This window comes from Pseudoduganella violacea (genome assembly GCF_014191875.1).
Classification (GTDB): Bacteria; Pseudomonadota; Gammaproteobacteria; order Burkholderiales; family Burkholderiaceae_D; genus Rugamonas; species Rugamonas violacea_A.
The window spans coordinates 1-56,294 of record NZ_JACHXD010000022.1 but is presented as its reverse complement, the minus strand read 5'-3'; the positions used below and the strand labels follow the sequence as shown (position 1 = coordinate 56,294).

Annotated in this window: 54 protein-coding genes and 1 riboswitch (1 of these 55 running past the window's edge); of the genes, 40 read left to right on the top strand and 14 right to left on the bottom strand. The window is 66.3% G+C overall.

The window, feature by feature from the left end; all coding sequences use genetic code 11:
• Window positions 1–188, bottom strand: partial view of a DUF885 domain-containing protein gene (locus FHS03_RS25195; protein WP_183443654.1) — the beginning only. Its footprint begins 1,633 nt before the window's first position; 188 of the gene's 1,821 nt are visible here — the first part of the coding sequence; the start codon lies at window positions 186–188; its stop codon lies beyond the left edge, outside the window.
• Between the two features lie 233 nt (window positions 189–421).
• On the opposite strand from FHS03_RS25195, the gene FHS03_RS25190 reads away from it, so the two are divergent.
• Window positions 422–1,048 (top strand): TIGR02281 family clan AA aspartic protease, encoded by a 627-nt coding sequence (locus FHS03_RS25190; RefSeq protein ID WP_229426417.1) that lies wholly within the window; start codon window positions 422–424, stop codon window positions 1,046–1,048.
• Window positions 1,049–1,053: 5 nt separating this feature from the next.
• On the opposite strand, the gene FHS03_RS25185 is transcribed toward FHS03_RS25190, so the two are convergent.
• The gene (locus FHS03_RS25185; RefSeq protein WP_183443653.1) at window positions 1,054–2,217 is read right to left on the bottom strand and encodes an HPP family protein; all 1,164 of its coding nucleotides are present in this window, start codon (window positions 2,215–2,217) and stop codon (window positions 1,054–1,056) included.
• 27 nt (window positions 2,218–2,244) lie between these two features.
• A complete protein-coding gene (locus FHS03_RS25180; RefSeq protein ID WP_183443652.1) occupies window positions 2,245–2,730 on the bottom strand; it encodes an Lrp/AsnC family transcriptional regulator in 486 nt (161 codons plus the stop codon).
• Between the two features lie 120 nt (window positions 2,731–2,850).
• Between FHS03_RS25180 and FHS03_RS25175 the strand changes: the two genes are divergently transcribed.
• Window positions 2,851–4,833, top strand: a complete 1,983-nt coding sequence (locus tag FHS03_RS25175; protein ID WP_183443651.1) for an aminotransferase class V-fold PLP-dependent enzyme — start codon at window positions 2,851–2,853, stop codon at window positions 4,831–4,833.
• A 224-nt stretch (window positions 4,834–5,057) separates the two neighbouring features.
• Window positions 5,058–13,733: a glycoside hydrolase family 94 protein gene (locus FHS03_RS25170; RefSeq protein ID WP_229426415.1), complete on the top strand. Its 8,676-nt coding sequence runs from the start codon at window positions 5,058–5,060 to the stop codon at window positions 13,731–13,733.
• Window positions 13,734–13,864: 131 nt separating this feature from the next.
• Here FHS03_RS25170 and FHS03_RS25165 read toward each other — a convergent pair whose 3' ends face one another.
• Both FHS03_RS25165 and FHS03_RS25160 read right to left on the bottom strand, forming a co-directional pair.
• Complete coding sequence (locus FHS03_RS25165; protein WP_183443650.1) at window positions 13,865–14,197, bottom strand: hypothetical protein; 333 nt, start codon at window positions 14,195–14,197, stop codon at window positions 13,865–13,867.
• Window positions 14,198–14,297: 100 nt separating this feature from the next.
• Window positions 14,298–14,873 (bottom strand): TMEM165/GDT1 family protein, encoded by a 576-nt coding sequence (locus FHS03_RS25160; protein WP_183443649.1) that lies wholly within the window; start codon window positions 14,871–14,873, stop codon window positions 14,298–14,300.
• Between the two features lie 19 nt (window positions 14,874–14,892).
• Window positions 14,893–15,065: riboswitch (yybP-ykoY riboswitch) on the bottom strand.
• Between the two features lie 90 nt (window positions 15,066–15,155).
• Between FHS03_RS25160 and FHS03_RS25155 the strand changes: the two genes are divergently transcribed.
• Window positions 15,156–17,012 (top strand): M1 family metallopeptidase, encoded by a 1,857-nt coding sequence (locus tag FHS03_RS25155; RefSeq protein ID WP_183443648.1) that lies wholly within the window; start codon window positions 15,156–15,158, stop codon window positions 17,010–17,012.
• 32 nt (window positions 17,013–17,044) lie between these two features.
• Complete coding sequence (locus tag FHS03_RS25150; protein WP_183443647.1) at window positions 17,045–18,655, top strand: serine hydrolase; 1,611 nt, start codon at window positions 17,045–17,047, stop codon at window positions 18,653–18,655.
• 256 nt (window positions 18,656–18,911) lie between these two features.
• Here FHS03_RS25150 and pepA (FHS03_RS25145) read toward each other — a convergent pair whose 3' ends face one another.
• From pepA (FHS03_RS25145) to FHS03_RS25125, 5 genes are all read right to left on the bottom strand, one after another.
• Entirely contained in the window at window positions 18,912–19,748 is an 837-nt protein-coding gene (pepA, locus tag FHS03_RS25145) for a flocculation-associated PEP-CTERM protein PepA (protein WP_183443646.1), read from the bottom strand.
• Window positions 19,749–20,052: 304 nt separating this feature from the next.
• Window positions 20,053–20,877, bottom strand: a complete 825-nt coding sequence (gene pepA / locus FHS03_RS25140; RefSeq protein WP_183443645.1) for a flocculation-associated PEP-CTERM protein PepA — start codon at window positions 20,875–20,877, stop codon at window positions 20,053–20,055.
• 389 nt (window positions 20,878–21,266) lie between these two features.
• Window positions 21,267–22,343, bottom strand: coding sequence for a nitroreductase family protein (locus tag FHS03_RS25135; RefSeq protein ID WP_183443644.1), 1,077 nt, complete (start codon window positions 22,341–22,343; stop codon window positions 21,267–21,269).
• Window positions 22,340–23,236 carry a ThiF family adenylyltransferase gene (locus FHS03_RS25130; RefSeq protein ID WP_183443643.1) on the bottom strand — a complete coding sequence of 299 codons (897 nt, stop codon included), beginning with the start codon at window positions 23,234–23,236 and terminating at the stop codon, window positions 22,340–22,342. Before FHS03_RS25130 ends, FHS03_RS25135 begins: the two co-directional genes overlap by 4 nt.
• 2 nt (window positions 23,237–23,238) lie before the next feature.
• Window positions 23,239–24,030, bottom strand: coding sequence for an N-acyl amino acid synthase FeeM domain-containing protein (locus FHS03_RS25125; RefSeq protein WP_229426413.1), 792 nt, complete (start codon window positions 24,028–24,030; stop codon window positions 23,239–23,241).
• 431 nt (window positions 24,031–24,461) lie between these two features.
• On the opposite strand from FHS03_RS25125, the gene FHS03_RS25120 reads away from it, so the two are divergent.
• Both FHS03_RS25120 and FHS03_RS25115 read left to right on the top strand, forming a co-directional pair.
• Window positions 24,462–24,845, top strand: a complete 384-nt coding sequence (locus FHS03_RS25120; RefSeq protein ID WP_183443642.1) for an ankyrin repeat domain-containing protein — start codon at window positions 24,462–24,464, stop codon at window positions 24,843–24,845.
• Between the two features lie 359 nt (window positions 24,846–25,204).
• Window positions 25,205–27,469: a hypothetical protein gene (locus FHS03_RS25115; protein ID WP_183443641.1), complete on the top strand. Its 2,265-nt coding sequence runs from the start codon at window positions 25,205–25,207 to the stop codon at window positions 27,467–27,469.
• Window positions 27,470–27,552: 83 nt separating this feature from the next.
• Here the strand turns inward: FHS03_RS25115 and FHS03_RS25110 are convergent, their stop codons facing one another.
• Window positions 27,553–28,536, bottom strand: a complete 984-nt coding sequence (locus FHS03_RS25110) for a phytanoyl-CoA dioxygenase family protein (RefSeq protein WP_221208258.1) — start codon at window positions 28,534–28,536, stop codon at window positions 27,553–27,555.
• Window positions 28,537–28,786: 250 nt separating this feature from the next.
• On the opposite strand from FHS03_RS25110, the gene FHS03_RS28475 reads away from it, so the two are divergent.
• Entirely contained in the window at window positions 28,787–28,912 is a 126-nt protein-coding gene (locus FHS03_RS28475; protein ID WP_260110724.1) for a hypothetical protein, read from the top strand.
• A gap of 110 nt (window positions 28,913–29,022) precedes the next feature.
• On the opposite strand, the gene FHS03_RS25105 is transcribed toward FHS03_RS28475, so the two are convergent.
• A complete protein-coding gene (locus FHS03_RS25105) occupies window positions 29,023–29,382 on the bottom strand; it encodes a hypothetical protein (RefSeq protein ID WP_183443640.1) in 360 nt (119 codons plus the stop codon).
• A 248-nt stretch (window positions 29,383–29,630) separates the two neighbouring features.
• Here FHS03_RS25105 and FHS03_RS25100 point away from each other — a divergent pair, with 248 nt between their 5' ends.
• The 7 genes from FHS03_RS25100 (at window position 29,631) to FHS03_RS25070 (ending at window position 35,823) form a co-directional block, all read left to right on the top strand.
• A complete protein-coding gene (locus tag FHS03_RS25100) occupies window positions 29,631–29,783 on the top strand; it encodes a hypothetical protein (RefSeq protein WP_183443639.1) in 153 nt (50 codons plus the stop codon).
• 103 nt (window positions 29,784–29,886) lie between these two features.
• Entirely contained in the window at window positions 29,887–30,099 is a 213-nt protein-coding gene (locus FHS03_RS25095; protein WP_050412552.1) for a hypothetical protein, read from the top strand.
• A gap of 8 nt (window positions 30,100–30,107) precedes the next feature.
• Window positions 30,108–30,263 (top strand): hypothetical protein, encoded by a 156-nt coding sequence (locus tag FHS03_RS25090; protein WP_183443638.1) that lies wholly within the window; start codon window positions 30,108–30,110, stop codon window positions 30,261–30,263.
• Window positions 30,264–30,296: 33 nt separating this feature from the next.
• Window positions 30,297–31,952 (top strand): hypothetical protein, encoded by a 1,656-nt coding sequence (locus FHS03_RS25085; RefSeq protein ID WP_183443637.1) that lies wholly within the window; start codon window positions 30,297–30,299, stop codon window positions 31,950–31,952.
• Between the two features lie 221 nt (window positions 31,953–32,173).
• A complete protein-coding gene (locus FHS03_RS25080; protein ID WP_183443636.1) occupies window positions 32,174–33,754 on the top strand; it encodes a class I SAM-dependent methyltransferase in 1,581 nt (526 codons plus the stop codon).
• Window positions 33,751–35,280, top strand: a complete 1,530-nt coding sequence (locus FHS03_RS25075) for a class I SAM-dependent methyltransferase (RefSeq protein WP_229426411.1) — start codon at window positions 33,751–33,753, stop codon at window positions 35,278–35,280. Before FHS03_RS25080 ends, FHS03_RS25075 begins: the two co-directional genes overlap by 4 nt.
• A gap of 114 nt (window positions 35,281–35,394) precedes the next feature.
• Entirely contained in the window at window positions 35,395–35,823 is a 429-nt protein-coding gene (locus FHS03_RS25070) for a hypothetical protein (protein WP_183443635.1), read from the top strand.
• 40 nt (window positions 35,824–35,863) lie between these two features.
• On the opposite strand, the gene FHS03_RS25065 is transcribed toward FHS03_RS25070, so the two are convergent.
• Window positions 35,864–36,478, bottom strand: coding sequence for an RNA polymerase sigma factor (locus tag FHS03_RS25065; RefSeq protein WP_229426410.1), 615 nt, complete (start codon window positions 36,476–36,478; stop codon window positions 35,864–35,866).
• 203 nt (window positions 36,479–36,681) lie between these two features.
• On the opposite strand from FHS03_RS25065, the gene FHS03_RS25060 reads away from it, so the two are divergent.
• The 25 genes from FHS03_RS25060 to sctC all read left to right on the top strand — a co-directional run bounded on the left by FHS03_RS25060 (window position 36,682) and on the right by sctC (window position 55,608).
• Complete coding sequence (locus tag FHS03_RS25060; RefSeq protein WP_183443634.1) at window positions 36,682–37,485, top strand: hypothetical protein; 804 nt, start codon at window positions 36,682–36,684, stop codon at window positions 37,483–37,485.
• An 11-nt stretch (window positions 37,486–37,496) separates the two neighbouring features.
• On the top strand, window positions 37,497–38,015 hold the full coding sequence (locus FHS03_RS25055; protein ID WP_183443633.1) for a hypothetical protein: 519 nt from the start codon (window positions 37,497–37,499) through the stop codon (window positions 38,013–38,015).
• Window positions 38,012–38,344 (top strand): hypothetical protein, encoded by a 333-nt coding sequence (locus FHS03_RS25050; RefSeq protein ID WP_183443632.1) that lies wholly within the window; start codon window positions 38,012–38,014, stop codon window positions 38,342–38,344. Before FHS03_RS25055 ends, FHS03_RS25050 begins: the two co-directional genes overlap by 4 nt.
• On the top strand, window positions 38,341–38,865 hold the full coding sequence (locus FHS03_RS25045) for a hypothetical protein (RefSeq protein WP_183443631.1): 525 nt from the start codon (window positions 38,341–38,343) through the stop codon (window positions 38,863–38,865). Before FHS03_RS25050 ends, FHS03_RS25045 begins: the two co-directional genes overlap by 4 nt.
• Entirely contained in the window at window positions 38,798–39,079 is a 282-nt protein-coding gene (locus FHS03_RS25040) for a hypothetical protein (RefSeq protein WP_183443630.1), read from the top strand. The genes FHS03_RS25045 and FHS03_RS25040 overlap by 68 nt, the downstream gene beginning before the upstream one ends.
• A gap of 9 nt (window positions 39,080–39,088) precedes the next feature.
• Window positions 39,089–41,176, top strand: coding sequence for a type III secretion system export apparatus subunit SctV (sctV, locus tag FHS03_RS25035; protein WP_183443629.1), 2,088 nt, complete (start codon window positions 39,089–39,091; stop codon window positions 41,174–41,176).
• 39 nt (window positions 41,177–41,215) lie between these two features.
• On the top strand, window positions 41,216–41,725 hold the full coding sequence (locus FHS03_RS25030) for a hypothetical protein (protein ID WP_183443628.1): 510 nt from the start codon (window positions 41,216–41,218) through the stop codon (window positions 41,723–41,725).
• Window positions 41,722–42,105: a hypothetical protein gene (locus FHS03_RS25025; RefSeq protein ID WP_183443627.1), complete on the top strand. Its 384-nt coding sequence runs from the start codon at window positions 41,722–41,724 to the stop codon at window positions 42,103–42,105. The genes FHS03_RS25030 and FHS03_RS25025 overlap by 4 nt, the downstream gene beginning before the upstream one ends.
• Before the next feature lie 80 nt (window positions 42,106–42,185).
• Entirely contained in the window at window positions 42,186–43,229 is a 1,044-nt protein-coding gene (locus tag FHS03_RS25020; protein WP_183443626.1) for an FHA domain-containing protein, read from the top strand.
• 47 nt (window positions 43,230–43,276) lie between these two features.
• Window positions 43,277–44,620 carry a FliI/YscN family ATPase gene (locus tag FHS03_RS25015; protein WP_183443671.1) on the top strand — a complete coding sequence of 448 codons (1,344 nt, stop codon included), beginning with the start codon at window positions 43,277–43,279 and terminating at the stop codon, window positions 44,618–44,620.
• Window positions 44,617–45,105: a hypothetical protein gene (locus tag FHS03_RS25010; RefSeq protein WP_183443625.1), complete on the top strand. Its 489-nt coding sequence runs from the start codon at window positions 44,617–44,619 to the stop codon at window positions 45,103–45,105. Before FHS03_RS25015 ends, FHS03_RS25010 begins: the two co-directional genes overlap by 4 nt.
• Entirely contained in the window at window positions 45,102–45,704 is a 603-nt protein-coding gene (locus tag FHS03_RS25005; protein WP_183443624.1) for a hypothetical protein, read from the top strand. The genes FHS03_RS25010 and FHS03_RS25005 overlap by 4 nt, the downstream gene beginning before the upstream one ends.
• 43 nt (window positions 45,705–45,747) lie before the next feature.
• Window positions 45,748–46,824, top strand: coding sequence for a type III secretion system cytoplasmic ring protein SctQ (sctQ, locus tag FHS03_RS25000; RefSeq protein WP_183443623.1), 1,077 nt, complete (start codon window positions 45,748–45,750; stop codon window positions 46,822–46,824).
• Complete coding sequence (sctR, locus tag FHS03_RS24995; protein WP_183443622.1) at window positions 46,818–47,477, top strand: type III secretion system export apparatus subunit SctR; 660 nt, start codon at window positions 46,818–46,820, stop codon at window positions 47,475–47,477. The genes sctQ and sctR overlap by 7 nt, the downstream gene beginning before the upstream one ends.
• Window positions 47,478–47,496: 19 nt before the next feature.
• Window positions 47,497–47,760, top strand: coding sequence for a type III secretion system export apparatus subunit SctS (gene sctS, locus FHS03_RS24990; protein ID WP_050409818.1), 264 nt, complete (start codon window positions 47,497–47,499; stop codon window positions 47,758–47,760).
• Between the two features lie 3 nt (window positions 47,761–47,763).
• Window positions 47,764–48,579 (top strand): type III secretion system export apparatus subunit SctT, encoded by an 816-nt coding sequence (gene sctT / locus FHS03_RS24985; RefSeq protein ID WP_229426409.1) that lies wholly within the window; start codon window positions 47,764–47,766, stop codon window positions 48,577–48,579.
• A 19-nt stretch (window positions 48,580–48,598) separates the two neighbouring features.
• On the top strand, window positions 48,599–49,750 hold the full coding sequence (gene sctU / locus FHS03_RS24980) for a type III secretion system export apparatus subunit SctU (RefSeq protein WP_183443621.1): 1,152 nt from the start codon (window positions 48,599–48,601) through the stop codon (window positions 49,748–49,750).
• The gene (locus FHS03_RS24975) at window positions 49,740–50,213 is read left to right on the top strand and encodes a hypothetical protein (RefSeq protein WP_183443620.1); all 474 of its coding nucleotides are present in this window, start codon (window positions 49,740–49,742) and stop codon (window positions 50,211–50,213) included. Before sctU ends, FHS03_RS24975 begins: the two co-directional genes overlap by 11 nt.
• Before the next feature lie 111 nt (window positions 50,214–50,324).
• Window positions 50,325–50,741, top strand: coding sequence for an EscF/YscF/HrpA family type III secretion system needle major subunit (locus FHS03_RS24970; protein WP_371871773.1), 417 nt, complete (start codon window positions 50,325–50,327; stop codon window positions 50,739–50,741).
• A gap of 5 nt (window positions 50,742–50,746) precedes the next feature.
• Entirely contained in the window at window positions 50,747–51,532 is a 786-nt protein-coding gene (gene sctJ / locus FHS03_RS24965; protein ID WP_183443619.1) for a type III secretion system inner membrane ring lipoprotein SctJ, read from the top strand.
• A gap of 2 nt (window positions 51,533–51,534) precedes the next feature.
• The gene (locus FHS03_RS24960) at window positions 51,535–52,158 is read left to right on the top strand and encodes a hypothetical protein (protein ID WP_183443618.1); all 624 of its coding nucleotides are present in this window, start codon (window positions 51,535–51,537) and stop codon (window positions 52,156–52,158) included.
• Window positions 52,159–52,815: a FliH/SctL family protein gene (locus FHS03_RS24955; protein WP_183443617.1), complete on the top strand. Its 657-nt coding sequence runs from the start codon at window positions 52,159–52,161 to the stop codon at window positions 52,813–52,815.
• Between the two features lie 115 nt (window positions 52,816–52,930).
• Window positions 52,931–53,164, top strand: a complete 234-nt coding sequence (locus FHS03_RS24950) for a hypothetical protein (RefSeq protein WP_183443616.1) — start codon at window positions 52,931–52,933, stop codon at window positions 53,162–53,164.
• A gap of 3 nt (window positions 53,165–53,167) precedes the next feature.
• A complete protein-coding gene (locus FHS03_RS24945; protein ID WP_183443615.1) occupies window positions 53,168–53,578 on the top strand; it encodes a hypothetical protein in 411 nt (136 codons plus the stop codon).
• Window positions 53,575–55,608, top strand: coding sequence for a type III secretion system outer membrane ring subunit SctC (sctC, locus tag FHS03_RS24940; protein WP_229426407.1), 2,034 nt, complete (start codon window positions 53,575–53,577; stop codon window positions 55,606–55,608). The genes FHS03_RS24945 and sctC overlap by 4 nt, the downstream gene beginning before the upstream one ends.
• A 67-nt stretch (window positions 55,609–55,675) precedes the next feature.
• Here the strand turns inward: sctC and FHS03_RS24935 are convergent.
• Window positions 55,676–56,294: calcium-binding protein (locus FHS03_RS24935; protein ID WP_183443614.1), on the bottom strand; the 619-nt coding region annotated here is incomplete at its 5' end.

Below are 56,294 nucleotides of genomic sequence, written 5' to 3'. Positions count from 1 at the left end.
GGTTCGAAACGGGCCAGCGCATCGTAATAGGCATCGGCCAGCGTCATCAGTTGTTTTTTTGCCGCAGTCTGGCTTTTGGCCGGGGCGGCGAGGGTGGTGGTGGCGCTGGCGGGCGTGGCCGCCTGGAGTGGCGTCCAGGCCAGGCAAACGGCGGCAGCCAGCGTGCTCAGGGCGATGCGGTGGTTCATGGGTTTTCCTGTGAGTGGAGGGAACAGAAAGAAGCTGCCTAGCATACGCGAAACGGTGTTCTGGCCGGAAGGAAAAAATGGTTATCCTGCCACTATTGCTCTTGCCGGCGCCTGGCGCTGTTGCGTGGATGCATGGACGCGGGTGGCCGTTTGGCGCTGCGCCGGTCGGCTGCAAATTTCTGCTTGGAAATGTGGCAGAATCTTCGCAGAACCCGGGTCTGGAGGTGGCCACCATGCGTCTGCGAGTTTTCCTGTCATGTTTGCTGGGCGCGACGGCGGCCCAGGCCGGCGACGTCAGCCTGCTGGGCGTGTTCGCCAACAAGGCCATGCTGGCCGTCGATGGCGCCCCGCCCAAGGTGTATGCGGTGGGCGCCCTGTTGCCCGACGGCGCCAAGCTGGTGGCGGTGGCCGGCAACCAGGCCGTGATCGAGGAAAACGGCCAGCGCTATACCATCGTGCTGGGCGCCAATGCCGCGCGCGGCGGCGCCGGCGCGCCGGCCAGGATCACGCTGGCGCCCGACGCCATGGGCCACTACCTGGTCAACGGGGAAATCAACGGCCAGGCGGCGCGCATGCTGATCGATACCGGCGCCAGCCTGGTGGCCCTGCCGGCGGCCGAGGCGCGCCGCATGGGCATCGATTACCGCAAGGGCAAGCCGATGCTGAGCAGCACGGCGGGCGGCGTGGTGCTGGTCTACCGCGTGCGTCTGGACAAATTGCGCATCGGCGAGATCGAACTCCTGGGCCTGGAGGCGGTGGTGCACGAAAGCGGTCTGCCCCTCATCCTGCTCGGCAATTCCTTCCTCAACCGCTTCGAGATGCGCCGCGATGGCGAGCAGATGACGCTGGTACGCCGCTAGCCCGTTCAGGCGGCCTGCTGCATCTCGGCCAGGCGGCTTTCATACAGCGCGGCCATGAGGTCGGATTGGGACAGGATGCCGGCGCAGCGGCCGGCCTCGTCCACCACGGGGATGTGGTGCAGGCCGCTGTCGGCCATCAGCGGCACCAGGTCGACGATGGGGGTGTCCAGCGCCGCCGTCTGTGGCCGCGCCGTCATGATCTGGCCCACCACCTCCGGCTTGTCGCCATGGCTGCGGCCGCTGGGCCGCAGGAGGTGGCGCAGGCGCGCCGGCAGGCTGGTGAAATCGTCCAGGCCGCTATGGCGCAGGAAATCGCCCTGGCTCACGATGCCGATCACGCGCCGGCCCGGGTTGAGCACGGGCAGGGCGGCCACGCGGTGGTGCTGCATCAGCTGCCAGGCCTGGGCCAGCGGCGTGCCGAATTCCACCGTCACCACATCCCGCGACATGATGCTGGCGCAGCGGATCTGGCCGAAGCGGCGCTGGTAGGCGCGCATCTCGGTCTGCTGGATGATCGCTTCCAGGTCGTCGCGGCTGACGTCGAGCACCTGGCCGTACTGGCGCAGCACCGCGTCCAGGTCGGCCGGCTGGAAGCCGAGGCGGCCGGTGGGCAGCGGGTCGCGCGTGGCGTGCGGATTGGGCGGCGTGTGCTGGGCATGCGGATAGCGCCGGCCGCTGAGGTTGTTGTACAGGACGGCGCCGAGCACCATCACGGCCGAGTTCAGCAGCACCGGCCCGAGCGCGAAGCCGAAGCCGGCCGCGTGCACGGCCGGGCCGCCGATCACCGTGGTCAGGGCCACCGCGCCGCCGGGCGGATGCAGGCAGCGCAGCGCGAACATGGCGGCGATGGCGCCGCAACTGGCCAGCGCGGCGCTGGCCATGCCGGGGCCGAGCCAGCGCACGCAGGCCGCGCCCACCAGGCCCGACACCACATTGCCGCCGATCACGGACCAGGGTTGGGCCAGCGGACTGGCGGGCAGGCAGAACAGCAGAACGGCGGAGGCGCCCATCGGCGCCACCAGGTAAATGGCGGCATCGCCCAGCAGCCAATGGCTGCACGCGGCGGTCAGCAGCAGGCCGAGCATGGCGCCGGTGCAGGCGCGCAGGCGTTCGCTCAGACTGGCGGTATGGGGCAGGGGGAGCCAGCGCTCCAGCAGGGGTTTCAACATCGTACCCCCGATTATCCCATGTTCCGGCTAACTCGGCAGGCCGTGCGACAAGAGTTCCAGCGGCAGCGCGCTGCTGGACTTGATTTGCTCCATCGAAAACGCCGAGGACACGCCCGTCAGATGGGCCACTTTGATGAGTTTTTTGTAAAAGCGGTCATAACCCGCGATATCGGTGGTCACCACCTTCAACAGGTAGTCCACGTCGCCGCTCATGCGGTGGAATTCCAGCACCTCGGGCAGGGCGGTGACGGCGGCGGCGAAGCGCGCCAGCCATTTCTCGTCGTGCTGGCTGGTGCGCACGCTGACGAAGACCGTCACCGGCAGCCCGACCTTGCGCCGGTCGACGATGGCGACCCGGCTCTCGATATAGCCATCCTCCTCGAGCCGCTTGAGGCGCTTCCAGCACGGCGTGCTGGACAGGCCGACGCGCTCGGCCAGCTCGGCAATCGACAGGGTGCCGTCGGCCTGCAAGGCGGCGAGAATCGCATAATCGAAGCGGTCGAGATGATTCATTCTATAAATTTCCAATGACTAGCATGTATATGCTAAATACTAGGCGATGAGGAGGGATTTTGGAATAAATCTTTCGCATAAATTGCGTAAGCTATCCATATCTCCTTGTCCACCCGCATCATGAGCACTGAAATCTATCTTGACGGAAACGCCACGACCGCGGTTCTGCCCGCCGCCATCGACGCCGCCCTGCACGCCATGGGCGCAGACTTTGGCAATCCCAGCAGCAGCCACGGTGCCGGCCTGAAAGCCAAGGTGCTGCTGGACGGGGCGCGCGCCTGCGCGCGCCGCCTGCTGGGCGTGGGCGAAGGCCGTCTGATCTTCAATAGCGGCGCCACCGAAGGCATCCAGACCGCCGTGTTGTCGGCCCTGTGCGCGATTCGCGAGCGGCGCGCCGCCGGCCAGCGCGTCGGCAGCCTGCTCGTGTATGGCGCCACCGAACACAAGGCCGTGCCGGAAGCGCTGGCGCACTGGAACCGCCTGCTCGGCCTCGACCTGCTGCTGTACGCGCTGCCGGTCGACGCCGGCGGCCGCCACGACCTCGACGCGCTGCGCGCGCTGGCGCCGGAAGCGGCCCTGGTCTGCACCATGGCCGCCAATAATGAAACCGGCGTGATTTCCGACCTGGACGGCATCGGCGCCGCCCTGGCCCACAGCAACACGCTGTGGATGGTCGATTGCGTGCAAGGCCTGGGCAAGCTGGCCTTGAATTTGCAAGCGACGCGCATCGATTACGCGCCGTTCTCCGGCCACAAGCTGTTCGCGCCCAAGGGCATCGGCATGCTGTATGTGCGCGCCGGCGCGCCGTTCACGCCGCTGATCATGGGCGGCGGCCAGGAAACCGGCCTGCGCTCGGGCACCGAGAACATGGCCGGCATTGCCGCGCTGGGCGCCGTGCTGCAGGCGCTGGAAGAGGGCAACACTTTCCGCAGCCATGCCGAACTGGAGGGTTTCCGCGCACGCCTGGCGGCCAGCCTGCGCCGCGCGCTGCCCGGCATCGTCTTCAACGCCGCCTTCGAGCACACGCTGCCGACCACCCTGAACTTCTCCGTGCCGGGCCTGGCGTCGCGCGAACTGCTCGACGTCTTCGACGCCGCCGCCGTGCGCGTCAGCTCGGGCAGCGCCTGCTCCGCGGCCAAGGCCGCGCCCAGCTATGTGCTGCAAGCCATGGGCCTGCCCGACTGGCGCAGCAGCAGCGCCATCCGCATGTCCTTCGGCGCCACCATCGACAGCGCCACCATCGACGACGCCTGCGCCCGCATCGAGCGCTGCGGCGCCGCGCTGCGCAGCGCCGGCCTGCTGCCCGACGCCAAAGTCCCGCCCGCAGCCGACGGCGTGGTGCAGCTGAGCGATGCCGGCCGCCACAGCTGGCTGGTGCTCGACGCCGCCAGCCGCGCCGCCGCCGTGATCGACGCCCAGCCGGCACTGCAGGCGCGCATCGACGCCCTGCTGCACAGCGGCGGCTACACCCTGCGCGCCAGCCTGCGCACCGATGCCGCCGATACCATTGCACCGGTACGCCTGGGCGCGCGCCTGCTGCTGCCCTGCCGCGTGGCCGACGCCACCATCTACCTGCTGGGCCGCGCCGACGCGGCCCAGACCACGCTGGCGCCGGCCGCCGTGCGCCACGCCTTCACCGGCCAGGCCGCGCTGGCGCCGCTGGCCGACCTGCTGGGCGCCGACAGCCTGATCTGTCCCGCCAGCGAAACACAGAGTGCCTTCTGTACCAGCCTGCGCGCCGAAGCGCGGGCTGGCCAGACTGCCGCCGACGATGTCAACCTCGACGCCGCCGGCCTGGCCGCTTTCCTGCAAAGCAATCCCAATGTGCTGCTGGTCGACGTGCGCGAAGCGTATGAACACGCCGCCAGCGCCGGCGGTCCCGGCGGCCGCGCCGCGCTGAACATCCCGCTCAGCCGCCTGGCGCAGCAGATCGAAGCCTGGCAGCAAAGCCCCAGCCAGCCCCTGGTCTTCTTCTGCCGCAGCGGCAACCGCAGCGCCAAGGCCGTGCACTGCCTGCGCCGCCTCGGCCACAGCCAATGCTGGCACCTGGTGGGCGGCATGGCCCTGACCAGCGCCGCCCCCATCCTGGCGCTCGCGGCCTGAGCGCCTACCTGTTCTGTCCTTTACGGCGGCTTTGGCCGCCGTTTTTTTTGCTTCCTCGCATGTGTACGCTAGCGCACTGTCGTCTGCCGTGCGCCTGCTTAAGATGGGCTGACCCATACTGCTAATCCCCGCAAGGGGAAACAGCATCGGCTCAAGGAAGCGAGGCCGTTTTGATTGATTTCACCAAATTTGTTCCCGGTATGCAGGCGGGGTTCCGGGAAGCCATGTCCGGCCAGTTGCACAGCGCGGAGCGGGATGACGATTCACCGCTGCGCGCGGAACTCTACAGCGCGCAGCAGATGGCCCACCATGGCCGCGCCCTGGCGCGCAGCCATGCGCTGAGCCGGCAGGCGGGACGCGACCGGCTGCTCTCGCGCCTGGCCGAAAACAGCGCCGTCATCGCCCTCACCTGCGAGGAGCTGACGGCGGCGGTGAAGAGCGGGCGCCAGATCACGCCCGCCTCCGAATGGCTGCTGGATAATTTCTACCTCATCGAAGAACAGATCCGCACCGCGCGCCGCCACCTGCCCAAGCATTACAGCAGGGAGTTGCCGCGCCTGGCCAAAGGCGCGCCCGAGGGCACGCCGCGCGCCTACCAGCTCGCGCTCGAAATCATCGCCCACGGCGACGGCCGCGTCGACCCGGAAAGCCTGTGCCGCTTTGTCGATGCCTACCAGGAGGAAGCGCCGCTCAAGCTGGGCGAGCTGTGGGCCATTCCGATCATGCTGCGCCTGGCCCTGATCGAGAACCTGCGCCGCGTGGCGGCGCGCGTGGCCGAGAACCGCGTGCAGCGCGACCTGGCCAATACCTGGGCCGACCAGATGGTGGAGGTGGCCGACAAGAATTCCAGCGGCCTGATTCTGCTGGTGGCCGATATGGCGCGCTCGAATCCGCCCATCACCAGCGCCTTCGTGGCCGAGCTGGCGCGCCGCCTGCAGGGCCAGAGCCCGACCCTGACGCTGGCGCTGAACTGGATCACCTACAAGCTGGCCGAGAGCGAGCAGACCATCGAGCAGCAGATCCAGATCGAGATCCAGCAGCAGGCCGCCGACCAGGTGTCGATCGCCAACAGCATCGGCAGCCTGCGTTTCCTCGGCACCATGGACTGGCAGGAGTTCGTCGAAACCATGAGCGCGGTGGAGCAGGTGCTGCGCCAGGACCCGGCCAATGTCTATGGCGCCATGGATTTCGCCACGCGCGACCAGTACCGCCACGTGGTCGAGAAAGTGGCGCGCCGCTCGCCGCTGACGGAGGTGGAGGTGGCGCAGCAGGCGCTGGAACTGGCGCGCCTGCATGAGGGCAATGGCAGCGAAGCGCGCCTGGCGCATATCGGTTTTTACCTGATCGGCGGCGGCCTGCCGCTGCTGGAAAAGCGGGCCGAGATGCGCCGGCCGTTCTGGGCCGCGCTGCAGCATGCCACGCGCGCCGCGCCGCTGGCGAGCTATCTGGGCGCGATCGCCGCCATTTCGCTGGTGGTCACGGCCCTGATGCTGGGCCGCGCGCTGCGCGACGGCGCCGAACCCTGGCAGCTGGCGCTGGTGGCCGCGCTGGGCCTGATGGGCAGCAGCCAATTGGCGCTGGCGCTGGTGAACTGGGCCGCGACCCTGCTGACCTGTCCCCATCCCTTGCCGCGCCTGGACTTCAAGGAAGGCGTGCCGTCCGATGCGCGCACCATGGTGGTGGTGCCGACCCTGCTCTTCAGCAAAGACAATGTGGCCGAGCTGTGCGAGCAGCTGGAAGTGCGCTTCCTCGCCAACCGCGATCCGAACCTGCGCTATTGCCTGCTGACCGACTTCGCCGATGCGCGCGAAGAGGTGATGCCGGACGATGCGGCCCTGCTGGAACAGGCGCAATCGCGCATCCGCCGCCTGAACGACAAATACGCGCCGCCGCCGGCCGCGGCGGAACCGCCGAACGGCGTGCCGGAACCGCTGGCGCTGGCCGCCAATGGCCAGGCCATGCGGCCCTTCCTGCTGCTGCACCGGCCGCGCCTGTGGAACCGCGCCGAGGGTGTGTGGATGGGCCAGGAGCGCAAGCGCGGCAAGCTGTCCGACCTGAATCGCTTCCTGCGCGGCGGCGCGCGCGACAAGTTCGCGCTGGTGGAAGGCGAGACGGCGGACCTGGACAGCTTCAAATACGTCATCACGCTCGATACCGACACCCAGTTGCCGCGCGACGCGGCGCGCCAGTTCATCGCCACCATGCGCCATCCGCTGAACCAGCCGCGCATCGACGCGCACACGCGGCGCGTGGTGGAAGGCTACGGCATCCTGCAGCCGCGCGTGGCGGTCAGCCTGCCCAGCGAACACGCTTCGCTCTACGAACGGCTGTGCGGCGGCGAGCCGGGCATCGACCCCTACACGCGCACCGTGTCCGACGTTTACCAGGACGTGTTCTTCGAAGGCTCCTTTATCGGCAAGGGCATCTACGATGTCGACGTGTTCGAGCACGTGCTGGCCGAGCGCCTGCCCGACAATCGCATCCTCAGCCACGACCTGCTGGAAGGCTGCTATCTGCGCGCCGGCTTGCTCAGCGACGCCCAGCTTTACGAGCAGTATCCGGCGCGCTACCACGACGATGTGAGCCGGCGCCAGCGCTGGATCCGCGGCGACTGGCAGTTGCTGTCCTGGCTGGCCGGGCCAGTGCCGCTGCGCGGCGGCCGGCGCGAGCGCAATCCGCTGTCGGCCCTGTCGCGCTGGAAGCTGTTCGACAATCTGCGCCGCAGCCTGGTGGCGCCGGTGCTCACGGCCGCGCTGCTGCTGGCCTTCGCCGCGCTGTCCCATCCCTGGTTCTGGACCGCCGCCGTGCTGGCCATCATCTTCTTGCCGCCGCTGGTGAGCGCCCTCTACGATCTGGGCAACAAGCCGCCGGACACGCTGTGGGAGCAGCATCTGCGCGCCTCGCTGCGGCGCAGCGGCCTGCAGTTCGCGCACGGCTTGCTGACCCTGGTCTTCCTGCCGTATGAAGCCTATATCAGCCTGGACGCCATCGCGCGCACCGGCTGGCGCCTGCTGTTCTCGCGCAAGCACTTGCTGGAGTGGCGCGCCTCGGCCCTGCTGCGCTCCGGCACGGACCTGGGCAGCAGCTGGCGGCGCATGTGGATGTCGCCGCTGCTGGCCGTGGCCGCCGGCGCGGCGCTGGCGTTCTGGCATCCGCGCGCGCTGGGCGCCTCGCTGATCTTCCTGGGTGCCTGGTTTGCCGCGCCCGTGGTGGCGTGGTGGATCAGCCGCCCCATCGTGCGCGAACAGACCCAGCTCAAGGAAGAGCAGACGCGCTTTCTGCATCTGCTGGCGCGCAAGACCTGGGCCTGGTTCGACACCTTCGTCGGCCCCGAGGACAATTGGCTGCCGCCCGATAATATGCAGGAGCGCCCCACGCAAACCGTGGCCCACCGCACCTCGCCGACGAATATGGGCTTGTCGCTGCTGGCGAACCTGAGCGCCCACGATTTCGGCTACATCACCGGCGGCCAGCTGCTGGCGCGCACGGAGCACACCTTGCGCAGCATGGAGAAGCTGGAACGCCACCAGGGCCACTTCTACAACTGGTACGACACAGTGTCGATGAAGCCGCTGCTGCCCATCTATATTTCGACGGTGGACAGCGGCAATCTGGCCGGCCACCTGCTGGTGCTGCAACCGGGCCTGGAGGCCTTGCAGGACCAGCCCATCTGCGGTCCGCGCCTGGCCGACGGCGTCGCCACCACCTGGCAGGTGCTGGAGGAAGCGCTGGCGGCGGCGGGCCATGCCAGGCCCCAGGGCTGGGACGCGCTGCGCGCCCTGGCCTCGCCCGAGCAGCCCTGGTATCCGGCCACGCTGCAGGAATGGCGCGACTGGCTGTCGGCGCTGCTGCGCACCGCCGAAGCGATGCAAGGCGACGCCGCGCTCAGCGACGCCACTGCCGCCATGTGGGCGGCGGCCCTGCTGCAGCAGCTGCGCGCCGTGAGCGCGGAGCTGGCGGCGTTGGCGCCGTGGATCAGCGCCGCCAACGGCCCGCCGGCGCAAGGCGAGGCGGTGGCGGACACGTTCACGCGCGTGCCCACTTTGCGCGAGCTGGCCGCCATGGATGGCGGCGCGCTGCTGCCGGCCGAAGGCAGCCTGGCCGGCGCGGCGGCGGATGATCCGGTGCGCCGGGGCGCGCAGGCGGCGCGCGAGCGCCTGCTGCAGATCGCCGCGCTGCGCCAATTGGCGCAGCAGTTCGAGCGTCCCGAATTCGGCTTCCTGTACAACCCCACCACCAATCTGCTGGCGATCGGCTACAACCTGAGCGAGCGCCGCCTCGACGCCAGCTATTACGACCTGCTGGCCTCCGAAGTGCGCCTGGCCAGCTTCGTCGCCGTGGCCCAGGGCCAGCTGCCGCAGGAGCACTGGTTCGCGCTGGGACGCCAGCTGTGCATCGTGCACGGCCAGCCGGTGCTGCTGTCCTGGAGCGGCTCCATGTTCGAGTACCTGATGCCGCTGCTGGTGATGCCGACCTATCCCAGCACCCTGCTGGACCAGACCTACCAATCGGTGATCGCGGCCCAGATCGAATACGGCAAGCAGCGCAGCGTGCCTTGGGGGATTTCCGAATCCGGCTACAACACCACCGACGCCGCGCTGAACTACCAATACCGCGCTTTCGGCGTGCCCGGCCTGGGCCTGAAGCGCGGCCTGGGCGACGATGTGGTGGTGGCCCCCTATGCCACCATGCTGGGCCTGATGGTCGACGCCGACGCCGCCTGCCAGAACCTGCAGAAGATGGCGGCCCTGGGCTTCATGGGCCGCTACGGCTTCTACGAGGCCATCGACTACACGCCGGCGCGTCTGCCGCGCGGCCAGAACCACGCCGTCATCAAATCGTATATGGTGCACCACCAGGGCATGGGCCTGCTGGCCTTGAGTTATCTGCTGCACGACCGTCCCATGCAGCGCCGCTTCGAATCCGACCCGCTGCTGCAATCGACCCTGCTGGTGCTGCAGGAGCGCAGCCCGCAGGCCGGCGCCTTCCACTCCAGCAGCGCCGAGCAGGCGGCCATCCGCGCCACCGCGCCGGAGCAGGCCATGCCGATGCGCATCCTGACCCAGCCCAATACCACGGTGCCGGAAACCCAGCTGCTGTCCAACGGCCGCTACCACGTGATGGTGACCAATGCCGGCGGCAGCTACAGCCGCTGGCGCGATCTGGCCGTGACGCGCTGGCGCGAAGACAGCACGCGCGACAACTGGGGCCAGTTCTGCTATGTGCGCGACCTGGACGACGGCGCCTTCTGGTCCACCACCTACCAGCCCACGCTGGCCGAGCCGCGCCGCTTCGAGGTGATCTTCTCCGAAGGGCGCGCCGAGTTCCGCCGCACCGACCGCGAGATCGAGCTGTACACGGAAATGGTGGTGTCGCCGGAAGACGATATCGAAATGCGCCGCACCCGCGTCACCAACCAATCGAGCCGCCGCCGCACCATCGAAGTGACCAGCTTCGCCGAAGTGGTGATGGCGCCGGCCGCCGCCGACGCCGCCCACCCGGCCTTCAGCAAGCTGTTCGTGCAGACCGAGATCGTGCCCGACGAAAGCGCCATCCTGTGCACGCGCCGTCCGCGCGGCAAGGGCGAGCACACGCCCTACCTGCTGCATGTGATGACGGTGCACGACGCCCATGTGCTGGACGTATCCTATGAAACCGACCGCGCCCGCTTCATCGGCCGCGGCAACACGGCGCAGGCGCCGCAGGCCATGCTGGAAGAAGGGGAGCTGTCCGGCAGCCAGGGGTCGGTGCTCGACCCCATCGTGGCGATCCGCTACCGCATCGTGCTGGAACCGGACCAGGCGGCGATTGTCGATATCGTCACCGGCATGACCGACACGCGCGACGCGGCCCAGTACCTGATCGACAAATACCAGGACCGCCACATGGCCGACCGCGTGTTCGAACTGGCCTGGACCCACAGCCAGGTGGTGCTGCGCCAGCTCAACGCCAGCGAAGCCGACGCCCAGCTTTACGGCCGCCTGGCCAACCACGTGATCTATCCGAATCCGGCCTTGCGCGCCGAGGCGGCGGTGCTGATCAAGAACCAGCGCGGCCAGTCCGGCCTGTGGGCCTACGCCATTTCCGGCGACCTGCCCATCGTGCTGCTGCAAATGAAAGACCCGGCCAATATCGAACTGGCGCGGCAGATGGTGCAGGCGCACGCCTACTGGCGCCTGAAAGGCCTGGTGGTCGACCTGGTGATCTGGTACGAGGACTTGTCCGGCTACCGCCAGGCCCTGCACGACCAGATCATCGGCCTGATCGCCTCCGGCATCGACGCCCAGGCCATCGATCGCCCGGGCGGCATCTTCGTGCGCCCCTTCGACCAGCTTTCGGCGGAAGACCGGGTCCTGCTGCAGACGGTGGCGCGCGCCATCCTGGTCGACAGCCGCGGCACCCTGGCCGAACAGGTCAAGCGCGCCAGCCCGGCGCCGCTGCGCATGCCGCCGCTGGTGGCCGACAGCCGCGGCCAGTACGACGACGCCGGTCCGCACACGCGCCAGCCGCATGGCCTCCTGCTCGGCAACGGCATCGGCGGCTTCACGCCCGACGGGCGCGAATACGCCATCGTCACCGGACCGGGACAGCGCACGCCGGCGCCCTGGTCGAACGTGCTGGCCAACCCGCAGTTCGGCAGCGTGGTGTCGGAAAGCGGGCAAGCCTATACCTGGCACGAGAACGCGCACGAATTCCGCCTCACGCCCTGGCATAACGACCCGGTCAGCGACGCCAGCGGCGAAGCCTTCTACCTGCGCGACGAGGAGAGCGGCCAGTTCTGGTCGCCCACCGCCTTGCCGGCGCGCGGCAGCGGCGACTACCTGACCCGCCACGGCTTCGGCTACAGCGTGTTCGAACATACGGAAGCGGGCGTCAGCTCGGCCATGACCAGCTTCGTCGCCCTCGACGCGCCCGTGAAATACACCCTGCTCAATGTGCGCAACGATTCGCCCGTCCCGCGCCGCCTGTCCGTCACCGGCTATGTGGAATGGGTGCTGGGCGATATGCGTTCGCGCTCCGGCATGCATATCGTCACCGAGGCCGATCCGGCCAGCGGCGCGCTGTTCGCCAAGAACGCCTACAACACCGAGTTCCAGGGCCGCGTCGCCTTCTTCCACACCGATGCTGGCGCCCGTTCGCACACCGCCGACCGCGCCGAATTCATTGGCCGCAACGGTAATCTGGCGCAGCCGGCCGCGCTGCGCCGCGTGCGCCTGTCGGGCAAGACCGGCAGCGCGCTCGACGCCTGCGCCGCCATCCACGCCCCGTTCGAATTGATGCCGGGCGAAGAGCGCGAGATCGTCTTCATCCTGGGCCTGGGCGGCCGCCGCAACGCCGACGCCAGCACCATGGTGCAGAAGCATGGCGGCGCGGAGGCGGCGCATGCCGCGCTGGCCGCCGTGCAGGCGCATTGGGACGAGGTGCTGGGCGCGGTGCAGGTGCAAACGCCCGATCCGGCGCTTGACGTGATCGCCAACGGCTGGCTGATGTACCAGACCATCGCCTGCCGCATGTGGGCGCGCAGCGGCTATTACCAGTCCGGCGGCGCCTTCGGCTTCCGCGACCAGCTGCAGGACGCCATGGCCATGGTGCATAACCAGCCGCAACTGCTGCGCGAACACCTGCTGCTGTGCGCCGCCCACCAGTTCGTCGAAGGCGATGTGCAGCACTGGTGGCATCCGCCCTCCGACCGCGGCGTGCGCACGCACTGCTCGGACGACTATCTGTGGCTGCCGCTGGCGGCGGCGCGCTACGTCGCCAGCACCGGCGACCTGAGCGTGCTCGATGAAAGCGCGCCTTATCTGGAGGGGCGTCCCGTCAATCCAGATGAAGACTCCTACTACGATATGCCGGGCCGTTCCGGCCAGAGCGGCAGCCTGTACGAGCACTGCCAGCGCGCCATCCGCAACGGCCTGCGCTTCGGCGCGCACGGCCTGCCCCTGATCGGTTCCTGCGACTGGAACGACGGCATGGACAAGGTGGGCGAGGAGGGCAAGGGCGAGAGCGTGTGGCTGGCCTTCTTCCTGTACGAAGTGCTGCAGCGCTTCGCCGAAGTGGCGCAGCGGCGCGGCGACGAAGTCTTCGCCGGCGAATGCCGCGAACAGGCGCAGCGCCTGGCCGCCAATGTCGAACAGAATGCCTGGGATGGCGAATGGTACCGGCGCGCCTACTTCGACGACGGCACCCCGCTCGGCTCGCGCGAAAACGAGGAATGCCAGATCGACTCGATCTCGCAGAGCTGGGGCATCCTGTCCGGCGCCGCCAACCGCGAACGCGTCGAAGGCGCCATGCGCCAGGTCGACGCGCGCCTGGTGCGGCGCGACTATGGCCTGATCCAGCTGCTCGACCCGCCGTTCGACAAGGCCGATTTAAATCCCGGCTATATCCGCGGCTATGTGCCGGGCGTGCGCGAAAACGGCGGCCAGTACACCCATGCCGCCATCTGGACCGTGATGGCCTTCGCGCGCATGGGCGAAGTCGAAAAAGCCTGGGAACTGATGCGCATGATCAACCCGGTCAGCCATGGCGCCAACGCCGACAGCAGCGCCGTCTACAAGGTCGAACCCTATGTCGTGACGGCCGACGTGTACGCGGTCGCGCCCCATGTGGGACGCGGCGGCTGGAGCTGGTACACCGGCTCCTCCGGCTGGATGTACCGCCTGATTCTCGAATCCCTGCTCGGCCTGACGCGCCAGGCCGACAGCCTGACGCTGGCCCCGCTGCTCCCCGCCGGCTGGGACGGCTTCGCCCTGCGCTACCGCTATGGCCGCAGCGTCTACGCCATCACCGTCCAGCGCAGCGCCGAGGCCGGACTAGAAATCGACGGCATCCCGCAAAGCAGCCAGCAAATCCCCCTGCGCGACGACGGCCGCGAACACCAAGTCACCCTGCGGATTTGAGCAATGTCAAAGAATGTCCCACCCTGGTGTCAGGCACCACGGTCGGACATTCTTTGAGAAAAATCAAGGAATGTCCACCTCTGGTGCCTGACACCAGGGTGGACATTGTTTGCGGCAGATCAAACGGGAGCTTAGTCGACCTGGATGGTTTGCCAGGGCGTGGCGGCGGGGGCGCGGCCGGCGAAGAGCAGTAGCAGGGCGGCGAGGACGAGCATGCCGCTGGCGGCGGGAATCGGGCTGCGTTGGACCGGCGCGGGCGGCGGCGCGGCTTGCCGCAAACGTACGGCGGCCGGCGCGAAGGCGGACGGCAGCGCGGCCATATCGTTGAGCCAGCCGGCTTGGGTGAAGGCGGCGGCTTGCTTCGGCGCGGTCGGCGCTTGGGCGGGAAGGGCGTCGGCGGCGTGGGTGGCGGCCGAGGTGGCGGCGACCAGGGCCGCAAACGCCAGTTTGCCTAAGAGTGTCATGGCATCCTCTGCAATGTTTATTCGCCAATCATATTATCTTGGCAAGATGAGGCCGTCTGTGCGTTGGCGCACAGACAAAGCCCAGCTGGTATGTTGCCGCTTAGAAACCAAAACGGCTGCCGGCGCCCAGCAGCGTGGCCAGGCCGAGCAGGGCGAAGATCAGCGCGGCGATGCCGTGCACCAGTTTCAGCGGCACGGCGGTGGCGGCTTTTTTGCCCAGATACACGGCCGGCACATTGGCCAGCATCATGCCGAAGGTGGTGCCAGCCACCACGGCCAGCATGCTGTCGAAACGGGCCGCCAGCGCCACCGTGGCGATCTGGGTCTTGTCGCCCATCTCGGCCAGGAAGAAGGCCACCACCGTGGCGGCGAACACGCCGTAGCGCGCGTTGGGTTGCTCGTCTTCGTCGATCTTGTCGGGCACCAGGATCCAGGCCGCCATGGCGAGGAAGGACAGGCCGAGGATCCAGCGCAGCACGTCCGGCCCGAATAGGCCGGTGAGCCAGCTGCCGACGGCGGCCGCAAACGCGTGGTTGGCGATGGTGGCGACGAAAATGCCGGCCACGATGGGCAGGGGACGGCGGAACTGGGCGGCCAGGCAGAAAGCCAGCAACTGGGTTTTGTCGCCGATTTCGGCGAGAGCGACGATGCCGCTTGAAATAAGGAAGGCGTCCATGATGTGGGGTCAGATGGTGGGGGCCGGGCGTCTACCAATGACCCAGGGGCGACCCCGGCCCAATCCGGCCGCCCGTGGATCAATGGTCTCGCCAAGCCTTGCGGCCATCTGCGCCACGGCCTGCGGGCCGATTATGTTGACGCAGATCCTTCCGGTGGGACCGGAAGCCGACTACTCCCCAAAGAACGGGCGAATGATAGCAGATTCGCGCCGCCGGCCCGGCAATATTTCCGCCCCGGTATGCTATTCTGCTTCGCGCCCCGCTATCACGGAAGAGAGAATATGCCTTTAAAACCTGCCCTGCGCCTATTGACTGGCGCCCTGCTGATCCAGACCGCCTTCGCCGCCCACGCGCAAGATCCCCTCAGCTACGCGCGCTACGACCAGGTGCGCACCAGCGATCTGCGCCTGGACTTGAAAGCCGATTTTGCGCGCAAGACCTTGAGCGGCTACGCCGAGCTGACCCTGAACTGGCTCGATAAGTCGGCGCGCAACCTGGCGCTCGATACGCGCGACCTGAAGATCGCGCGGGTGCAGGTGCTGAACGCGGCCGGCCGCTGGGCCGCCGCCTCCTATATGCTGGACAAGCCCGACGCCGAAAAGGGCCGCGCCCTGCGCATCGCCCTTTCCAGCCAGCCTGAAAAAGTGCGCATCTATTACAGCACCGCGCCCGGCGCCAGTGCCCTGCAGTGGCTGACGCCGCAGCAGACCCTGTCGGGCAAGCGTCCCTTCATGTTCAGCCAGTCGCAGTCGATCAACGCGCGCTCCTGGGCGCCGGTGCAGGACACGCCGGCCGTGCGCTTCACCTATAGCGCGCGCGTCGCCGCGCCGTCCGGCCTGCGCGTGGTGATGAGCGCCGAGAACGATCCGCAAGCGACCGGCGTCGGTGGTTGGAACTTCCGCATGCCGCAGCCGGTGCCGGCCTATCTGCTGGCCATCGCCATCGGCGAAATCGATGTGCGCAGCGTCGGCCCGCGCTCCTCCGTCTACGCCGAACCGGCGCGCATCGACGCGGCCGCCTATGAGCTGGCCGACACCGAGAAGATGATCGCCGCCGCCGAATCGCTGTACGGCCAATACCGCTGGGGGCGTTACGATATGCTGGTGCTGCCGCCATCCTTCCCCATCGGCGGCATGGAAAATCCGCGCCTGACCTTCCTCACCCCGACCATGATCGCGGGCGACCGCAGCCTGAACGACCTGATCGCACACGAGCTGGCCCACTCCTGGTCCGGCAATCTGGTGACCAACGCCTCCTGGAAGCACTGGTGGCTCAACGAAGGCTTCACCACCTACGTCACCAGCCGCATCGTGGAAAGCCTGTACGGCGCCGACGTGGCGCAGATGAACCTGCAGCTGGAACAGGAAGAGCTGTTTGCCTCGCTCAAGGACATCCCCGTCGCCAAGCAAGCCTTGCTCACGCGCGACGCCGATGTGAATCCGGCCACCTATACCGATGAAGGCCTGGCCTATCCGAAAGGCGCCTGGCTCCTGCACACGCTGGAGCAGCGCGCCGGCCGCGAGGTTTTTGATCCCTTCCTGCGCGGCTGGTTCGACCAGCACGCCTTCCAGTCGGCCACCACCGAGCAATTCCTGGCCTATCTGCGCAAGAACCTGCTGGAAAAGCGTCCCGACATCATGGGCGAAAACGAGCTGGCCGAATGGCTGTACGGTCCCGGCGTGCCGGCCACCGCCCAGCGCGCCGTGTCGCCGCGCCTGGCCGCGCTCGACGCCCAGCGCGACGCCTGGCTGAAAGGCGAAACCGCCACCAAGGACTTGAGCACCAAGGCCTGGAACGCCACCGAATGGATGCACTTCCTGAACGACATCGACGGCAAGGCCAGCGCCGTCCAGCTCAAGGAGCTGGACGAAGCGTTCGCCCTGCGCGCCAGCCGCAATAACGAAATCGCCTTCCGCTTCTACCTGGCGTCGGTCAAGGCGGGCTACGACGTGCGCGAGCCGCTCAACGCCTTCCTCATGAGCGTGGGCCGCCAGAAGTTCGTGGTGCCGCTCTACGGCGCCCTGCTCAAGAACGAGAAGGACCAGGCCTGGGCCAAGGGGGTGTACGCCAAAGCCCGTCCGCGCTACCACCCCGAGACCCAGTCCTCGGTGGACAAGCTGATGAAGAAATCGGTATAAACGCGGTATAAACGATAGATAAGGAAACGCGTATGCTGCAGAAAACCCGTCTCGCCGCCTTGCTGCTGCTGGCCCTGGGCGCCGGCGCCCCGGCGCTGGCCGCCGCGCCCGAACCTTCGGCCGTCAGCACGGCCGCCGCCGCTCCCGCCTTCGACCTGGACGCCGACGTCAACCTGGCCCTGAAGACCTTCGACGTGCCCGGCATGGCCATCGCCATCGTCAAGGACGGCAAGGTGCTGGCCGCCAAGGGCTTCGGCGTGCGCCAGCTGGGCGACCCGGCTCCCGTCACCGGCAAGACCCTGTTCGAAATCGCCTCCAACTCCAAGGCCTTCACCGCCGCCGGCCTGGCCATGCTGGTCGACGACGGCAGGCTGAAATGGGACGATCCCGTCACCCAGCACCTGCCCGGCTTCCAGATGAGCGACGCCTACGTCAGCAGCGCCATCACCGTGCGCGACCTGCTGACCCACCGCAGCGGCCTCGGTCTGGGCGCGGGCGACCTGCTGTGGTGGCCCACCACCACCTTCAGCACCGATGAAATCATCGAGCGCCTGCGCCATGTGAAGCTGGCCACCAGCTTCCGTAACAGCTATGCCTACGACAATCTGCTCTACATCGTGGCCGGCAAGATCATCGCCGACAAGGCCGGCAAGAGCTGGGGTGAGACGATGCAGGCGCGCATCCTCGACCCGCTCGGCATGGGCGCCACCACCACCAGCGTGGACGCCATGCTGCGCTCGCCCGACCACTCGGCGCCGCACAGCAAGATCAACGGCAAAATCGCGGTGGTGAAGCCGATGCAGGTGGCGAACGCGGTGGGCGCGGTCGGCATCAACACCAATGCCGAGGACATCGCCAAATGGATGACGGCCTTGCTCAACGAGGGCAAGCTCGATGGCGAGAAGCGCCTGTTCAGCGCGGCCCAGGCGCGCGAAATGTGGACGGCGCAAACGCCGATGAAGATCGCCGAACCGAAGCCGGCGCTGGCCGCCACCAAGCCCAATTTCAACGCCTATGGCCTGGGCTTCAATCTGCGCGACTACCGCGGCCGCAAGATCGCCATGCACGGCGGCGCGCTGCAGGGCTTCTATTCGCGCGTGCTGCTGGTGCCGGAAGAAAAGCTGGGCGTGGCCATTTTCACCAATGCCGAAAACGGCGCCTCGATGACGGCCCTGCAATGGCGCATTCTCGACCACTATATGGGCGCGGCGCCGAGCGACTGGATCAAGATCTACGCCAAGCAGGAAGAAGACAGCCACAAGGAAGAGCTGGACAAGCAGAAGAAGGCGGTCGCCGCGCGCGCCGCCAAGTCCCAGCCTTCGCTGGCCCTGGCCGCCTATAACGGCGCCTACAAGGATGCCTGGTATGGCACCGTCACCATCCGCCAGGACGGCAAGAAGCAGCTGCTGAGCTTCGACCGCACGCCCGACCTGGTGGGCGAGCTCGAACACTTCCAGCATGACACCTTCATCGTGCGCTGGAAAGAGCGCAACTTCAACGCCGACGCCTACGTGACGTTCGCCCTGAACCCGGACGGCAGCATCGAGCGCATGAAGATGGCGCCGGTCTCCATGGAAACCGACTTCAGCTATGACTTCGCCGACCTGGCCTTCACGCCCGTGAAAGCCGGCAAGACGAAATAAAAGTTAGCGGAATGCCATCAAGGGCCGCTCGCGCGGCCCTTTTTTTTGCGCATTGCAATAAGAAAAACCAGCGAAACGCAAGGAAATGTGGATTTCCGATAGACTTCTTCATGTGCAAATGCAGCATAATATTGCCTTCGCACAAGCGGGCTGCCGCCGCGCCCTGTTTTGGCTCATCACGGATCAAGAATGACTGAACTGCTGTACTCCATCCTTATCGTTTGCGCCTGTCTCGGACTGGGCCTGTATGCCTTCCTCACCCTGATGAGCCGTCTGCAATCGCGCTGAGCCGGCGCCGCACCAGTCCCATCCCCATCAGGCCGATGCCCAGCAAGGCCAGTCCGCCTGGCTCCGGCACCTTTTGCTGAAAGTCCAGAATCCCCGTTTCCGAGGTGATGGCGATCACGCGCGCGCCCTTGCACTTGGCCGCATCGCATTGCAAACCTTGCGAGGTATTGTTGAAGGCGGCGTTGGCAATACCGTAGAAGGGTTTGCCGCCCGCGAAATATTCCTTGCCGGCCGCGCTCAGCAGCCAGCTCATCGACACATTCTCGAACGCCCCGCCCATGCTGTCCAATCCCGCCACGCCGGCCAGCATGGCGTTGGCCGAGGCCAGCAGGATCTGCGCGCCCTTGGCGCCGACGCGGGCGGCGGACGCCAGCGTGGCGACCGTGTAGCTGTTGTCGTTGTCCGGGTCGGCGTACAGGTCCAGGGTCAGCGCCGTCGGCTGGCAGCGCACGCCCGGCGCCAGCATGCCGTCGCAGTGGAAGCTTTGGTGGAAGGTGGCGTACAGGCCATAGTCCAGATTGACCCGGCTTAGCGCGGTCGAGACCGGCATGCTGTTGAGCGAAAAGCCGTTGAAGACGATATAGCCGTCCGAGGTGTATTGATTGCCCTGGCCGGTATGCGCGATGCGGTTGGAGGAAAAGCCGTTCAGGGCGCTGGCCTCGAAGGCCTTGCCGGCCTTGCTCAGCAGGCCGTTATTCTTGCCGGGGTTGATGGTGAAGACCGGTGCGGCGGCAGCGCTGGTGGCTGCCGCCAGCAGGACGGCCGTGGCCAGGACGTGGATGCGTTTGGATGAGATCGGCATCATGCCTCCAATACAGGGATCCTTCGGATTGCCAATGGCTGTTGTGCTGCCGGGCCACGATTTATTTTGAGCAAGTAGCATGCCTAGCTCAGCTGGCATGATTGAAAACAATGGCTTAGACAATACTTGCAAATTGCAATGTTTGCGTTTTCTCAAAAGGTGTAAATATTTCCGGCAGTAACTTTCATGTTTCACCTTTTGAATCAAACGCTTGCAGGAGAAACGCAGGCGGCCGGCGGACCCAAAACAAACGGCCCGCAGCCGCCGTGCAAGGCGCGCTGCGGGCCGTGGCCTGCGAATTAGACGATCAGATCAGGCTTTTGCGGCGGGCGGCGATCAGACCCATCAGGCCGATGCCCAGCAGGGCCAGGGCGCCTGGTTCCGGCACGCGTTTGCCGTTGAAGTCCAGAATGCCGGCTTCGGACGTGATGGCGACGATTTTGGCGCCGACGCAGTTCGCCACATCGCAGCTCAAGCCCTGGGAGGTGTTGTTGAAGGCCGCGAAGGACGCCGAGTAGAAGGGGATCGGCGCGGCGAAGTAGTTCTTGCCTTCGGCCGTCATCAGCCAGTTCATGTTCACGTTCTGGTAGGCGCCGCCTTGTTCGCTCAGGCCGCCCTCGCCTTCATACACCACATTGGCCGAAGCCAGCAGCACCTGGGCGCCGGCCTTGGTCACGGTGGGATCGGCACCGACCGACGCGACCTGGTAGGTGTTGTCGTTGCCCGGATCGCCATACAGGTCCAGGGTCAGCGAGGTCGGTTGGCATTTCACGCCCGGGGCCAGGATGCCGGAACAGTTGAAGGTCTGGCTGAAGGTGGCGTACAGGCCGTAGTCCAGGTTGACGCGGCTCAGCGCGGTCGACACCGGCACGCTGTTCAGCGAGAAGCCGTTGAAGACGATGTAGCCATTGGCGGTGTAGTTGGTGCCGGTGGTGTTGACGATGCGGTTCGAGGAGAAGCCGTTGATGGCCGTGGCTTCGAAGGAGCCGCCGTTATTGGTCAGCACGCCGCCGTTGGCATTGGGGTTGACGGTGAAGACCGGGGCGGCCGCTGCGTCGAAGGCTGCCAGGGCGCCGGCGGCGACCAGTGCCTGCGCGGCCAGGACGCGGATTCGTTGGGTAAGGGCTTGCATGTATATCTCCAGTGATTATGCGTGAGTATTGAAAAGGTATTTATCCGATGAGAGATAAAGATTTGTGACGTCCCTGACGCAGTGTCACCAACAGCCTTAAGCAATTCCTATGCCACGATTATGTTATTTTATTGAAAACAAGGACTTATCACTGGCTTTCACTTTGGTAATAAATGCACTATGGCATTAAGTGTAAAGTTATCCGACACCCATTTTTTAACTTTTCTCTTGAAAATCAATAACTTGCAAATTGTAAGTTGCTCAATATTGCACAGGTTAGCATGCTTTTTGGCCTGGCGGCGCCCGCTGGCCAGGGCCGTGAAAAAGCCGGGATTAATCTGCAATTAATCCCGGCCAGCATGCGGGAAAATCAGGTTTGGAATAGCGCTTCAGCGCTGCATTAATTCCGCCAGGGGTTTGCGCACGGCGCGCGCGGCCGGCGCCGGTCCGGCGCCGAGGCGGCCGATAAATACCGCGTTGGCATTTTCTCCGCCCATTAATTCCACGGCCTGCGGACGCAGGCGCTCGGCGCGCGCCTGCACCGCGGCCTCGCGCGTGAAGGCGCGGCCTTCGGCGATGTAGCGGGCAAAAATCAGCGGCGTCATTTCCGGCTGCATGAACAGGCCGAGCCTGGTCAGGGTCAGCCAGAAGCGCTGCACGGCGCGGCCGGCCGCCACGTGATCGTCGATGCTGCGCAGCGGCTGGCGCGCCTGCAGCACGAAATGGGCGCCGCACAGCAGGCCGGGCAGTAAATCCATTTGCAGGCGCGGCAGCCAGGTGCCGAACAGGGTGTTCATGGTCGCCATGCGGCCCCAATTGCTGGCCATGGCCCATTTCATCAGGCGCAGGGTCAGGGCGTCCACGCCCAGGGCCTGGTCCGGCACGCGGTCCTCGCTGTGCGACACGCCCCAGTGGATGATGCGGCGGTGCACCTCGAACGCTTCGGGCATGGTCAGGCGCAGCTTGGCGTTATGGAACATCAGCTGCGCCGCCTGCCAGCGCTCGCCCGGCGTTTCGAGCCAGCGGATGCGGTAGCCTGCTCCTGCGGCCGCTTCCATTTCCTGCTTTTCCGCCGGCGACAGCGGCCGGGTGCGCATGGCGCGACGCTGCACGGCGCGCACCGCGATGCTGGGGATCAGCGCATCGGGCTGCAGGCCGGGCTGGGGCGTGAACGCCACGTCGAAAATCAACTCGCTGTCGAATTCGGGCGCGCGCTGCTGGCGCGTGAAGTCCATGCGCCAGCCATGCTCGCTGGCGGCGATGGCCATGGTTTCCAGCAGCGCGCCGAAGGCGATCTGGCTGGCGTGGCCGTCCAGGTCGTAGACGCAGTGGGCGCTGGTGTCGCTGGCGTGGATGCGCACATGCTGCTCGTCGAGGATTTCGAAGCGGTGCGTCTGCACATTGTCGCCGCTGGGCGCCCAGCGCGCCAGGTCGAGGATCTGCTCGATGATGCGCGGCGCGCTCATAGCTGCTCCGCCAGCAGCTTGGCGTATTTGCGCCGTCCCAGCTGCAGCATCAGCCATTGCAGCGGATGGCGGTTGCCGCCGGGCCGCCAGGTATGCACCATCTTGTCGCGGTAGGCGTCGTAATGCGTGCCGTGCGGCGCGGCCAGCACCTTGCCGCGTCCCAGCATCATCTTCAGCGCCTGGGTGGCGGCCACGCCGGCGCACAGATGGCAGGCCATATCGGTCGAAGGGCCGCGCCGCTCGGCCAGATTGAGCGCCGACGGTTCCACCAGATAGGGCCGGTGCAGGCCGGCCGGCGCCAGGCCGACCAGGAAGCGCAGGGCTTTCTCCAGTTCGGACTGGTCGCCCCAGCCGAAGAATTCCTCGAACGTCATCTGCCCCGGCAGGAAGTTCAGGCAGGCCGCGCCCATGCCCAGCGGCGCCACCATGGTGGTGGGGATGCGGCGCCGCGCGCATTCGGCGTAGGTGCGCTGGCGCGCGTCGAAGGCGAAGAAATCGAGGCCGTCCACATACACGTCCACGCCGTCGAGGAATTCGCCCAGATTGTCCTGGTTCACGCCCTGCGGAAAGAGCTTGAGTTCGAGCTCCGGATTGATGTCGCGCGCCATGCGCGCCACCACCTCGACCTTGGGCTGGCCCAGGGTCGAGACGAAGGCGCCGGCCTGGCGGTTGAAGTTGACGATGTCGAAGCTGTCGAAATCGGCCAGGTGGAAGGAGCCGACGCCAAGCCGGGTCAGGGTCAGCAGATGGTAGCCGCCGACGCCGCCCGAGCCGGCGATGGCCACGCGCTTGCCGCGCAAGGTGGCCTGTTCGGCGGTGGTGAGCCAGCCGATATTGCGGGAAAACGCCCGCTCGTAAGAGAAGGCGGGGGAGGGCTGGTGGGATTCGGCCATGATCACATCGTTTTCAAGCGGTTGATAATGCCCGCTTCCTCGCGCGGCGAGAAGAACAGCGGGTAGAAGGAGCGCACGCCCTCGGCCTGGTCGCCCTTGCCGCCATACAGCTCGACCTGCTCCTTCATATACGCGAGGTCAAGGCGCAGCAACACGCCGCGCACATTGACGCGCGGGTTGACCTTGACGTCGCCCAACTGGGTGAAGCCCATCATCTGCTGATAAAAGCCGCTGTGGCGCGGTGTCACTTCGATGAACAGCTGCTCGCATTCATGGATATCGCGCGCATACATCATGGCCAGGTGGATCAGGGCCGCCAGGAAGGGACGCGACTGGCCGTCCATATCGAAGGCCAGCTTGATGAACTCGCAGACACGCGCGCCGCGTGCGCGGTAGGCGTCGATCTCTTCCTGGAACAACTGGTCGGCCAGCAGGCCGCGTGTGGAATCGAGGCCCAGGGTCAAGGTGCCGACCGGCTCGCCCTTGCGGTGGGCCATCAGCGTGACCCGGTTCGGGTCTTCCGTCAGCCCATGGTCGCCCTCCAGGCCGCGCCACGCGTACATTTTGCTGATCAGCATGCTGGCCTTGTTGCGCCCGTCGGGCGTATCGACCAGGCGGATGCCGAAGAATTGCTCGTCGCCCACCAGATCGGGCTTTTCCTGCTGGCTCGCGGCCTGTTCGAAATCATCGCGCTGCAAGCCTTGCTGCGGCGGCGCGTCGGCGTCCGGGGACAGGATGGCGCCGCCGGCATGGTCGGCGGCGCTGGCGGTATCGGCGTTAGGGGGGCGGGTCATGGCCGGAGTCTCCTCAGAGAGCCGCGACGGTTAGGCGACACGGCAGACAGAAATAGACGGCGGCCGGCTGCCTGGGCCGGCCGCTATCCTGCAAAATTGGCAAGACGTCTTGACAATATACTGGCATGGCCCCGGCAGCCGAACAAGGGCGCTGCCCGGCGTGTATCCGCCGTGCTCGCTTGCGTCGCGGCGGCGGCGGCTTTCCCTCTGAGAGACGGGGAATTGTTATTTCTTCATGGAATGCAATATTTCAAAACTGATACGAATGATTTGCAGGCATGCTGCAAGTAAGTGGCTTGAGAGTTCATAGCAAATATCATGACCGAGTGAGTTTTCGATAGATTCCACCCAACACTTTTGGCTATAATTGCCCTTTGGCAATATTAATCCCTTCGAAACCGATTGTTGTGCCGGCTTTTTCTGGAGATCCCATGAAGAACGATCTGAGCGCGTTGCTCCAGCAAGTGTCCACCCTGCCCGAATTCGCGGGGCGGGAGCTCGACGTCAATATGCGCGCCGTCTCCGGCGACCTGCCGGTGCATGCCGCCAGCGCCTGGCAAAACAAGGACGCCATCGACACCCTGCTGGCGCACGGCGCCGACATCAACAGCGTGGGCGGCGCCGGCGAAACCCCGCTGTTTCGCGTGATCCGCGAAGGCAGCGAAGAATTCCTCCGCTTCCTGCTGCTGCGCGGCGCCAATGTGGCCGTGCAAAATGCCGACGGCGTCTCCCCGGCCGAGGTGGCGCGCGAAGTGGGCGACAGCGGCATGGTCGCCATCATGGACATGCTGGCGCGCCGCCGCCATCCGGCCTGAGCGGCTGCATTTCTTGCGCCGTGCGGCCACGCACGCTGATGCCTGCCTCCCCTGCGTTGCCCATCCCTGCCCCTCGCATTCGCAATAGGGAACTCTTTTCGGTTGGTGCCGCACTCAAACAATAACGTCCTGGACCCAGCTCCATTCCCCCGCATTGCGCCGGGAGCGCGACGTTCTTGTTCATCCATAAGAGGCCAGATATGTTCAGCGCAATACACTCAGCTTCCCCTAACTCTTCCCAGGCGATGGATATCGACGCGCCAGTCGATAAGCGCGCCCGATCGCCGAGCGCCGAACTGGCGTCTTCCCCGTCAGATGCTGCCGCCGAAAGAGCCCTTAAGCGGCACCAGGGGAGTACCATGCGTGCCCACCTGGAGATGCCGGTGACCATCGGCGCGCCATTGGCGAAGACGCTCATCGATGCCGGGGCGCATATTTCGGCCCGGAGGGACGTCTTTGCGGTCAGTGCGAATGACCATGTGCGCAGTGCCTCGGCAATGCTGAACCGGACGCTATGTCTGGCCAGTTCATTCAACGCCGGATCATCCGGCCTCGCTATTTTTGCCGGCCAGCAAACGCATGCGGGCCATTATTCGCGCAGTTTCGATCACGATTTAGTCAGCAGTATCAAAGGGACGGCGAAGGAAGCGGTGCAGGGCCTGGTGGTGACCGACACCGCGAAGAAGAAGTCGTATCCAGCAAATCTGGGCCAGGTCCCCAATGCTTCGACGTTGTTGCTGCATAAACTGGGCAAGTCCTTTACTGCCCTGTCGGTCGGGGAGCGCAGCCAAGCGATCAGCGCAGAGACGAGCAAGCTCTACGATGCATCGCTGAAATACAGAAGCAATACGGCGAAATATGTGGCTGGAGAATTGCGCGGGTTGACGATGCTACAGGTGGGCGCCTATAACGATTATCCCGCCGTCATGGTTAATTTCGATGCGCGGACACTGCTGTCGAAAGACTTTATCAAGACAAGCAAGGCACCCGATGCCGGGCGGAATTCGTTCACCGAGTTTTTGATGAGCCACTATCTCGGTCTGGTTAACGCCGAGGCGGCGCAAATGGGTTTGCATACCGCCATGGTTGAACGCTCCAGTTTTGGGCACGCGGCGCCATCGGCCGCCGCCACGGCCGGCAGCTTCCGCCTCAATCTGGGAATGATGCCACCGGTATATGCCGAAGCCCATGTCCGTGCATTGAAGAAGCTCGAGCAGGAGCTGCGGACATTCCAGAATTCGCTCGACCAAAGGCACGACGTGGTGCTCGATAAAATCAATGGCTTGTGCAATTCGAAGCATGAGCCTGGTTTAAGAGCGGCGAACAATATTCTGGAGCTGGCATTTACCCGGGTGGAATCGACAGGTAAGCGGCTGATCTATTCCGCCGTACGTACCTTGAATACGAAAAACTTCATCGATTCCGGATCCTTTCATATGCATCGAGGTGCCGCGGAGGTCGTGACTCCTGGCGGGCCAATTCATGCGTCGTTGAAAGCGCTGCTGGATCAAGTCGCCGTCGCCGAAGACCAGTCGGTGAGCACCCGCATCGAAGACGTTCCGTCCTACGATATTGCTGCCGAGGATACTGCCGCCGCCGCCGGCACCACGCCTGCCGCTAGCCAGGATACCGGCGCCACGCCTGCCGCTAGCCAGGATACCGGCGCCACGCCTGCCGCCAGTCAGGATGCCGGCGCCGGCCGGGATGCGCTGGCCGCAGAATATGGGCAGTACCTGAGTGATTTCCGTACCAACTTCAAGAACATTGCCGGTTCCGCGCGGGATGACGGCACCAGAACCCAGATGAGCAAACTGGCGTTGACCCTGGATCCGGCCAATGCGGACATCGCGCGCTCGCTGGATCTGGCCAATCAATTGCTGATGATTCACACATTGGAGAAGATGGAGGCGCTTTCTCCCCACACTGAGGGCGGATATGGCAGTGATTCGGATGTGGAAATCCCCGATACGCAAGGCGTCGGCATGCGGGGAAAAAAAGTAATTACCCACAATGGCATGCGCAGTCTGATTGCATCGACGCAATCGGCCGTAAAGATCCTCTTTCCCGATGCGACGGATGCGAAGCCCAAGAGCATTGCCTATGACCGCCCCTATTATGAAACGGAAGAGGTGATCGGCGATGAGGTGAAGAGTGTCACGGCCAGTCAGGAATATGCGACAGCGGACATCTTTATCAAGGATATCAATGCTTGCGTGAACAACGGACAGGGGCCTACTGGGCAAGCCCCGGAACTTGCTGCGCAATTTCCGCAAGCGAAGGCATGGATTATCGACACCACCAGCGCCACTACGAAGCAGATGCATGACGTTCTGATGCAATTCAAAAATGCAGGCATGGCCGAGGCCCTGTATTTGGTATCGAGCGGATTGAAAAATGAGCAGGGAGGGGCCGACCGCAACAACTATGGGACGGTGCGCTTGTTCTGCAAAACGGAGGGAGCGGGTGGGCAGCTCAGCGAGATTCTTGGGGCGATTGGTGAAACCGACCGGGGCCTGGCGCCGTTTGCCCATGAATACCGCCGGACGATGAAAGCGATGGGAATGGCGCCAACCAATCATAGCATCGTGATGGCGGATGTGGCGGACACCGATATGGAAACGTAGGCGGCTGCCCGGCAAGCGCGCCGTGGCGCGCTCCTGCAGTTGGCAGGCCCCGGTCGGGGCCTTTTTGTTTCTGGGACGGCGCTTCAGGAGGTCCGGCGTAGCTCGCCTTGATCGGCGTTGCGCCGGTATTGGCGCGCGAACTGGAAGATGTGTTCCCAGGTGTCGGGGAAGTCGTCCGGGATGCGGCGGTTATACATATAGATGGCGCCGGCGATGGCCTGCAGCCGCATCTCGAACGGCAGGTGCAGGCCCGGCCAGAAATCGACCGAACTGAAGCCGTTGCGCGCGGTGTCGGGATTGAGCTGGTGCAGATCGCAGTCGCGGTTGTGGAAATAGACGCCGACGCTGATGCGCGGCTGGCTGGCTTGCGTGCTGCAGCGCCCGCCCCAGTGCAGGACCTGGGTATTCCAGCCCAGCGCCGTGCCGGCCTGGGCGGGCAGGGCGCGGATATTGTGCCAGTCGCTCAGATCGAGTTCGCGCGCCGCGCCATCGGCGCCCAGGGTGGGGTCGAGGTGCTGCGGCAGCACATACATGCAGGCGTTGGCCGGGCCGACGTCGGTCAGCGGCAGCCAGATGTTGACCAGGCGCGGCCGGCCGTCGGCGCCGGTCGCCTCGGGATGCGGCAGGTCGCGGTGCGGCCCCCAGCCGCTGGCGCCTTCGCGCGCCGGCACATGCCAGGCCCAGATATCGGTGGGCATCATCTGATAGCGCTCGCCCAGCAGCTGGCGCAGGACCGGATCGAGCGGCGCGAACATCTGCCAGAAGGCGTCATACACCATGCAGAAGACGGGCGGGATGCCACGCTGCACCAGGCCGCTGATCGCCTGCGCCAGGCGTCCCGCGTGGCTGCGCGGAATCACGGACGCGGTCTGGAAATAGCCTTCGGCCATGGCCTCGGCGGCATGGGGACGGCCATCGAGCAGCGCGGGCAGGACGGTGGGGGCGGGACGTGCCAGCGGCGTGGCGCTGATGTCCAGATCGGGATTCAGCTCCAGCCAGAAGGCCAGTTGGCCGGCGTGCGCCAGCGGTGAAGGCGGTGCGGGCGGATGGGGTTCGGCAAAATGCATAGGTTTGTCTCAGGTGGGGAACGCCGGCAAGCGCTGACAGGCCGGTGCTTGCGCGCGCCGGCCAGGCCTGGCGATAGGTGGCGCCGGTGGCGGCCACGGTTCCGCCGGGGCAGACGATGGAACAGAGCGGGCCGCCGATGCCACTGATAGCGGGAGGCGGGTTCGGGCCGCGTGCGCGGACCTGCACCTCTTATCCGCATCATTCCAACCCCGCACGGAATTGACCGTGCTTTGACTGAAGGAGTTATTCATGCCCATGCCTATATTGCCCATGCTCGCAGCCGGTGGCGGCGCTCTTGCCGATCTCGCCAATGGCGTTGGCAAGCTGATGTCGCTGGCGCCGAAAAAAAAGCCGGAGGATGACAGCAAGGTCTGACGCCGGAGGGACGCCTGCGGCTTTGCCGCCGCAGGCCCGCCTGGATGTGCACAGGGGCCAGAAACGGTATTCACCGTTTCTGGCCCCTGTCCTTGGTGCCGGCTTGCCGCTTAGCCGCCTTGGATATCCTCCGGTTTTTCTTCGCCCTTGTTTTCGGCTTCTTTGAGCAGGCCGGTCAGCTTCTTCAGTTCTTCCGGTGTGATGGTGCCGTCCTGCAGCTTCTTCAGCAGCTTCTGCAGTTCGTCCTCCTCGCCACCGCCGCCGCTGCCGCCGGTTTCTTCGCTGCCTTCGGATTTCAGGCGCGAGGCCAGTTCCTGGCCGACGGCCTTCATCTGGGCTTCGTTCAAGCCGCCCTTGTTGAGCATATTGACCAGGTCTTCCGTGCTCTTGTCCTTCAAGCCTTCCTTAAAGCCTTCCGTGCTGGGTGGCATGGAACCGAATGGGTCGGATGAGCGAAAACTGATGTTCATATTGGATCCTTTGTGGTGGAGGGAAAGCGGCGCATGGCATGCCAGGGCCGGCGCGCGCGCCGCGGACAAGGCCGGGCGCGCGATGCCTCGATAGGTCGTCTGGCCAGGGCAAACGGTTCCACCGTCCAGGCCGGAATGCGATATCGGCGCCGGCCATGGAACCGGCGCCGCTTGCGCCTCCACATATCGTTACCGCGGCGATGCAGTTTCGCAGGGCGGCAACACTAACTTAATCAAAGGAGCTAGCTATGGGTAAGGTCGGACGTTCGGCAGGTCAAGGCGCGCAACAGGGCATTGAAGATCAGGAAGAAACGGCAGCAGCCAAAAGCGCGCTGAATGCCAATAACGCCAAGCTGAAGATGAAGAAGGCGGGCGAGGACAATTCGCTGTCCCTGATCTAAGCCGCTTTACAGCGCTCGGGCGATGAAGGCGGGGTGTTGTGCTCCGCCTTCATTGCTTTCTTGCGTCGCCACGGCGGCGCGCAGTGTTTTACGGGAGGACGAAATGAGCAGTTATCAAAACGGTTTGTCCGGCGGCTCCCAGCCGCGTCCGGGCCAGAGCATGGACCAGACCACTGCCACGCCCATCGGCCGGGCGGCCCAGCAGGGCGCCGCGGAGGCGATGGAATTTCAGCTGTGGGTGTCGCAGCAAGCCACCTCGCTGGCCAAGCTGAAGGTTTTTAACACCATGGCCAAGACCATCAACGATCAGCAATAGGAGCTTCCATGTCCGACGTGAAATTAAGGCCGGGGCGCGACGACAGCATGCACGCGCGGCGCCAGATGGAGGAGGTCAGCGCAGCCAAAAGCGATATCAACAATGTGGCGGTGTTCACCAAGCTGATCAAGAAGGCGGAAGAGGTCACGCAGTCGGCGCTGTAGGCGCGCATTCACTTACCCTATAAGGAAACCCGCATGTCCAACACGATCACCACCACCATCACCACCACCTTCAACAACGACCCCTCGTTCCGCGTCGGCGGCTTTCATGTGCACGGCAAACCGCCGGGCACGGAATCGTGCGATATCGAACATGGCCACCGGCATGGCGGCCACAGCCGCGATGCCTTGTCCGACGCCATCGACGATCTGCCGCTGCCGGGCTGGATGAAGGAGAGGGCCAAGCATAGCCTGGGTCTGGGCGACTGCGGGCACAATCTGCCGTCCGAGTCCGGCGCGGCCAAGACCATCCACGCCTTCCAGAAAGAGCATGACATTGGCCTGCTGTCGGTGGGCCAGATGAAGCAGATGGCCGAAACCGGCTATTTCACCGACAAGAACGGCAAGACCATTCAGGTGCCGGAAGAGGTGCAGCTGGCGGCGCAAAAGATGATGGCCAATAACGCCGAGCTGTTCAAGAAAATGGAGTCGGCCACGGACGGCAAGCACGACGGCCAGCTGGGCAAGGGCGATTACAAGGAAGCCATCAAGGATGGCACCATTTCGCGCAACGGCGACGACGGCCATACGCACCGTCCGCGTGGCATTTCGCGCGAAGACTTCCTGACCGCCATCATGAGCGGCAATATTTCGACCAACCGCCCCAGCGACTACGGCGCCGCCAAGACCATCAACGATTTCCAGAAAGAGCACGACATCGGCCTGCTGTCGGTCAGCCAGCTCAAGCAGATGGCCGACACCGGCTACTTCACCGACAAGAACGGCAAGACCATCCAGGTGCCGGAAGAGGTGCAGGATGCGGCGCGCGCGATGATGGCCAATAACGGCGAACTGTTCAAGAAGCTGGAATCGGCCACCGACGGCAAGCACGATGGCCAGCTCGGCATGGGCGACTTCGACGAAGCGCTGGAGGATGGCACCATCAGCCGCGGCAGCAGCCGTGGCTCGCATCAGGTGGAGATCAGCTTCGAACTGGACGAGGAACTCGACGATCTGGATGGCCAGAGCAATCTGCCGTCGCGTTCGGGCGCGGCCAAAACCATCCACGACTTCCAGAAGGACAACGACATCGGCCTGCTGGGCATCGACCAGATCAAGCAGATGGCCGAAACCGGCTACTTCACCGACAAGGATGGCAAGACCAAGCAGGTGCCGGAAGAAGTCCAGCTGGCGGCGCAGAAGATGCTCGAAAACAATGGCGAGCTGTTCAAGTCTCTGGAGTCGGCCAGCAATGGCAAGCACGACGGCCTGCTGGGTCAGGGCGATTACGACGAAGCGCTGAAGGATGGCACCATCAGCAAGAACACCGGCAGCAATGGTCCGCACCGGGTCGACATCACGCTGGAACTGGACGAGGAGCTGGACGAGGGCGCCGATCTGCCGTCGCGTTCGGGCGCGGCCAAAACCATCCGCGACTTCCAGAAGGACAACGACATCAGCCTGCTGGGCATTGACCAGATCAAGCAGATGGCCGAAACCGGCTACTTCACCGACAAGGATGGCAAGACCAAGCAGGTGCCGGAAGAAGTCCAACTGGCGGCGCAGAAAATGCTGGAAAACAATGGCGAGCTGTTCAAATCGCTGGAATCGGCCACCACCGGCAAGCATGATGGTCTGCTGAGCCAGGGCGATTACGACGAAGCGATCGAAGACGGCCGCATCAGCGCCTGAGTGCGCCCCCGGCGCTAGCGTGCAGGCGGCGTTCCGGCGCCGCCTGCCAGAACCGGCGCCTGGCGCGCCGGCCATTCAACAGGGAGCTCAGTATGGCAGAGATATCGAACGGTGACGCGCCGCAGCGCGCGCACGCCGCGGCGGCGCTCGACGAGCGCTTTAACTGGCACCGCATCCGGCGCCTGGCACGCAAGGGCTGATCCCGGCCACAAGGAGATTGCATGGATTGGCATGAAGGCTATGTGGATGGCATCGACTATCTGGCGGACTACTTCCGCGAGCAAAGTCCGGTCCATCTGAATTTCGCGTGCGCGCTGGCCGGGGTCGAACCGGTGCCGCTGGAGCGCGCGTTCACCGCGTTCGAACTCGGTTGCGGCCAGGGGCTGACCAGCGCGATCCTGGCGGCCAGCAATCCGCACGGACGCTTTTACGCGGCCGATTTCAACCCGGCGCAAATCACTGCCGCGCAGGCGCTGGCCGGCCAGGCGGGCCTGGACAATGTGCAATGGCTGGAAAACAGCTTCGCCGAACTGGCGGCCGGCGCCGTCGCGCTGCCGCCGCTGGACTTTATCACCATGCACGGCGTGTACAGCTGGGTGAACCAGGAGAACCGCCGGCATATCGTCCGCTTCATACAACGGTATCTGAAGCCGGGCGGCGTGGTCTACGTCAGCTACAACGCCTTGCCCGGCTGCAGCGGCATCCTGCCCTTGCAGCGCCTGTTGCTGGAGCATACCAGCCTGCAGGCGGGCGGACCGTCGCGCCAGCTGACGCAGGCGGCCAGCCACGTGGCGCAGCTGCGCGAGGCGGGCGCGGCCTATTTCGCCGACAACGACAGCGCGGCCCTGCGCCGCCACCTGAAAGGGCTGCAGGAAAGCACGCCCGAGTCGCGCCGCTATCAGGCCCACGAATACCTGAACCGTGGCTGGGACGCGCTCTACCACGCCGACGTGGCGCGCGACCTGGCCGATGCCCGGCTCGAGTATGTGAGCTCGGCCGATCTGTGCTGGAATCTGCCGGCGCGCTATCTGACGCCGCCGCAGCGCGCCCTGCTCGAGGAACAGACGCTGCCCGCGCTGCGCGAGACGGTGCGCGACGTGCTGATGAACACGGCCTTCCGGCGCGACATCTTTGTGCGCGGCACGCGCCGCATGCATCCCCTGCGCCAGGCGGACTGGCTGGGGCGTTGCCGCCTGGCGCTGAGCGCCGTGCGCGAGCATGCCGTGCTCTCGCTGAACTTGCCCATCGGCGCGGTCGAGCTGGAAGACGCGCTGTTTAATCCCATGCTGGATGCGCTGGCCGAGGGGCCGCGCACCGTGCACGAACTGGCGCAATTGCCTGCCCTGCGCGGCAAAAGCGTGCTGGAGGTGGCGCGTCTGGCCAGCCTGCTGGTCGATTCCGAGCAGGTGTCGGTATGCGCGCCGCCCGCCGCCGGTGGCGATGGCGGCGCTGCCGCCGGCCGGCTGAACGCGGTGCTGGCGCAACGCGCCTGCGAGGACAGCCGCTACCGCGCGCTGGCCGCGCCGCTGCTGGGTGGTGGCGTCAAGACGCCGCTGCTGCAGCGCCTGGTGCACGGCGCCCTGCACGCGCTGGGCGCCGGGGCCGAAGCGGGCCAGCTCGCCGCGCATGTCTGCCGCTCGCTGGAGCGGCAGGAACAGGCGGTGCAGCGCGACGGCTGCGAACCGGCTTCCGCCGAAGTGCGGCGGCGCGAAGTCGACAGCGCCGTGCGCGCCATCCTGGCGCTGCGTTTGCCGGTCTGGCGCCAGCTTGGCGTGCTGACCACCAACCATAAAGGACCATGATGATGAACTGGAGCGACGGCTATGTGGCCGACATCGACTATCCGGCGGCCTTCTTTCCGGAACAAGGGCCGGACCACCTGAATATCGCCTGCATTCTGAATGGCGTGGAACCACTGCCGTCCGGCCGCCCTTTCACCTATTTCGAGCTGGGCGCCGGCATGGGCTTGACGGCCAATATCCTCGCCGCCAGCCATCCGCGCGGCCGCTTCTTCGCCAACGATTTCAATCCGGCCCATGTGGCGAGCGCGCGCCAGCTGGCGGACGAAGCGCAGCTTGAAAACATGACCCACCTCGAATGCAGCTTCGCCGATCTGGCGGCCGGTGCGGTGGATCTGCCGCCGCTCGATTACATCACCATGTACGGCGTGTACAGCTGGATCACGCCGGCCAACCGCGCCAGCGTGGTGGCCTTCATCCGCCGCTACCTGAAGCCGGGCGGCATCGTCTACGTGAACTACAACGCCATGCCCGGCTGGAGCAAAATCCTGCCGCTGCAGCGGCTGTTGCTCGACCATGCGAACAGCTACCCGGCACCGCGCGCCCAGCAATTGCGCCAGGCGCATGCGCTGGCGCAGCAGCTGGCCCAGGCCGGCGCCGCCTACTTCGACGACAATCCGCAGCTCGAGCAAAGCATGGCCTCGCTGGCCCAGGACAAGGCGGGCTACCTGGCGCATGAATACCTGAACAGCGGCTGGCAGCCCTGCTATCACGCCGACGTCGCCGCCGAACTGGCGCAGGCCAAACTCGATTACATCGGCCCGGCCAGCCTGGCGCGCGCCTTCGGCGACAAGCTGAGCCCGCAGCAGCAAGCCGTCATGGAGGGCGTCGCCGACGCCCGCTGGCGCGAAACGGTGCGCGACTACCTGCTGAACACCAGCTTCCGCGAGGACGTCTATGTGCGCGGCGCGCGCCGCATGAGCGCGGCCCGCCAGGCGCAATGGCTGGCGCAACTGGGACTGGTGCTGACGGCGGTGCCGGAAGCGGCGCCGGCGGGGCAAGGCACGGCCGACGCCGCGGCCGCTGAGTCCGAGGACGTGCTGGCCGCGCTGGCCGCCGGGCCGCGTTCGTTCGCCGAGCTGGCGCCGCGGCAGGCGGGCGGCCTGGCGGCGGTGGCGCGTATGGCCACGCAGCTGGTGGCGGCCGGCCAGGCCACCTGCTTCTTCCTGGAGAACGCGCGCAGCGACGCCGCGCCCGCGCACCGCCTGAACCGGGCGATTGCGGCCCAGTCCACGCTGAGCGATCACTATCAGGCGCTTGCCGCGCCGCGCCTGGGCGGCGGCCTGCGTTCGGGCCTGGCCCAGCGCCTGGTCTACCACTGCCTGGCGCAGGCGCCGGCCGCCACGCCGCCGGAGCGCGAAGCGGTGTGCCGCCAGGTGGCGGCGCTGCTGCACGCCCACCTGGCAGTCTGCGTCCCCGGTAGCGCGGCCGAAGCGGCGTTGCAGGCCTTGCGTGAAGGTTTGCCGTGCACGGTGGCGGCCATTCTGGAACACCGGCTGCCGATCTGGCGCAGCCTGGACATGCTGTAAGCGCCGCCGCTCCGGCGCGGCCGCCGCCGCCGCGCTGGTAAAATACCCCGGTGCCGGCCGGCGTCGGGTCCGGCCCGGCATTCCGCCCGCGCATCGACGATAGAAGGCCGCCCCGTGCCATCCGATTCCCCCGCAAGCCGACCACTTGATGGTTCCCGCCAGGCGCTGCTGCAGCTCCTGGCGGAGCTATGCGCGCTGGCGGGGCAGGACGCGGCCGTGCCGCCGGTGCTGGAGCTGCAACTGGGCGGCGCGGTGGCGCGTGCCACGGTGGACGCGGGTCCCGGCGGCGACTGCCTGCACATCTCGGTGCGCCTGCCGCGGCTGCCCGCGTCGGCCCAGACCGCGCAGGCGCGGCCCGGCATGGACGGCGACGGCTTCGATTGCCTGTGGCATGACGAGGAAGGCTGCCATATCGTGGTGCGCAGGATGGCGCTGGCCGCGTTCCGCGATGAGCGCAGCGTCATGGACGCCATGCTCGACACGGCCGACCTGGCCCAGGCCTGGCAGGCCGGCATGCTGCTGGACCAGCCGGCGCCCTGTTGATGCCCGGCGCGGGAATGCCGCCCCGGTCTTCCGCAAGACTTTAGTCAAGGCCGCACTGCCGGCGCGCCGCCGCGCGCACCCGCGACACGCGCGAACGCACGGTGCCGATCGGGATGCCCAGTTCCTTGGCGGCGGCGTCATAACTCATTTCCCCATCGAGCACCGCTTCAAACGTATGCCGGATCGGCGCCGGCAGATCGGCGAGCAGGCTGTCGACGAGGCCGGCCATCTGGTGCAGCTCGCATTGCAGGGCGGGGTCGGCGTGGCTGTCGACGATCTGCTCCAGAAAACTGTCGTCGATTTCCTCGTAACGGTCGGCGCAATTGCGCCGCACCTGGTTGCGCGCCAGGTTCAGCGCAATGCCGAACAGCCAGGTGGATGGCTTCGACAGGCCGGAAAAGTGATCGACGCAACGCATCGCTTCCACGAAGGTGTTTTGCACCACATCCTCGGCGTCGCTCTGGTTGCCCAGATAGCGCTGCACAAAGCGCAGCAGATGCACGCGGTGTTTGGCATACAGCTGCTCCAGATCGATGCTGCGCGAGACGGCGGCGACGGGCTGGTCGTGCAAGGTGTATATCCTGGCGCTCACGGGCGCCGCGCCGGCGTGGCGGAGGTGCAGGGTGTCGGTGGCAGCGAGCATGGTCTGAAGCATGAGAATCTCCCACGGGTCTTGAATGGATTGGAGGACAGGGCATGGCCAGTCCTGGCTTTAGTCCGGGTCAAGATAGCAGGGGCCGGGCGCGATGTCGTACTTCCTTGAACATTGATGAGACTTTGAAAAAAGTTGAGGAAAGCGCTTGCCGCCGGCGCCGTCCGGCACGGAACCAGGCCGGCCTTGGGCGCCACTGATCCTGCATGAAAAGCGTACAGCAAAACACCTATACCCCCGCTCCGCAGGAGCTGCCGCCGCCCCTGGCGGGCCAGGCGCCGCTGCCGCTGCTGCGTCCGGGCCGTGCCGCCGGACCGGCTGCGGTCGAGCTGAAGCCGCAGGAGGCGATCGACGCCGAAGCCGGCATGCGCGACCTGCACTACCAGAAAAAATCCCTGGCGCAGCGCCAGGCCTCGACCGGCCCGCGTCCGGCGCCGCGTCCACAGCCGCGCGAACGGCCGCGCACCCAGCAAAGCGGCAAGGCCGCGCAGGTGCAGGCGAAGGAGGAGAGCGACGACGACGAGCGCGACGACTGGCAGCCGGTGCGCCGCACGCTCGACCTGCTGCGCCAGGACAGCAGCCAGGATGGCCGCGCCGCCGCCGAAGCCATGCTGGCCGAGCGCTTCGATCCGGTGCAAAGCTATAACGCTTTGCTGGAAGCCGCGCGCGATGTCGATGGCCTGGACGGCTTGAGCGCCTATAAGAAAAAGAATCTGAAAGGCGCGCTCAATGAAATGATGAGCGACATGATGCAGCGCAGCTCGGGCGCCTTGCGCAAGGCCTTGCAGGAAACCGAGGATCTGCATGGCGCGCTGGAAGTCATGGCCGACAGCGAACCGCTGCCGTCGACGCGCGAGATGCGCTTCCTGATCGGCGCAAAACAGAAGGGCAACCAGGATGCGCCGCTGACGGCGCTGACCATGCTCAAAGCCCTGATACGCAACTTCGGCGCCGAACACTGCATGTCGGCCATGGACAGCCTGCGTTCGCGCATGATGACGGGATTTTAAAAGGAGGCGGCATGAGATCGGATTTGCGGCGCAATCCGCAGCGCAGCATGGGGCGCTACTGGCTGACGATGTCGGACGCCAGCGCATTTACCATCGTTAAATCGGCCTTCGGCATTGCCGAAGCCTTGCGGCGCGATCTGGCCGACCAGGCGCAGATGGTGGCTTTGCTCGACGTGCCCGCGCTGGCGGTGCTGTTGCTGACGGCGGCCGAAACCGGTTGGGGCAAGGCCAAGGCCACCGCCCTGATGGGACAGATCGGCGACGCCAGGCGGCTCAGTGCCGCCGCCCGTTGCCGCGCTTGGGGGCTGCTGCGCGTGGCGATGGAAAGCTTGCCGACCACGCTGTGGCCGGCGGAAAAACTGCTGACGCGGCGCGAGTTGCTGGACGAGCTGCAGCGCCACGCCCAGAGCGCGCGCTCCGAGTTGCCGACCTTGCTGAGCAAGGCCGAGCGCCAGGAGCTGCAATGGCGCGAGTCGATCATGGCGCGCGTCGCCGCCGAAAAACAGAGGGCACCGGGAGGCCGACCATGAACTACGGAGAAAACACGCTGTGCGCCCATCTGCTGGCGCAGGCCCGGCTGCACGACGCCGTGGCGGCGGCGACGACGGAAGCGGGCTTGCGCCTGTTCGTCTATCCCCAGGAGCAGGGGGCGCTGGTGGCCGTCGGCTTGCCGGCGGGCCGGACGCTGCGGGCGGCGGCCCTGTTGCACCGCCGCGGCAGCGATGTGCGCCGCTGCGGCGCCTGGCTGCCGGCCCTGTTCAACGATGGCAGTTGGTATCTGGTCCGCCGCTGTTCCGACAGCGAAGCGGCGGCCCTCGATGAAGACGATTGGGCTTTGGCCGAGGAGCTGCTGCTGTGATCAGGACGCGTTCCAATGAGGTGTCCGGCCTGGGCCAGCAAGGCTTGCACGACGCCGAAATCCACAGCCTGACGGCGGCCCTGCCGACGCCGAAGTCGCGGCCCCTGCTGCAGCCCGGCGAGGAAGCCTTATCGCTGCCGCCGCCGGGACCCGGTCCCGACCCCAAGCTGCAGATGCTGAGCCAGAGCATTGGCGCACCGCTCAGCTTCGATAATCCGGTCTGGCGCGGCAACCCGCTGCCGCCGTTGCGCGGCCTGCAAAAGCTGCTGCTGGAGCAGGCCCTGGCCGAGCCGCAGGAAGCGCGCGGCACGTATCTCGATGCGATCCGCATCGTGGAGCAGGCGGTGCAGATGCGGCTGCGCTGGCAGCAAATGCGGCGCAGCGACGGCGAGCCGGACCGGGCTTTACCACTGGCGCAAGGAGACGACGATGCAAGGGAGCGGGAAGCGGACGATGATGGCGGGGGAACTGACGGTGGCCATCGGCCTGGTGTGGGGGCACATCGGCGCCATGCAGCATGAAGACGCGTATGCGCTGGCGCGCGCCTGCCTCGGCCTGTGGCCGGGCGAGCGGCACCTGCTGCTGCTGGCCGGCTTCGCGGGCGTGGAGCTGGGCTACCCGGCCGATCTGAACGTCCTGCGCGCGGCCTATGGCCTGGCGCAAGGCGGCAGCGGCAGTGCGACAGGGCCGCTGGCGTCCTGTCTCGACCTGATTAAACGGCGCCAGCCGGCATAAGGAAACCATATGCAGTCGATGGCCATCGTATTGTTCCTGAACGGGATCGCGGCAAAGCTCGCCAAACGCGCCGAGCTGTTCGCGGCCGGCCTGGTGATCGGCATTGTCTTCATGCTGGCGCTGCCGATGCCCGTCTGGCTGCTCGACATCCTGATCGCCTGCAGTCTCGGGGCCTCGGCCCTGATCGTGATCGTCGCCATGTATATGCCGGGGCCGACGGCGTTCTCGACCTTCCCCGCCGTGCTGCTGCTGACCACCCTGTTCCGGCTCGCCATCTCCGTCTCGACCACGCGCCTGATCCTGCTGGAAGCCGATGCCGGCCATATTGTCGAAACCTTCGGCAATTTCGTGGTGGGCGGCAATCTGGTGGTGGGGCTGGTGATCTTCCTGATTCTGACCGTGGTGCAGTTCATCGTCATCACCAAGGGTTCGGAGCGCGTCTCCGAAGTGTCGGCCCGCTTCTCGCTCGATGCGATGCCCGGCAAGCAGATGTCGATCGACAGCGATTTGCGCGCGGGCCTGCTGACGGCGGAGGAAGCCAAGGAAAAACGCGCCCACCTGGGCCAGGAAAGCCAGCTGCACGGCGCCATGGACGGCGCCATGAAGTTCGTCAAGGGCGACGCCATTGCCGGCATCTGCATCGTGGCCATTAACCTGGTGGGCGGCATTTCCATCGGCATCGTGCAGCGCGGCATGGATGCCGGCCAGGCCATGCAGGTGTATTCCATCCTGACCATCGGCGACGCGCTGATCGCCCAGATTCCGGCGCTGCTGATTTCCCTCGGCGCCGGCATGATTACCACCCGCGTCGGCGGCGACGGCGATGGCGAGAAAACCAATATCGGCCAGGACATCGTCGCCGAGCTGTTCAAGGAGCCGAAGGCCTTGCTGACCACGGCGGCGATCATGCTCCTGTTCAGCGTGATTCCCGGCATGCCGATGGCCGTCTTCCTGATCCTCGCGCTGGGACTGGCCGTCTCCGGCATGGTGGGCATTCTTAAGCCGCTGGCCGACGCCGAGCGCGAAAGAGCGAGCGTGGAAAAGGAAAAGCAGAACGCCAGCATCGTCGACCTGACCAATTTTTCCGCCACCACGCCCTTCATCCTGCGCATGCCGGAATCCATGCGCGGCACGCCGGAAGCGGAAGCCATCCGCGTCGCGGTGCGCGTCATGCGCAACGGCATGCTGGAGCGGCGCGGCATTCCCGACCTGAAACCGATCGAATTCGATTTCCACCCCGCCGTGCCGGAAGGCCGGGTATTGTTCCTGATGGCGGAAGTGCCGCTGGTGGACGAGGAGATCCGCCTCGGCTGGGGCGTGACCCAGGAGGCGGCCTCCCGTCTGGAGGAGCTGGGCTTTAGCGCGCAAGCGGCGCTCATCGCCGGCTCGCGCCGCCAGCGCAATTGGGTGCGCATCGAGGACGAGGCGGCGCTGGCCGCCGCCGGCGTCCAGTTCCAGCGCTGGGAAGCCGTCTTCTCCGGCGATATCGAAGTGGAGATGCTGCGCAATTGCCAAATGTTCGTCGGCGTGAACGAGGTGATCCGCTTTACGCGCTGGGCCGAGCGCCGCTACCCGGAACTGGGCAAGGAGGTGGGCAAAGCCGTGACCTTGCCGCGCCTGACCGAGGTGGTGCAGCGCCTGACGCGCGAGGGCGTTTCGCTGCGCAATGCCCGCCTGCTGCTGGAAACCACGCTGGATTGGGCGCCCAAGGAGCGCGACCCGGACGTGATCGCCGACTATGTGCGGCTGGCCCTGAAGCGGCAGCTGTGCTTCGAAGTGGCGCGCAACGGCTTGATCGAAGTGATCCTGCTGTCGCCCGAACTGGAAGATATGCTGCGCAACGCCATGCGCCAGACCAGCCAGGGCAGTTATCTCGATATCGAACCGGAAACCGAGCAGATGATCCTGAACCGCCTGGGCGAGCTGTCGAACAGCGTCAGCTCGCCGGTGGCGCCGCCGGTGCTGGTGACGGCGGCCGATATCCGCCGCTCCGTGCGCAAGCTGATCGAGGAGGAATTCTTCCCGGTGCCGGTATTCGCGTTCTCGGAACTGACGCAGCATTTGAAAATCCAGCCGGTCGGCATGATCGAGGTTTGAAGCAGCGATCCTGCACCGGCAGACTGAGGGAGACGTGCAATGACAATTAACCGCCTATCCGGCGGCATCGCTTCGGCCATGGGCAACGCCGGCGCGGCGCTGGCCACTGCCGCCCGCGAGGTGGCGCCGATGGTGCATAGCCGCTCCGGCGCGCTGCGCGAGCAGATCGGCAAGCAGCTGAACAACTTCCAGCCAGCCCGCTTGAGCGCCGCGCTGGAACGCTTTTGCGCAGGCGCCGTGCAGGCGCAGGCGCTGCATCAGAATATCGTGGGTCTGCTGCGGGGCCAGCTGCCGGTCCTCAGTCAGATCGGCATGGCCGTGGGCGCGCTGGATGCCACCTGCGCCATTGTGCGCATGCTGATGGAGGCGGCAGAAAAAAACAGCCTGGCGCTGCTGGACGCCCAGGCCGTGGATTCCCAGAAGGATGAAGACGATATGCATGCGCTGCCAGGCGAGAGCGAAAGCGGCGAAGTGGCCCAGCCGGATGAAGGGCAGGCGCATCTGAAGCCGAAGGCCGGGCATGCCGCCGCGCCGCAGGAGAAGGCGTGAACAGCCAGATGCAGGCGCAGGCCATGGCGGCGTTGCAGACGGCCGCGCGCGATCCCTTGCGCGCCGCCGAGTTGCGGCGCTTGCAGGAGCAGGCCTGCCGCTGCATGGACGACCTGCTGCACGCGGCCCAGAGCATGCTGGCCGCCGCCGGCCCGCCGCCGCCCCTGCCTGGCGGCGGCATGGATCTGGTCATGCTGCGCGGCGCGGCAAGGCAGCGCCAGGGCCGCGCGGAGGAACGCGCGGAACTGGCCCTGGCGCTTATCTGCGGCGCGCTGCTGAATGCCGATAATCCGGACTGGGACCCGCTCGATCCGGCAACGAGCAGCGAAGACGGTTCGGCCCCGCTGCTGGCATTGCTGCAAACGGATCTGGGCGTCTGAACGGCGGCGGAACCAGGGGACGCCGGCGCTCCACTCATGACGGCGGCGCTATCGGGCGCCGGATCCTGAGGAGATGAAGAATGAGCGAACAAGCCGGGCTGGAATTGCGCATCCTGAGTGGCCTGCACCGTGGCGCCAGCCTGCCGCTTGGCGAGCAGCACTACGTGATCGGCGCCAGCGACGACGCGGATGTGGTGCTGCTCGATCCGGGCATGGTTGAGCGCCACGCCGCGCTGCATTTGACGGCGGCCGGCTGGCTGCTGTCCGCCGAGGAGGGCGAACTGCGCGGCGCCGCATCGGATGCACTGCTGACGGAGCAGGCCATGCAGGCCGGCGATTGCCTGCGTCTGGGCGGCGTCTGGATTGGCCTGGCCGCCGCCGGCGCCGCGTGGACCGAGCCGCCGCCCCTGCCGCCGGCCACGGCGGGTGTTCCGGACAAGGGCCATGAAGCGGATGCCGCCACGCCCGGGGATGGGGCGGATGATGGACCGGAATGGGCGGCGCAGGAGCCGGACGCCATGCCGCCGCCGGTGGCGGAGGTGGAAGCGGGCGGCGACGCGCCATCCGCAGCTCCCGCAGCTCCCGCGGCTGCCCGCAAGCGTCCGCGCAGCCGCGCCATGCTGCTGCCGGCGCTGGCGGGAACGGCGCTGGCGGGCGTGGCCACGCTGGCCATCAGCGCGAAGACGCCGCCGGCCCCGCCGCCGCCGCCCATTGTGGCGATCGCGCCGCCAGCACCGCCAACCCCGGCGGCGCTGGCCCAGGCCTTGCGCAAGCGCCTGGCCGATGTCGACATGCTGCGCCGCCTCGATCTGCAGCTGAACGATGGCGCCTGGCGCATCAAGGCCGCGCTCGACGAGGACGAAGCGCTGCGCCTGCGCCGCATTCTCGCGGAATTCGTGAAAGCGAATAACATCGGCTTCCCCATCGATGTGGAGCTGGGCGGCGCCGACACCATGCTGCCGTTCCAGATCCGGCAGATCGTGACCGGCAACCAGGCCAGCATCGTGACCATGGATGGCCAGCGCATCTATCCCGGCGACGAACACCGGGGCGTGCGCCTGACCGCCATCGACGGCAACCGGCTCAGTTTCGCCGGCCGCCAGCCGATCGAGGTCAAGTGGTGACGGCCGGCGCCGCCGGCCGGCCACGGCAGGACGGCCTGGCGCAAGCCATGCGGCAGATGCGCGCCACGCTGCCCGCCTGGACGGCGCAGTTGCCCGCGCGGCCCGGTTTCACCAGCCGGGGCAAGGTGGCGCAGGTGCTGGGAACGCTGATCGAGGCGCATATGCCGCCGGTGCAGATCGGCGAACTATGCCATTTATACGACGCGCAACGGGGCGGCGCGCCGATGCTGGCCGAAGTGGTGGGCTTCACCGAGCGCTGCGCCATCCTGTCGGCCTTGAGCCCCCTGGAGGGCGTGTCCAGCAATACCGTGATCGAGCCGCTGCGCCGCGCCCATATGATCGAGGCCGGCGACCATTTGTACGGCAGTGTGCTGGACGGTTTTGGCCGGATCATGTTCCGCGCGCCGGCCGCCGCCGATGTGCAGGCCACCTGGCGCGTCTCCGTGCCAGTGATCCGCGATGCGCCCCAGGCCGTGGACCGGCCACGCATCGCGACCCCGCTGGCCACCGGCGTGCGCGCCATCGACGGCATGCTGACCATGGGCGTGGGCCAGCGCATCGGCGTGTTTGCCGGCCCCGGTTGCGGCAAGACCACGCTGATGGCGGCCATCGCGCGCGGCTGCGCCGCCGAGGTGATCGTGTTTGGCCTGATCGGCGAGCGCGGACGCGAACTGAACGAATTTCTGGAACACGAACTCGATCCGGAGCTGGTGCGCAAAACCGTGATCGTTTGCGCCACCTCCGACCGCACCTCGATGGAAAGGGCCCGAGCGGCGTTTACCGCCACCGCCATCGCTGAAGCTTTCCGCGCGCGCGGCAAGAAAGTGCTGCTGCTGGTCGATTCGCTGACCCGATTCGCCCGCGCTCAGCGCGAGATCGGCCTGGCGGCCGGCGAACCGCCCGCGCGCGGCGGCTTCACGCCGTCCGTGTACACCATGCTGCCAAGGCTGATCGAACGCGCCGGCAGCACGCCGGACGGCGCGATCACCGCCATGTACACGGTGCTGGTGGATGGCGAGAACGCATCCGATCCGATCGGCGACGAAGCCAAGTCCCTGCTGGACGGCCATATCCTGCTAAGCAAAAAACTGGCGGAGCAGGGCCATTATCCGGCCATCGACGTCCTGGCCAGCATCAGCCGGGTAATGAGCAATGTGACCACGCGCGAGCACCGCGGCGCTGCGGCCCAGTTCCGCGAACTGCTGTCGCGCTATCAGGAAATGGAACTGCTGATCCGTCTGGGCGAGTACCAGGCCGGCGCCGACCCGGTGGCCGACCGCGCCATGCAGCTGCGGCCCGCCCAGCTGGAATTCCTGCGCCAGTACACCGGCAGCGGCACCGGCACGCCATTTCAGGAAACCCTCGACACCCTGATGGGCATGCAGGCATGAGCGGCAGCATCCGCCGCGCCAAACGCGAAGTCGCCGACGTGCCGGAACCGAAACGGCCCGACCGCCGCCTGGACCAGCTGCTGCATGTGCGCAAGCAGCGCCTTGGCCGCCTGGAGCGCGAACGCGGCACGGCGCGCGATGCCTGGCGCAGCTGCCGCCAGAATCTGCGCGAGTGCAAGCTGCGCAAACGGGAGGCGTTGCGGCAGGCAGTGCAATTCTGGCAGGAGGCGCGTGCCAGCTTCCTGGGGATGACGATCACCAGCGGCCAGTTCCACGTTGCCAAGGCGCGCTATGAGCGCATGAAGGAAGAGGCGGCCCAGCTCAATCTGCGTTGCCAGGAAACCGTGCGGCGCTGCCGCGCGGCCGGGACACGCTATTTTGCCGCGAACGAGGAAGTGCAGCGCGCCCAGCGACAGCAGGAAAAGCTGGGCATCCTGCGCGATGAACTGCGCGCGCTGAGCCTGCAAAACGCGGAGGGTGGGTGAACCGCTTGCCGCTGGCCCTGTCCACGCGCCAGCTGGAGGAGCTGCTGCCCAAGGCGCCTGTGCGTCCTGGCCAGAATCCCGCCGCGCGCCATCCGGCCGGCGCAGGCGCCGCGCCCGCCGCGCCGCCCCCACCGCTTTCGCGGCCGCCGCGCGGCCACGCCAGACCCGCCGCGCCCCCGGCGGCGGAAGCGGGCGGCCGCGCTCCCGCGCCGCCGCGCGAGCCGCCGGCCGCGGCAAACCAGGATGGCGCGGCCGGCGAGCCGGCATCGATGGAGCGGCAGCAGGGTGGCGGAAATGAATCGGAGCAGGACGATGCCGGGCTGCAGGCCGCCGCGGCCACGCCGTCCGATAGCGCGGCCGACGAGGCCGAGGCGATCGCGGCGCTGCTGTCCAATGGCGCCGGCAGCGGCATCTTCGAGGTGATCCTGCCCAATGGCGAGACGCTGGGCGTGGCCGTGGACAGCACGCCGGCCGCCGTCACCTACCATCTGAAACCGGCCTGCTCGCGCACCGCCGAGCGTTTGCGCGCACAGCAAAGGGAACTGACTGGCCATCTGGAACGACGTATAGGCAAGGGCGTGTCCCTGACCATACTGTAAGCGGCGGCCGGACCGGCCGCCGGTCCAACCTGGGAGAGCCGCCATGGCGGAATCGGAAGTGCTGCCTGCCGCGCCAACGCGGCCCGCGCGTTGGCAGCGGAGCGCCGTCAGCGCCGCTTACGCTGAGCTGAGCCGGCGCGTGGCTGGTGGCGTGTGTTGCCGCCACGACGCGCTGACCTTGCGTCTGGACTGGGCTGGCGCGCCGGACGCGACGCCGCCTGGCGCCGCGCTGTGTCTGGATGGTCCGGCCGGTCCGCTCTGGCTCGACGATGGCGCGGCGCTGCTGCATGGCTTGAGCGGCATCGATCCCCAGGCCACCGCCTCCGCGCCGGCCGCGCAGCGGGAATGGTTGGATGCCGCCTTGCTCGGACGGCTGGCGCGCACGCCGCTGGCGCCGCTGCGCGCGCTGCAGCGCGACGCCGTAGCGCCGCCCCAGCTGCTGCCGCTGCATCTGAGCCTGAGCGACGGCGCGCATATGACGGCCACGATCGCGCGGGCCTCGCCGCAGACCTGGCTGGCATTGCTGAACCACGGCGCCTGGCATGCGCCGGGCGTCCCCTGGTTGGCGCTGGCGCAACTGCCCGTCGTCCTGCCGGTGCGCGCCGCCGCGCATCGCCTGCCGCTGGCGGCATTGCAAACACTGGCGCCGGGCGACGTGATCCTTCCCGATGCGCCCCGTTTCGACATCCATGGCGTGGGCAGTCTGTCCCTGGGCGGCCAACTGATACAGGTGCGCTACGGCGCGCCCGGCCTCCTGACCATTCTTTCAATGGAGATGCAATTGAACCAAGACAGCGAAGAAGTTGGCGAACAATCGTCCCAGCCCTTGGCGGCGCCGCAGGCAGCCGCGATGGAGGAGGCACCGGCTGATGCGGCGCCAACGCTGGCCGATGCCACCCTTGAGCAGTTGCCGCTGGCGTTGAGCTTTGAACTGGGCGTGCTTAGCCTGACGCTCGGCCAATTGCGCACGCTGGCGGCGGGCGCCGTGCTGCAGCTGGAACAGGGCAGCGCCGACAGCATCGCCATCCGTTGTTCCGGGCGCGAGCTGGGACGCGGCGAAGCGGTCGATGTGGATGGCCGTCTCGGCATCCGCATCACTTCCTGGAGCGCGGCATGCTGAGTACCCAGCCCGACGTCATATCGTTTTCATTGATCCTGGCGTCGCTGGCGCTGATACCGCTGCTGGTGGTGACGACCACCTCTTTCCTCAAGCTGTCCATGGTCATGCTGGTGCTGCGCAGCGCCATCGGCGTGCAGCAGGTGCCGCCGACGCTGGCAATCTACGGCATCGCGCTGGTGCTGACGGGGTTCATCATGGCGCCCACCATCCAGCAGATCGGTCAGCGAGTGGCCCAGCCGGCGCCGCCCGCGGTCAGCACGCATACCTCGCCCGTGCTGGCCAAGGCCATCGACGCATTCGAACCGCTACGCGGCTTCATGATGAAGCACGGGAATCCCGATCAGCGCGAATTGTTCCTGGCGTCGGCAAAAAAACTGTGGCCGGAAGATTACGCCAGAGAGGCGCGCTCCAACGACTTGCTGGTGCTGATCCCTGCTTTCGTGGTGTCGGAGCTGCAGGCAGGCTACGAAATCGGCTTCCTGATTTACATCCCCTTCGTGGTCATCGACCTGCTGGTGTCGAATCTGCTGATGGCCCTCGGCATGCAGCAGGTCAGCCCGCAGACCATCACCATTCCGCTCAAGCTGCTGCTGTTTACGCTGGTTGAGGGCTGGGGCAAGCTGCTGCATGCGCTGGCGGCCTCCTATACCTGAAAACGCAGAAAGGAATGCCGTGTCAGAAACTCTGAACTTCTTCCAGCAGGGCCTGTGGCTGGCCGTCATGCTGTCGGCGCCGCCGCTGATTATCGCCACGCTGTGCGGCGTGACGGTGTCGTTGCTGCAGGCCGTGACCCAGATCCAGGATCAGACCTTGCCCTATGTCGTCAAGCTGGTGGCGGTTGCCGTCACGCTGGCGGGCATGGGCCGCTGGATCGGCGTGCAGCTGATCCAGCTGACCGACCTGGCTTTCGCCATGCTGCCATCCGTGGGGCGCTAAGCCATGTCCGATCTCGGCAACCTGCAGCCGGCGCTGCTGGTCGATATGCAGAACGCCATGGTGGCGCTGGCCCTGAGCACGCCGCGGATCCTGGTCTGCCTGGTGATCTTGCCCGGCTTTGGCCTGAATGTGCTGACCGGGATGGCGAAAAATATCGCCGCCATGGCCATTGCCCTGCCGGCCGCGCTGCCGACCTACTATGCCGTGCAGCGCTTCGGCCCGGACTTTCTGATGTGCGGCATGCTGATTTTCAAGGAGGCCGCCATCGGCCTTTTGCTGGGCATGTTGACCGCCATGCCGCTATGGGCGGTGCAGTCGGTGGGCGCGATTCTGGACAGCCAGCGTTCAGCGGTCCAGATCCAGACCAATAACGCGGGCGTGGACCGCGACGCCAGCGCCATCGGCGGCGTGCTGATCCAGGCGGTGGTGCTGGTCATGGTGCAGGCCGGCCTGTTCCTCGCGCTGGCGCGCATTCTGGTGGAAAGCTATGCCGCGTGGCCGGCCTGGTCGCTGGCGCCGCCCTTCGAGCCTGGCCATATGGACCTGCTGATCAAGCGTTTCGGCCTGCTGTTCTGGCACATCATCGTGTACGGCGCGCCGGTGATCGTGCCGCTGATCCTGATCGAACTGGCGTTTGCCCTGATCGGCGTGTTTGCCTCCAACCTGCAGGTGTCGTTCGCCTCGGCGCCGATCAAGAGCCTGACCGGCGTGGTGATCCTGCTGCTGTACTGGCCCACGCTGGCGCACCACGTGGCCGGCGACTTTTCCCGTCTGCTGGATCTGACGGGCAGCCTGGTCGGCGTGCAGCGCGGCCCGTAAGGCCGCGAAGGAGAGCCGCGTGAGCGATGAAAAGAACGAAGAACCTACAGACAAGAAGATTGAGGATGCGCGAAAGAAGGGCCAGATTGCGGTCAGCCGCGATCTGGCCCGCCTGGCGACGCTGGTGGCGGTGGCGGAAACGGCCTTTGCCACGGAGCCCCTGTGGCGCGACTCCCTTGATGGCCTGTTTGTGCTGGGTATTGCCAGTATCGGCCGTCCCTTCCAGGGCGCGATGTGGGACGTGCTGCAGGCGGCGGGCCTGCTCTTGCTGGTCGTCTTCTGCGTTTGCTTCCTGATCTGCATCGTGGTCGGCGTGGCGGCGCACTGGGGCCAGTTCGGCGTCCTGATTGCCGCCGAATCGGTCACGCCGAAATTCGACAAGCTCAATCCCGTCAACGGCTTCAAGCAGCTGCTGTCGAAAAAGAAGCTGATCGAGCTGCTGATTTCGGTGGCCAAAGCGGGACTGATCGGCTGGATGGTGTACAGCCTGACGCGCAGCGCCTTGCCGGTGATCGCACAGCTGTCCACCGGCGAGCCGCGGGACGTGTATTTCGCCTTTATCACGCTGCTGAAGTCCATCTTTCACAGCGTCGTCATTATTTGCCTCTGCCTGGGCGCGGTCGATTTCGCCATGCAGAAGCACTTCCACAAGAATGAGCTGATGATGGACATGGAGGAAATCAAGCGCGAATACAAGGAATCGGAAGGCGATCCGATGGTCAAGGGGCAGCGCAAGCAGCTGGCGCGCCAGTGGGCCAACGAAGGACCGGTGGCGCGCACCGAGGATGCCAATGCGGTGGTGGTCAATCCAAGCCACTTCGCCGTGGCCATGTTCTATGACCCGGCCGCCGGCATGGTGCCGCAGGTGATCGCCAAGGGCCGGGATGCGACGGCGCAAGCCATGATGGCGCGCGCGCGCTTGCATGGCATTCCGGTTATTCGCCACGTATGGCTGGCCCGCACGCTGTACGCCAGCTGCAAGCCCGATATGGAAGTGCCGCGCGCCAGCTACGAGGCCGTGGCCCAGGTCTATGCGGTGGTGATGGAGCTGATGCAGTCGGGGCGGGGGGGCAGCGACGTGGAGCTGGAAAGTTATGGCGAGGCGCCGCAGGGCATGCTGGCGTTGAGCGCGGCGGAAGCCGCGGCGCAAGGAGAACGCAATGCAGACTAAGGCCAAAACGAAGGAGGCGCCAAAGCGTCACGAGCCCTTGCCGGTGGAGGTGGAACACTGCCAGAACCCGCGCGGCAAACTCGCCAGGCAAGTGCGTGGGCGCCTGATGCCTGGTCCGAGGACCGGCGCGGGTCTTTTGTACGAAGCCGATATGGATGATTTCGGCAAAGACAATCTTTACGACGAGACGCCATCGATGGGCTTCCTTGCATCGCTGTTGCAGGACGAAACCGATAGCGGGCCAGCCGATGGCGACGACCGTCTGCATCATCTGGCCATGGTGAACGGCCAGGCCCAGCCCCTGTTGCGCCGCCCGCAGCCAAAGCCGGCTCCGCGTATGCCGGCGGTTCGTCCCGGCTCGCGCCTGGCCTGCGAGCGGCGCTGCGGCGGCGCGGGCTGCGATCCGACCAACAGCCACGGTTGCGGCGGCGTGTTCTGCCTCGACGGGGCGGAACAGCTATAAGCGTCGCCTGCGGCAGTGGAACCGCAAGCGCCGGCCATGCCACCTATTGCCTGGGCACGGAGCGCCCGCCAGCAAAGGCGCGCCGCGATCGAATTACTTCATGGAGGCAGTGTGGGTACTCAAATCAGTATGGCGGTGCAGAGCGCCGCATCCGGTCTGGCCGGCAAGCCCGGTCCATCCGTTCCTGAAGCCGGCGCTGGGAGCGACGGCGCTGCGGCCTTCAGGCTACAACTGCAGTTCCACCAGCAGGCGCGTATCGACGGGCAGCAAAAGCTGGCGGTGCCGGAGACGGGCCGCGACAGCCTGGCAACCGTCATGGCCGACCGCGCCGCCGGCCTGGCCGGCGATGTGAACCGCCACCAGCAATACGTATCCAGGCTGCTTGAACGGGCCACGGCCAGCGCCGACTCCATGCAGATGATGAAGGCGATGATGGCCCTTAACGACTACCAGCTGCGGGTGCAGACCATCTCCAAGGTGGTGTCGAAAGCCAGCAGCTCGGTCGACTCCCTGACCAAGCTTCAGTAAGCGCCATGGGCAAACGACTTTGTCTTCTGCTTGCCCTTGCCGCCCTGCTTTCGGGGTGCGGCAAGGTGGTGGTGCTGCAGGCATCGCTGCAGGACGTCGACGCCAATGAGATGGTGCAGGCGTTGACCGCGCAGGGCATTCAGGTTGAGAAGCGCCAGGAGAAGACCGGCGTCAGTCTGACGGTCAAGGAAGACGATCTGTCGCGCGCCACTAGCGCCATGCAGGCGGCCGGCCTGCCGCGCCGCAACCGATCCAATCTGGGCGAGGTGTTCAAGAAGCAGGGCATGATTTCCTCGCCGATGGAGGAGCGCGTGCGCTACATTCATGGCCTGTCGGAGGAGCTGGAAGCGACTTTGCAATTGTTCGACCGGGTGCTGTCGGCCCGCGTCCACGTCGTGCTGCCTGAACGTATCGCGCCGGGCGAGGCGATCCAGCCCTCGTCGGCGGCGGTCTTCATTCGCTACCGGGCGCCGTTGGACGAGGATGCCGTCACGCCGCGCGTGCGGCGCCTGGTGTCGTCCAGCATTCCGGGCCTGAGCGGCGAGGATGGCCGCAACAAGGTGTCGGTGGTGATGACGCCGGCGGAAGCCGCGCCGCCGCCGCCTGCCTGGACCATGGTCGGACCTTTTCATGTGGCGGCGGAATCGGCCTCCGGCCTGCGCTATGCGCTGACGGTCATGGCATTGCTGGTGGTGGCGGGGCTGGCGGCGGCGGGCTATGGACTGCTGCGCAATCATCCGATGCTTGCCAAGTTCAGCAAACGGCGCGCGCCGGCAGCGGCGCAAGAATAGCCATGTACGCTGTTGCCGTGACGCCGGACAGCGGCTCGACCGCCTTAAGCGAGAGCTTCCTCGATTGGTGGTTCACGCCATGGCTACTGGCCGGAATCGATACGCCCGCCCCGGCTGAAGCAGACAGCGCTGCGCTGGCGGTGCGCCTCGCCTATCGCCCGTGGTGCGAGACAGCCGGCGTGCGCGCAGCGCTTCCTGCCGCATTCGACGGCGCCTGGCAGCAGCTGGCGGTAGGCGACAGCACCTTGCTGCGCCGTGCCGCGCTGCTGTATGGCGGCTTGTTGGCGGCGCGTGAAGGCAAACATGAAGCGCTGGTTGCGCTGCCGCTCGCCGTCCGTCGCTGGTGCCTGGCAACGGCTGCCATTCAACCGCTGACGGCCCAGCGTCCGCTGACGGGCGCGTGCGAAACCGACGCCCTGAACGAACTGGCGCTGCTGCTGGAACAGGGCTTTCCCGGCATGTGGGGCCGTTTGCGCCTGCTGCTTCCAGCCGGTATGGCGCCGCACGCCGATGCCGCGCCGGCGGACGTGGCTCCAGCCGGCGCTGCCGCAGCACGCCGGCGTTTGCGCTGCTGGAACCTATGTTTGCAGGGCGCGCGCCAGCTGTCATTTCAAGGAGATCGATAAATGAAAGCCTTCTGTGCGGCGCGCATGAGCACCGACCCGCGTCTGTTGCCCAGCCACGGCGTGCTGCATGCCTCGACGCGCGAAATGACTGCCGATGCGCAGTTGCTGGCCGAGCGCATCGTCGAACAAGGCCGCGCCGAGGCAGCACAACTGCTGGCCGAGGCGCAGGTACAGGCGAGGCATGCGGTGCAAGCTGCGGAAACGCGCGTGCTGGAGCAAGGCGTCCAGCTGCAGCAAGGAATGGAGGCCGCCATGGCCGATCTGCTGGAACAGGCGCAGGACATCGTTCTCCGCCTCGCTGCCGAACTATACGACAGGCTGATGCTGGAAACGGCGCCGCAGGAAAAAATCGCCGCCGCCTGCCGCCGTCTGCTGCGCGAAGCCCCGCCCAAACTGGTGAATGCCGTACTGCGCCTGCATCCCGGGGATATGCCCGCGCCGGACGGCACGCCATGGCCTTGCAAGGCCGATCCTGAGCTGGCGCCAGGCTGCTGCCGGCTGGAAGCCGATAGCGGCGAATGGCGCGCCGACTTCAACGCGGCAGCGGCGTCCTTGCGCCAGGCGCTGGCGGTGTTGCCGCCGCCAGCCGCCGAGCCAGACATGATGTCTGACGCCACGCCAGACGCCATGGCAGACATCGCAACGGCTGCCAGCTGAATTTTCCCGCCGCCGGCGAACCGGCAGCCGGTGCCGCGCCACTCACCATCACAGCCCAGACCACGGCGCCGCGCGCGCCGGTCTGGGATCAAATTCGCCTCTCAGGAGAATCGCCATGTCCAGCAATCAAAACACTGTCGTACAGTCCATCCACCGTCTTGATCGCAAGTTCGATGCTACCGGCGGCCAGATGCACGATTTTTACCGCCGCCAGACCAATGGCGAGATGCCGGATCCGAATGAGTTCATTCGTTTGCTGCAGCAGCAGGCCATGATCCACAGCGCCATGACGGCGCAATTCGGCCTTTTGCAAAAGCCGTTGAAAACCGTGCTCAACGAAACGAAGTAAGCCATGAGCGCCCATAACGCACAATGGCTGGCGGATTTGCCGGCCGATGCGCCCCTGACGCTCGACGGCGAATCAGCCTATTTGGCGGTGGCCGAGGATGGCGCCGAGCTGGGCGCCATCCTGTTGAGCGGCGCCACCGATGCGCAACTGGAAGACGCTGCCCGCACCGGCTTCCAGAGCGCGCGCCAGTTCGACGCCGGCCTGGCTCTGCGCGAGGACGGCAGCACCCTGGTCCTGTGCCAGTGGCTGCCCGACGTCGCCAGCTGGGAAGACGCGGCCGGCGCCTTGGAGCAGCTGCTCAACCAGCTGGCCATGTGGCGCGCCGCGCTGGCGCCGAGCCGTCCGCGTCAAGACGGCGTCGCCGATGCCAGCGAACAGCGGATTCGCGCCCTCTTTGCTGCGGGGGCGCGATGATGCGCGCCGCGGCCTTGCCGCGCACCGGCAAACTGCTGGCAGTCCTTGCGCTGGCCATGCTGATGCTGCTGATATCGGCCGGCGTACAAGCCGCTGTTCCGGCATCCTGGAAAGGAACGGGCCTGGCCATCAATGCCGGCGGCATGACGCTGCGCGCCGTACTGGAGGAATTCAGCCGCGTGTACGGCGTCCGCCTGGTGCTGGACGTTCCCGGACAGCGCCTCATGAGCGGACGGCTGGCCGCCGCCAGCGGCAGCGAATTTTTGAACCGCCTGGCGCCAGCCTGCCAGTGCAGCTGGTTCGTGTACAACGACACCCTGTACATCGTGCCGGCCAAGGACCATACCTCGATGCGCCTGGAGCTGGGCGAAGACGCGGTGCAGGATGCCAAGGCGGCCCTGATCGGTGTCGGTCTGTTCGACGACCGCTTCGGCTGGGGCGAGCTGCCCGACGTCGGCACCGTGATCGTCAGCGGCCCGCGCCGCTACGTCAAGCTGGCGCGCGAAATTCTGCTGCCCGACGCGCGCGAGGCCAAGGCGCGCGGCCGGCGCGTGATGGTGTTCCGCCTGAAGTACGCCAGCGCCATGGACCGCGTCATCAACGCGCGCGGCCAGAGCGAAACCATCCCCGGCGTGAAGACCATCCTCAGCGGCCTGCTGCTGGGACCCAACACGGGCGAGAAGCTGGCCGAAACCAGCCAATTCGACATCGGCGCCAGCAAGCGTTCGCGGCAAGGCAAGGTGGGCCAGGGCAGTGCCCAGGAGCTGCCGCAGGGCAGCCCCTTCGTGCCGATCTTCTCGCCGCCCACCAACGGCAAGGGCGCATTGCCGCCCCTCCCACCGCGCGCTGAAGGCGAAGGCCGCAAGGCGGCGCCGGCCGAAGCGGGCAAGCTGCGCATCGAAGCCAGCGCCGCCATGAACGCCATCCTGATCTACGACGATGTGCAGCAGCGTGAGATGTACGCCACCCTCATCGCCGAACTCGATGTGCCGCCGCAGCAGATCGAGATCGAAGCCCTGATCATCGATATGGACCGCAGCAACCTCTCGGAGATGGGCGTGGAATGGGGCGTGCGCGCTGGCGTCGTGGACGCCACCTTCAACGCCACCACGGCCGATTCGCGCGGCACGCAGCTGCCGCTGCCGGGTTCCACGCTCCTGATCAGCAATATCAACCGCTTCTATGCGCGCCTGAAGGCGCTGGAAGCCAAGGGCGAGGCGCGCGTGCTGGCCACGCCGACCGTGCTCACCCTGGACAATGTAGCCGCCGTGCTTGACCTGAGCCAGACCGCGTACGTGCCGCTGGTGGGCGAACGCGTGGCCGATCTGGCCGATATCACCGCCGGCACCCTGCTGCGCGTGATCCCGCGCATCATCCGCGAAGCCGATGGCGCCAAGGTGCACCTGGAAGTCGATATCGAAGACGGCTCGCTCGACAGCGCGGGCAACAGCGGCAGCGGTGGCGGCAAAGACGCCCGCAGCAATGTGCGCGTGACCCGTTCCACCATCAGCACGCAAGCCATCGTCGACTTGCAGCAGACGCTGATGATCGGCGGCTACCGCGCCGAACGCATGTCGACCGACAAGCAAAAGACGCCGCTGCTGGGCGATATTCCGCTGGTCGGCGGCCTATTCCGCAACGAGAGCGCATCGCGCAGTACGCGCGAACGCCTGTTCCTGATCACGCCGCGCCTGAGCGGCACCGACCGCTCCAAGACCGAGCCGGCGGCGGGCAAGGCGCGCCAGGCCAAGCCGGCGGCGGAAGCGGTGAAGCAGGCGGCGCTTGCGCCGTCGCCTGCCAAACCGGCAGGCGCGACGCAGCCAGCAGTCGCAGCGCAGCCGGCAGCGGCGCAGTCAACGCCAGCGGCGCAGACAGCACCTGCCGCCGCTCAAAGAGCGTCCACGCCAGCCAGAGAGGTGGACGCTTCCAGCTCAAAGCCCATTCTTCCTGTCCCAGCGACAACCATGGAGCGCTCTCCGTGGGCTTTGATACCGGCGGCGGTGTCTTCTCGTCAGGTTGGACAACAGTGATGATCGTTCTAAGGGAGTCACAAGGTCGGCCAGGCATCAAAGCTTGACGCCCGGCCTCGCTGACAGCTTATGCTGCGACCACCACGATATCTGATACGGCGAGTGCTTTCTGCCCGGTCAGCGTCGCGATCTGAACGGCGGCGTTACTTCCAACGCCATCCTGGTCAAAATACAAGGCGCCGGACGTCGTGTTGTAGAGGAATTGAGCTGCAGTGCCTGATGATGCAGGCGTTGTTGTGGCACTGACTAGCACTACGGCAACCCCGGCCTCCAGACCAAAATTATTTCCAAGAACCTGGATAATATCCGTACCTGAAGTGAAGTCCGTAATACTGTCCACGCCCTGATCGGTGCCAGCAAACCTGAAAATATCATTGCCAGTGCCACCAGTCAGTACATCATTGCCGTAGCCACCAATTAGTATGTCGTTGCCCGCATTGCCGCTGATGTTGTCAGCACCGTCGCCGCCGTCGAGCCTGTCATCTTTATCAGCACCGGAGATCGAGTCGTTGCCACCCAGGCCGTTGATGCGGTTGGCATAGCCGTTCAGGCCAGCCAAACTGTCCGCGCCTTCGGTGCCATTCTGCCGGCCGAGTATGGCTGCGATATCCCAGACCGTGCCGTCGGCAAAGGCGACTTTCTCGATGCGGCTGGCTGACGAATTGAAGTAGTCGACTACGGTGATC

What these genes read in the sequence shown, in the direction of transcription:
- FHS03_RS25150 (WP_183443647.1), top strand. Translation starts at nt 17,045, where the DNA reads ATGCTGCAGAAAACCCGTCTCGCCGCCTTGCTGCTGCTGGCCCTGGGC.
- sctJ (WP_183443619.1), top strand. Translation starts at nt 50,747, where the DNA reads ATGGGCAAACGACTTTGTCTTCTGCTTGCCCTTGCCGCCCTGCTTTCG.
- FHS03_RS25010 (WP_183443625.1), top strand. Translation starts at nt 44,617, where the DNA reads ATGAGCGGCAGCATCCGCCGCGCCAAACGCGAAGTCGCCGACGTGCCG.
- FHS03_RS24960 (WP_183443618.1), top strand. Translation starts at nt 51,535, where the DNA reads ATGTACGCTGTTGCCGTGACGCCGGACAGCGGCTCGACCGCCTTAAGC.
- FHS03_RS24975 (WP_183443620.1), top strand. Translation starts at nt 49,740, where the DNA reads ATGCAGACTAAGGCCAAAACGAAGGAGGCGCCAAAGCGTCACGAGCCC.
- sctT (WP_229426409.1), top strand. Translation starts at nt 47,764, where the DNA reads ATGTCCGATCTCGGCAACCTGCAGCCGGCGCTGCTGGTCGATATGCAG.
- FHS03_RS25105 (WP_183443640.1), bottom strand. Translation starts at nt 29,382, where the DNA reads ATGAACATCAGTTTTCGCTCATCCGACCCATTCGGTTCCATGCCACCC.
- FHS03_RS25115 (WP_183443641.1), top strand. Translation starts at nt 25,205, where the DNA reads ATGCGTGCCCACCTGGAGATGCCGGTGACCATCGGCGCGCCATTGGCG.
- pepA (WP_183443646.1), bottom strand. Translation starts at nt 19,748, where the DNA reads ATGATGCCGATCTCATCCAAACGCATCCACGTCCTGGCCACGGCCGTC.
- FHS03_RS25015 (WP_183443671.1), top strand. Translation starts at nt 43,277, where the DNA reads ATGCGGCAGATGCGCGCCACGCTGCCCGCCTGGACGGCGCAGTTGCCC.
- FHS03_RS25120 (WP_183443642.1), top strand. Translation starts at nt 24,462, where the DNA reads ATGAAGAACGATCTGAGCGCGTTGCTCCAGCAAGTGTCCACCCTGCCC.
- FHS03_RS25170 (WP_229426415.1), top strand. Translation starts at nt 5,058, where the DNA reads ATGTCCGGCCAGTTGCACAGCGCGGAGCGGGATGACGATTCACCGCTG.
- FHS03_RS25130 (WP_183443643.1), bottom strand. Translation starts at nt 23,236, where the DNA reads ATGGCCGAATCCCACCAGCCCTCCCCCGCCTTCTCTTACGAGCGGGCG.
- sctQ (WP_183443623.1), top strand. Translation starts at nt 45,748, where the DNA reads ATGGCGGAATCGGAAGTGCTGCCTGCCGCGCCAACGCGGCCCGCGCGT.
- sctV (WP_183443629.1), top strand. Translation starts at nt 39,089, where the DNA reads ATGCAGTCGATGGCCATCGTATTGTTCCTGAACGGGATCGCGGCAAAG.
- sctC (WP_229426407.1), top strand. Translation starts at nt 53,575, where the DNA reads ATGATGCGCGCCGCGGCCTTGCCGCGCACCGGCAAACTGCTGGCAGTC.
- FHS03_RS25180 (WP_183443652.1), bottom strand. Translation starts at nt 2,730, where the DNA reads ATGAATCATCTCGACCGCTTCGATTATGCGATTCTCGCCGCCTTGCAG.
- FHS03_RS28475 (WP_260110724.1), top strand. Translation starts at nt 28,787, where the DNA reads ATGCCCATGCCTATATTGCCCATGCTCGCAGCCGGTGGCGGCGCTCTT.
- FHS03_RS25060 (WP_183443634.1), top strand. Translation starts at nt 36,682, where the DNA reads ATGAAAAGCGTACAGCAAAACACCTATACCCCCGCTCCGCAGGAGCTG.
- FHS03_RS25075 (WP_229426411.1), top strand. Translation starts at nt 33,751, where the DNA reads ATGATGATGAACTGGAGCGACGGCTATGTGGCCGACATCGACTATCCG.
- FHS03_RS25110 (WP_221208258.1), bottom strand. Translation starts at nt 28,536, where the DNA reads ATGCATTTTGCCGAACCCCATCCGCCCGCACCGCCTTCACCGCTGGCG.
- FHS03_RS25065 (WP_229426410.1), bottom strand. Translation starts at nt 36,478, where the DNA reads ATGCTTCAGACCATGCTCGCTGCCACCGACACCCTGCACCTCCGCCAC.
- FHS03_RS25155 (WP_183443648.1), top strand. Translation starts at nt 15,156, where the DNA reads ATGCCTTTAAAACCTGCCCTGCGCCTATTGACTGGCGCCCTGCTGATC.
- FHS03_RS25185 (WP_183443653.1), bottom strand. Translation starts at nt 2,217, where the DNA reads ATGTTGAAACCCCTGCTGGAGCGCTGGCTCCCCCTGCCCCATACCGCC.
- FHS03_RS25090 (WP_183443638.1), top strand. Translation starts at nt 30,108, where the DNA reads ATGTCCGACGTGAAATTAAGGCCGGGGCGCGACGACAGCATGCACGCG.
- FHS03_RS25020 (WP_183443626.1), top strand. Translation starts at nt 42,186, where the DNA reads ATGAGCGAACAAGCCGGGCTGGAATTGCGCATCCTGAGTGGCCTGCAC.
- FHS03_RS25085 (WP_183443637.1), top strand. Translation starts at nt 30,297, where the DNA reads ATGTCCAACACGATCACCACCACCATCACCACCACCTTCAACAACGAC.
- FHS03_RS25050 (WP_183443632.1), top strand. Translation starts at nt 38,012, where the DNA reads ATGAACTACGGAGAAAACACGCTGTGCGCCCATCTGCTGGCGCAGGCC.
- FHS03_RS25080 (WP_183443636.1), top strand. Translation starts at nt 32,174, where the DNA reads ATGGATTGGCATGAAGGCTATGTGGATGGCATCGACTATCTGGCGGAC.
- FHS03_RS25030 (WP_183443628.1), top strand. Translation starts at nt 41,216, where the DNA reads ATGACAATTAACCGCCTATCCGGCGGCATCGCTTCGGCCATGGGCAAC.
- FHS03_RS25040 (WP_183443630.1), top strand. Translation starts at nt 38,798, where the DNA reads ATGATGGCGGGGGAACTGACGGTGGCCATCGGCCTGGTGTGGGGGCAC.
- FHS03_RS25160 (WP_183443649.1), bottom strand. Translation starts at nt 14,873, where the DNA reads ATGGACGCCTTCCTTATTTCAAGCGGCATCGTCGCTCTCGCCGAAATC.
- FHS03_RS25165 (WP_183443650.1), bottom strand. Translation starts at nt 14,197, where the DNA reads ATGACACTCTTAGGCAAACTGGCGTTTGCGGCCCTGGTCGCCGCCACC.
- FHS03_RS25125 (WP_229426413.1), bottom strand. Translation starts at nt 24,030, where the DNA reads ATGACCCGCCCCCCTAACGCCGATACCGCCAGCGCCGCCGACCATGCC.
- FHS03_RS25135 (WP_183443644.1), bottom strand. Translation starts at nt 22,343, where the DNA reads ATGAGCGCGCCGCGCATCATCGAGCAGATCCTCGACCTGGCGCGCTGG.
- FHS03_RS24950 (WP_183443616.1), top strand. Translation starts at nt 52,931, where the DNA reads ATGTCCAGCAATCAAAACACTGTCGTACAGTCCATCCACCGTCTTGAT.
- FHS03_RS24945 (WP_183443615.1), top strand. Translation starts at nt 53,168, where the DNA reads ATGAGCGCCCATAACGCACAATGGCTGGCGGATTTGCCGGCCGATGCG.
- FHS03_RS25190 (WP_229426417.1), top strand. Translation starts at nt 422, where the DNA reads ATGCGTCTGCGAGTTTTCCTGTCATGTTTGCTGGGCGCGACGGCGGCC.
- FHS03_RS25175 (WP_183443651.1), top strand. Translation starts at nt 2,851, where the DNA reads ATGAGCACTGAAATCTATCTTGACGGAAACGCCACGACCGCGGTTCTG.
- sctR (WP_183443622.1), top strand. Translation starts at nt 46,818, where the DNA reads ATGCTGAGTACCCAGCCCGACGTCATATCGTTTTCATTGATCCTGGCG.
- FHS03_RS25100 (WP_183443639.1), top strand. Translation starts at nt 29,631, where the DNA reads ATGGGTAAGGTCGGACGTTCGGCAGGTCAAGGCGCGCAACAGGGCATT.
- FHS03_RS25095 (WP_050412552.1), top strand. Translation starts at nt 29,887, where the DNA reads ATGAGCAGTTATCAAAACGGTTTGTCCGGCGGCTCCCAGCCGCGTCCG.
- FHS03_RS24955 (WP_183443617.1), top strand. Translation starts at nt 52,159, where the DNA reads ATGAAAGCCTTCTGTGCGGCGCGCATGAGCACCGACCCGCGTCTGTTG.
- FHS03_RS25055 (WP_183443633.1), top strand. Translation starts at nt 37,497, where the DNA reads ATGAGATCGGATTTGCGGCGCAATCCGCAGCGCAGCATGGGGCGCTAC.
- pepA (WP_183443645.1), bottom strand. Translation starts at nt 20,877, where the DNA reads ATGCAAGCCCTTACCCAACGAATCCGCGTCCTGGCCGCGCAGGCACTG.